52 protein-coding genes (2 of these 52 only partly in view) are annotated in these 55904 nt (G+C 70.6%); 19 read left to right on the forward strand and 33 right to left on the reverse strand.

All coding sequences use genetic code 11. The features are described 5' to 3' along the window. From ACIRC0_RS12450 to ACIRC0_RS12460, 3 genes are all read left to right on the forward strand, one after another. On the forward strand, positions 1-697 hold the 3' portion of the coding sequence (locus tag ACIRC0_RS12450) for a carbohydrate ABC transporter permease (protein WP_403614885.1). The gene continues 179 nt to the left of window position 1, outside the view; 697 of the gene's 876 nt are visible here — the last part of the coding sequence; the start codon falls outside the window, past its left edge; the stop codon is at positions 695-697. Then, complete coding sequence (locus tag ACIRC0_RS12455) at positions 694-1683, forward strand: zinc-dependent alcohol dehydrogenase family protein (RefSeq protein WP_403614887.1); 990 nt, start codon at positions 694-696, stop codon at positions 1681-1683. Before ACIRC0_RS12450 ends, ACIRC0_RS12455 begins: the two co-directional genes overlap by 4 nt. A 541-nt stretch (positions 1684-2224) precedes the next feature. Beyond that, positions 2225-3388 carry a TerD family protein gene (locus ACIRC0_RS12460; RefSeq protein ID WP_403614890.1) on the forward strand — a complete coding sequence of 388 codons (1164 nt, stop codon included), beginning with the start codon at positions 2225-2227 and terminating at the stop codon, positions 3386-3388. Positions 3389-3460: 72 nt separating this feature from the next. On the opposite strand, the gene ACIRC0_RS12465 is transcribed toward ACIRC0_RS12460, so the two are convergent. Beyond that, positions 3461-4027, reverse strand: coding sequence for a TetR/AcrR family transcriptional regulator (locus tag ACIRC0_RS12465; RefSeq protein WP_403614893.1), 567 nt, complete (start codon positions 4025-4027; stop codon positions 3461-3463). Between the two features lie 109 nt (positions 4028-4136). Between ACIRC0_RS12465 and ACIRC0_RS12470 the strand changes: the two genes are divergently transcribed. After that, complete coding sequence (locus tag ACIRC0_RS12470) at positions 4137-4604, forward strand: nuclear transport factor 2 family protein (RefSeq protein WP_403614896.1); 468 nt, start codon at positions 4137-4139, stop codon at positions 4602-4604. A 4-nt stretch (positions 4605-4608) separates the two neighbouring features. On the opposite strand, the gene ACIRC0_RS12475 is transcribed toward ACIRC0_RS12470, so the two are convergent. The 5 genes from ACIRC0_RS12475 to ACIRC0_RS12495 form a co-directional block, all read right to left on the reverse strand. Continuing rightward, positions 4609-5625 carry a 1-aminocyclopropane-1-carboxylate deaminase gene (locus ACIRC0_RS12475; protein ID WP_403614898.1) on the reverse strand — a complete coding sequence of 339 codons (1017 nt, stop codon included), beginning with the start codon at positions 5623-5625 and terminating at the stop codon, positions 4609-4611. Positions 5626-5639: 14 nt separating this feature from the next. After that, a complete protein-coding gene (locus tag ACIRC0_RS12480; RefSeq protein WP_403614901.1) occupies positions 5640-6311 on the reverse strand; it encodes a GntR family transcriptional regulator in 672 nt (223 codons plus the stop codon). Between the two features lie 90 nt (positions 6312-6401). Continuing rightward, positions 6402-7988 carry a TROVE domain-containing protein gene (locus ACIRC0_RS12485; RefSeq protein ID WP_403614903.1) on the reverse strand — a complete coding sequence of 529 codons (1587 nt, stop codon included), beginning with the start codon at positions 7986-7988 and terminating at the stop codon, positions 6402-6404. Positions 7989-8498: 510 nt separating this feature from the next. Beyond that, positions 8499-9944: an alkaline phosphatase PhoX gene (locus tag ACIRC0_RS12490; protein ID WP_403614906.1), complete on the reverse strand. Its 1446-nt coding sequence runs from the start codon at positions 9942-9944 to the stop codon at positions 8499-8501. A gap of 469 nt (positions 9945-10413) precedes the next feature. After that, positions 10414-11841: a hypothetical protein gene (locus ACIRC0_RS12495; protein WP_403614909.1), complete on the reverse strand. Its 1428-nt coding sequence runs from the start codon at positions 11839-11841 to the stop codon at positions 10414-10416. 310 nt (positions 11842-12151) lie between these two features. On the opposite strand from ACIRC0_RS12495, the gene ACIRC0_RS12500 reads away from it, so the two are divergent. Then, entirely contained in the window at positions 12152-13978 is a 1827-nt protein-coding gene (locus ACIRC0_RS12500; RefSeq protein ID WP_403614911.1) for an endonuclease/exonuclease/phosphatase family protein, read from the forward strand. Between the two features lie 13 nt (positions 13979-13991). Here ACIRC0_RS12500 and ACIRC0_RS12505 read toward each other — a convergent pair whose 3' ends face one another. The 5 genes from ACIRC0_RS12505 to ACIRC0_RS12525 form a co-directional block, all read right to left on the reverse strand. Next, entirely contained in the window at positions 13992-14729 is a 738-nt protein-coding gene (locus tag ACIRC0_RS12505; protein ID WP_403614913.1) for an SRPBCC domain-containing protein, read from the reverse strand. Between the two features lie 14 nt (positions 14730-14743). Further along, positions 14744-15373, reverse strand: coding sequence for an ArsR/SmtB family transcription factor (locus ACIRC0_RS12510; RefSeq protein ID WP_403614915.1), 630 nt, complete (start codon positions 15371-15373; stop codon positions 14744-14746). Between the two features lie 92 nt (positions 15374-15465). After that, positions 15466-16170: an antibiotic biosynthesis monooxygenase gene (locus ACIRC0_RS12515; protein ID WP_403614917.1), complete on the reverse strand. Its 705-nt coding sequence runs from the start codon at positions 16168-16170 to the stop codon at positions 15466-15468. A gap of 144 nt (positions 16171-16314) precedes the next feature. Continuing rightward, complete coding sequence (locus tag ACIRC0_RS12520) at positions 16315-16977, reverse strand: hypothetical protein (protein WP_403614920.1); 663 nt, start codon at positions 16975-16977, stop codon at positions 16315-16317. After that, positions 16974-17126, reverse strand: a complete 153-nt coding sequence (locus tag ACIRC0_RS12525) for a hypothetical protein (protein WP_263229291.1) — start codon at positions 17124-17126, stop codon at positions 16974-16976. Before ACIRC0_RS12525 ends, ACIRC0_RS12520 begins: the two co-directional genes overlap by 4 nt. 317 nt (positions 17127-17443) lie before the next feature. Between ACIRC0_RS12525 and dapA the strand changes: the two genes are divergently transcribed. After that, positions 17444-18346, forward strand: coding sequence for a 4-hydroxy-tetrahydrodipicolinate synthase (dapA, locus tag ACIRC0_RS12530; protein ID WP_403614923.1), 903 nt, complete (start codon positions 17444-17446; stop codon positions 18344-18346). Positions 18347-18511: 165 nt separating this feature from the next. Here the strand turns inward: dapA and ACIRC0_RS12535 are convergent, their stop codons facing one another. The 4 genes from ACIRC0_RS12535 to ACIRC0_RS12550 form a co-directional block, all read right to left on the reverse strand. Further along, complete coding sequence (locus tag ACIRC0_RS12535) at positions 18512-18886, reverse strand: VOC family protein (protein ID WP_403614926.1); 375 nt, start codon at positions 18884-18886, stop codon at positions 18512-18514. A gap of 231 nt (positions 18887-19117) precedes the next feature. Then, a complete protein-coding gene (gene dapD / locus ACIRC0_RS12540; RefSeq protein ID WP_403614928.1) occupies positions 19118-20107 on the reverse strand; it encodes a 2,3,4,5-tetrahydropyridine-2,6-dicarboxylate N-succinyltransferase in 990 nt (329 codons plus the stop codon). A 93-nt stretch (positions 20108-20200) separates the two neighbouring features. After that, positions 20201-20737 (reverse strand): TetR/AcrR family transcriptional regulator, encoded by a 537-nt coding sequence (locus ACIRC0_RS12545; protein WP_403614930.1) that lies wholly within the window; start codon positions 20735-20737, stop codon positions 20201-20203. Continuing rightward, positions 20737-21057, reverse strand: a complete 321-nt coding sequence (locus ACIRC0_RS12550) for a DMT family transporter (protein WP_403614933.1) — start codon at positions 21055-21057, stop codon at positions 20737-20739. Before ACIRC0_RS12550 ends, ACIRC0_RS12545 begins: the two co-directional genes overlap by 1 nt. Before the next feature lie 282 nt (positions 21058-21339). On the opposite strand from ACIRC0_RS12550, the gene ACIRC0_RS12555 reads away from it, so the two are divergent. After that, entirely contained in the window at positions 21340-22194 is an 855-nt protein-coding gene (locus ACIRC0_RS12555; protein WP_403614936.1) for an AbfB domain-containing protein, read from the forward strand. A gap of 101 nt (positions 22195-22295) precedes the next feature. Here ACIRC0_RS12555 and ACIRC0_RS12560 read toward each other — a convergent pair whose 3' ends face one another. From ACIRC0_RS12560 to ACIRC0_RS12595, 8 genes are all read right to left on the reverse strand, one after another. Then, positions 22296-22631: a metal-sulfur cluster assembly factor gene (locus ACIRC0_RS12560; protein WP_103844434.1), complete on the reverse strand. Its 336-nt coding sequence runs from the start codon at positions 22629-22631 to the stop codon at positions 22296-22298. Continuing rightward, positions 22628-23095, reverse strand: a complete 468-nt coding sequence (gene sufU / locus ACIRC0_RS12565; protein ID WP_403614939.1) for a Fe-S cluster assembly sulfur transfer protein SufU — start codon at positions 23093-23095, stop codon at positions 22628-22630. Before sufU ends, ACIRC0_RS12560 begins: the two co-directional genes overlap by 4 nt. Before the next feature lie 16 nt (positions 23096-23111). Continuing rightward, a complete protein-coding gene (locus ACIRC0_RS12570; protein ID WP_403614942.1) occupies positions 23112-24368 on the reverse strand; it encodes a cysteine desulfurase in 1257 nt (418 codons plus the stop codon). Then, positions 24365-25129 carry a Fe-S cluster assembly ATPase SufC gene (sufC, locus tag ACIRC0_RS12575; RefSeq protein WP_103844431.1) on the reverse strand — a complete coding sequence of 255 codons (765 nt, stop codon included), beginning with the start codon at positions 25127-25129 and terminating at the stop codon, positions 24365-24367. The genes ACIRC0_RS12570 and sufC overlap by 4 nt, the downstream gene beginning before the upstream one ends. Before the next feature lie 7 nt (positions 25130-25136). Beyond that, complete coding sequence (locus ACIRC0_RS12580) at positions 25137-25457, reverse strand: non-heme iron oxygenase ferredoxin subunit (RefSeq protein WP_103844430.1); 321 nt, start codon at positions 25455-25457, stop codon at positions 25137-25139. Then, the gene (gene sufD, locus ACIRC0_RS12585; RefSeq protein WP_403614946.1) at positions 25454-26638 is read right to left on the reverse strand and encodes a Fe-S cluster assembly protein SufD; all 1185 of its coding nucleotides are present in this window, start codon (positions 26636-26638) and stop codon (positions 25454-25456) included. Before sufD ends, ACIRC0_RS12580 begins: the two co-directional genes overlap by 4 nt. A gap of 62 nt (positions 26639-26700) precedes the next feature. Next, complete coding sequence (gene sufB, locus ACIRC0_RS12590; RefSeq protein WP_403614949.1) at positions 26701-28122, reverse strand: Fe-S cluster assembly protein SufB; 1422 nt, start codon at positions 28120-28122, stop codon at positions 26701-26703. Beyond that, positions 28119-28895, reverse strand: coding sequence for a helix-turn-helix transcriptional regulator (locus ACIRC0_RS12595; RefSeq protein WP_403614951.1), 777 nt, complete (start codon positions 28893-28895; stop codon positions 28119-28121). The genes sufB and ACIRC0_RS12595 overlap by 4 nt, the downstream gene beginning before the upstream one ends. A 161-nt stretch (positions 28896-29056) precedes the next feature. Between ACIRC0_RS12595 and ACIRC0_RS12600 the strand changes: the two genes are divergently transcribed. The 4 genes from ACIRC0_RS12600 (at position 29057) to ACIRC0_RS12615 (ending at position 32795) form a co-directional block, all read left to right on the forward strand. Continuing rightward, on the forward strand, positions 29057-29848 hold the full coding sequence (locus ACIRC0_RS12600; protein ID WP_403614954.1) for an aminoglycoside N(3)-acetyltransferase: 792 nt from the start codon (positions 29057-29059) through the stop codon (positions 29846-29848). A gap of 84 nt (positions 29849-29932) precedes the next feature. After that, positions 29933-30856 carry an ABC transporter ATP-binding protein gene (locus tag ACIRC0_RS12605; RefSeq protein WP_403614957.1) on the forward strand — a complete coding sequence of 308 codons (924 nt, stop codon included), beginning with the start codon at positions 29933-29935 and terminating at the stop codon, positions 30854-30856. 166 nt (positions 30857-31022) lie between these two features. Beyond that, positions 31023-31739 (forward strand): ABC transporter permease, encoded by a 717-nt coding sequence (locus tag ACIRC0_RS12610; protein WP_403616464.1) that lies wholly within the window; start codon positions 31023-31025, stop codon positions 31737-31739. Positions 31740-31787: 48 nt separating this feature from the next. Next, a complete protein-coding gene (locus ACIRC0_RS12615) occupies positions 31788-32795 on the forward strand; it encodes a heme A synthase (protein ID WP_403614960.1) in 1008 nt (335 codons plus the stop codon). Between the two features lie 23 nt (positions 32796-32818). On the opposite strand, the gene ACIRC0_RS12620 is transcribed toward ACIRC0_RS12615, so the two are convergent. The 3 genes from ACIRC0_RS12620 to ACIRC0_RS12630 all read right to left on the reverse strand — a co-directional run bounded on the left by ACIRC0_RS12620 (position 32819) and on the right by ACIRC0_RS12630 (position 35393). Further along, positions 32819-33925, reverse strand: coding sequence for an amidohydrolase family protein (locus tag ACIRC0_RS12620; protein WP_200423278.1), 1107 nt, complete (start codon positions 33923-33925; stop codon positions 32819-32821). Between the two features lie 66 nt (positions 33926-33991). Then, a complete protein-coding gene (locus ACIRC0_RS12625; protein ID WP_403614964.1) occupies positions 33992-34327 on the reverse strand; it encodes a hypothetical protein in 336 nt (111 codons plus the stop codon). A gap of 79 nt (positions 34328-34406) precedes the next feature. Continuing rightward, the gene (locus ACIRC0_RS12630; RefSeq protein ID WP_403616466.1) at positions 34407-35393 is read right to left on the reverse strand and encodes a heme o synthase; all 987 of its coding nucleotides are present in this window, start codon (positions 35391-35393) and stop codon (positions 34407-34409) included. Positions 35394-35776: 383 nt separating this feature from the next. Between ACIRC0_RS12630 and tkt the strand changes: the two genes are divergently transcribed. The 5 genes from tkt to pgl are packed head-to-tail and all read left to right on the forward strand — an operon-like array spanning position 35777 to position 42421. After that, positions 35777-37864, forward strand: a complete 2088-nt coding sequence (tkt, locus tag ACIRC0_RS12635) for a transketolase (RefSeq protein WP_403614967.1) — start codon at positions 35777-35779, stop codon at positions 37862-37864. Positions 37865-37898: 34 nt separating this feature from the next. Then, entirely contained in the window at positions 37899-39017 is a 1119-nt protein-coding gene (gene tal, locus ACIRC0_RS12640; RefSeq protein WP_403614971.1) for a transaldolase, read from the forward strand. 4 nt (positions 39018-39021) lie between these two features. Beyond that, complete coding sequence (gene zwf / locus ACIRC0_RS12645; RefSeq protein WP_403614973.1) at positions 39022-40554, forward strand: glucose-6-phosphate dehydrogenase; 1533 nt, start codon at positions 39022-39024, stop codon at positions 40552-40554. Then, positions 40551-41642, forward strand: coding sequence for a glucose-6-phosphate dehydrogenase assembly protein OpcA (opcA, locus tag ACIRC0_RS12650; RefSeq protein WP_403614975.1), 1092 nt, complete (start codon positions 40551-40553; stop codon positions 41640-41642). The genes zwf and opcA overlap by 4 nt, the downstream gene beginning before the upstream one ends. Beyond that, positions 41639-42421 carry a 6-phosphogluconolactonase gene (gene pgl / locus ACIRC0_RS12655; protein ID WP_403614978.1) on the forward strand — a complete coding sequence of 261 codons (783 nt, stop codon included), beginning with the start codon at positions 41639-41641 and terminating at the stop codon, positions 42419-42421. Before opcA ends, pgl begins: the two co-directional genes overlap by 4 nt. 568 nt (positions 42422-42989) lie before the next feature. Here pgl and ACIRC0_RS12660 read toward each other — a convergent pair. The 5 genes from ACIRC0_RS12660 to ACIRC0_RS12680 form a co-directional block, all read right to left on the reverse strand. After that, on the reverse strand, positions 42990-43829 hold the full coding sequence (locus tag ACIRC0_RS12660; RefSeq protein WP_403614981.1) for a carbohydrate ABC transporter permease: 840 nt from the start codon (positions 43827-43829) through the stop codon (positions 42990-42992). Beyond that, positions 43826-45184, reverse strand: coding sequence for an ABC transporter permease subunit (locus ACIRC0_RS12665; protein WP_403614983.1), 1359 nt, complete (start codon positions 45182-45184; stop codon positions 43826-43828). Before ACIRC0_RS12665 ends, ACIRC0_RS12660 begins: the two co-directional genes overlap by 4 nt. 5 nt (positions 45185-45189) lie before the next feature. Beyond that, the gene (locus ACIRC0_RS12670; protein WP_403614985.1) at positions 45190-46515 is read right to left on the reverse strand and encodes an ABC transporter substrate-binding protein; all 1326 of its coding nucleotides are present in this window, start codon (positions 46513-46515) and stop codon (positions 45190-45192) included. 37 nt (positions 46516-46552) lie between these two features. Beyond that, entirely contained in the window at positions 46553-48199 is a 1647-nt protein-coding gene (locus tag ACIRC0_RS12675) for a glycoside hydrolase family 13 protein (RefSeq protein ID WP_403614987.1), read from the reverse strand. A gap of 168 nt (positions 48200-48367) precedes the next feature. Then, a complete protein-coding gene (locus ACIRC0_RS12680; protein ID WP_403614989.1) occupies positions 48368-49639 on the reverse strand; it encodes an ABC transporter substrate-binding protein in 1272 nt (423 codons plus the stop codon). 131 nt (positions 49640-49770) lie between these two features. On the opposite strand from ACIRC0_RS12680, the gene ACIRC0_RS12685 reads away from it, so the two are divergent. The 3 genes from ACIRC0_RS12685 (at position 49771) to ACIRC0_RS12695 (ending at position 53385) form a co-directional block, all read left to right on the forward strand. Beyond that, entirely contained in the window at positions 49771-50286 is a 516-nt protein-coding gene (locus ACIRC0_RS12685; protein WP_263229315.1) for a PadR family transcriptional regulator, read from the forward strand. Continuing rightward, complete coding sequence (locus ACIRC0_RS12690; protein WP_403614992.1) at positions 50283-51041, forward strand: ABC transporter ATP-binding protein; 759 nt, start codon at positions 50283-50285, stop codon at positions 51039-51041. The genes ACIRC0_RS12685 and ACIRC0_RS12690 overlap by 4 nt, the downstream gene beginning before the upstream one ends. Positions 51042-51102: 61 nt before the next feature. Further along, positions 51103-53385, forward strand: coding sequence for an FtsX-like permease family protein (locus ACIRC0_RS12695; protein WP_403614994.1), 2283 nt, complete (start codon positions 51103-51105; stop codon positions 53383-53385). A 64-nt stretch (positions 53386-53449) separates the two neighbouring features. On the opposite strand, the gene pgi is transcribed toward ACIRC0_RS12695, so the two are convergent. After that, the gene (gene pgi / locus ACIRC0_RS12700) at positions 53450-55102 is read right to left on the reverse strand and encodes a glucose-6-phosphate isomerase (RefSeq protein ID WP_403614997.1); all 1653 of its coding nucleotides are present in this window, start codon (positions 55100-55102) and stop codon (positions 53450-53452) included. Positions 55103-55197: 95 nt separating this feature from the next. Further along, on the reverse strand, positions 55198-55904 hold the 3' portion of the coding sequence (locus ACIRC0_RS12705; RefSeq protein ID WP_403615000.1) for an MFS transporter. 541 nt of this gene lie beyond the right edge of the window; the window shows 707 of its 1248 coding nt (coding positions 542-1248); its start codon lies beyond the right edge, outside the window; it ends in the stop codon at positions 55198-55200.

Genomic DNA, 55904 nt, shown 5'->3' on the forward strand with positions numbered 1-55904 from the left:
GTCCTTCGGGGCGGCCCTGACCCTGGACAGCTACCGGGACTTCTTCGGCGCGGGCGGCGGCGCGAGCCCCTGGCCGGCGTTGATCAACTCGACCATGGCGTCGGTGGCCTCGACCCTGTGCGTGCTCCTGCTGGCGCTCCCCGCGGCGTACGCGCTGTCGATCCGCCGGGTGAAGAAGTGGACGGACGTCCTGTTCTTCTTCCTGTCCACCAAGATGCTGCCGGTGGTGGCGGGCCTGCTGCCGATCTACCTGTTCGCGAAGAACACCGGCATGCTCGACAACATCTGGCTGCTCGTCATCCTCTACACGTCCATGAACCTGCCGATCGCGGTGTGGATGATGCAGTCGTTCCTGGCCGAGGTCCCGGTGGCCGTGATCGAGGCGGCGCAGATCGACGGCGCCCGGCTGCCGACGGTCCTCGCGCGCGTGGTGGCCCCCATCGCGCTGCCCGGCATCGCCGCGACCGCTCTGATCTGCTTCATCTTCAGCTGGAACGAGCTGCTCTTCGCCCGGGTGCTCACCGGCGTGGTGGCCGAGACGGCCCCCGTCTTCCTGACCGGCTTCATCACCAGCCAGGGCCTGTTCCTGGCGAAGGTGTGCGCCGCGTCGCTCGTCATCTCCCTGCCGGTGCTCGCCGCGGGGTTCGCCGCCCAGGACAAACTGGTCCAGGGCCTGTCGTTGGGAGCCGTGAAATGAAGGCCGCCGTCATCGAGTCCGTGGGTCGCGCCGTCGTCTCCGAGGTCCCGGACCCGACGCCCGGACCGCGCGAGGTGGTCGTGGAGGTCGCGGCCTGCGGACTGTGCGGCACCGACCTGCACATCCTCCAGGGCGAGTTCGCGCCCAAGCTGCCGATCGTGCCCGGGCACGAGTTCGCGGGCGAGGTCGTCGGGGTGGGTACGCAGGTCACGGAGCTGGCGGTCGGCGACCGGGTCGCCGTGGACCCGTCCCTGTACTGCCACGAGTGCCGGTACTGCCGTACGGGCCACAACAACCTGTGCGAACGGTGGGCGGCGATCGGGGTGACGACGGCCGGCGGGGCCGCGCAGTACGCGGTCGCGCCGGTGGCGAACTGCGTGAAGCTCCCGGAGCATGTCCGCACCCAGGACGCGGCGTTGGTGGAGCCGCTGTCGTGCGCGGTGCGCGGCTACGACGTCCTGCGGTCCCGTCTCGGGTCCCACGTCCTGATCTACGGCTCGGGAACGATGGGCCTGATGATGCTGGAGCTGGCCAAGCGGACGGGCGCGGCGAGCGTGGACGTGGTGGACGTCAACCCGGCGCGGCTGGAGACGGCACGGCGGCTGGGTGTCTCGGGCTCGGCGGCGAACGCGGACGAACTGGACCGGCCGCAGGGCTGGGACGTGGTGGTGGACGCCACGGGGAACGCGGCGGCGATCCAGGACGGCCTGGGGCGGGTGGCGAAGGCCGGGACGTTTCTGCAGTTCGGGGTGGCGGACTATGCGACGCGGGTCACGATCGACCCGTACCGGATCTACAACCAGGAACTCACGATCACGGGTTCGATGGCGGTGCTGCACAGCTTCGAACGGGCGGCGGAGCTGTTCGCGAACGGGGTGCTGAACCCCGAGGTGTTCATCAGCGACCGCCTGCCTCTGGAGCGGTATCCGCAGGCGCTGGAGCAGTTCGCGGCGGGGGTGGGGCGGAAGATCGTGGTGGTGCCGTAGGGGGTGCCGCGTGGATGGTCCTCGCCCCCGCCGCCCCTACCCTTCCCGCCCGTGGGGGCTGCGCCCCCAGACCCACGCTGTCGGCCTTGCGGCCTCGTCCTCGAACTCCCCCAAGCTCCTCGAGCAGGGGGGACCCCCAGACGGACTGAGTGATGCCGACCCGGCGCTGACACAGCAGCCCCGGAAATTCAGCCCCTCCGGCGTTTGAGGAGCGGGGGCCCGGGGCCGGCCCCCGAACGGGGTCTGGGGCGGAGCCCCTAGCGGCGTGCAGGCGGAGCCCCGCAACGGGGTGTACGGCATGCAGTCCCCCACCGGGGTCCAGAAGGCGAAGCCCCCGGCGGAGTGCGGGGGCAGAGCGCCGCGAGGGGTGCAGGGGACGCAGTCCCCGCCCGGGCCCCAGGGGCGGAGCCCTGGTGGGGTTGAAGGGGCGGAGCCCCTGGAGGTGGGACGGGTAGGGGCGGCGGGGGCGAGGACCGTGCCGAGGCGCATCGGGTAAGGGAACGGTAAAGCCACCTCGCTCGTTACCCCTGGCATGACAGCTATGACCCCCGGCTCGAACCTCCCGCTCGGCGTCCCCCGCGTGACCGTCGAGGTCGCCGCCCCGGTGCGGCTCGACGTGTCCGCCCTGCTGCTCACCGCCGACGGCAAGGTGCGCTCCGACGACGACTTCATCTTCTACAACCAGCCGATGGGCCCGGGTGTCACCTACCGCTCCGGCGGTGGCACGAATCCCGACTCGATCATGGTCGACACCGCCTCCCTCCCCCCGGGCATCGAGAAGATCGTCGTCACCGCGAGCCCGGACGCCGCCGGCCAGACCTTCCAGGGCATCGAGCCGACGGCCACCCTCCGCAACGCGGACGACAACAGCGTGCTGGCCACCTTCACTCCGCCGCAGCTCGGCACCGAGACCGCGCTGGTGGTCGTGGAGATCTATCTGCGGGGCGGCGCGTGGAAGGCGCGTGCCGTGGGGCAGGGCTACGCCAACGGCCTCGCGGGCATCGCGACCGACTTCGGCGTCACGGTGGAGGAACCGGCCGCGCCCCCGCAGCCCGTCGCCCCGCCGCAGACCATTCCCCCGGCACCCGTCGCTCCGCCGGCACCGCCCACCCCGGTCCCCGGCGCCGGAAAGATCAACCTCGACAAGGGCCGCGTCAGCCTCCAGAAGAACCAGACCGTGTCCCTCGTCAAGGGCGGCCGCCCGCTGCTCTCCCAGGTCAGGATGGGCCTCGGCTGGGAGCCCGCCTTCCACGGCAAGGACATCGACCTGGACGCGTCCGTCATCGCCTACGGCCCGCAGCGCAACCACATCGACAGCTGCTACTTCGGCAAGCTGACCATCCTCAACGGCGCGATCAAGCACTCCGGGGACAACCTCACGGGCGAGGGCGGAGGCGACGACGAGGTCATCGCCGTCGACCTCGGGCGCCTGCCCCAGGAGGTCACGGGCCTGGTCTTCACCGTGAACTCGTTCTCCGGCCAGAAGTTCACGGAGGTCGCCAAGGCGTACTGCCGCCTCGTGGACGCCGCCACCGACCAGGAGCTGGTGCGTTTCGACCTCACGAGTGCGGAGCCGCAGACGGGCGTGATGATGGCGAAGCTCGTCCGCCAGTTCTCCGGCGAGTGGGACATGACCGCGATGGGCGACTTCGTCAAAGCCCGTACGGTACGGAACATGGTCAAGCCGGCGGCCGAGGCGCTGTAGCCGGTCGTACGGCAGCCACCGCACTCGCGGGCGCCCTACGGCGGGGCGCCCGCGGGTGCGGCAGCCGGGGGTCTACGCCCGCAATCCCTCCGTCAGCAGCGACAGGTAGCGGCGGATGTAGGCGCCCTGACCGTTCGCCAGTTCCGAGGCGATGGCGATGCCGTGGGCCAGCCGCAGCACCTCGATCGGCTCGACGTCGGCCCGCAGGGTCCCCTCCCGCTGCGCCGCCTCCACCAGTCGTGACGCCGCCTCCTTCATCGAGGTGCCGCAGGCCGTGACCGCGGCGGAGCTGCCGTCCGTGACGGCTGAGCCCAGCAGGGCCTTCATCCCGCGCACCTGGATCGTCCCGACGCACAGCTCGTGCAGCCACTCCACCAGCGCCTCGCCCGGCGGGAGCTCCTTCGCGATCTCGTCGGCCCGGGTCGCGATCGCCTCGATCCGGTCGACGTACGCGGCCTCCAGCAGCGCCTGACGGTTCGGGAAGTGCCGGTACAGCGTGCCCGACCCGACCCCCGCCCGCTTCGCGATGTCGTCGAGCGACGCGTTCTCGCCATGCTCGGCGAAAGCCTCGGCCGCCACCTTCAGCAACCGCTCGTAGTTGCGCCGTGCGTCCGCTCGCATGGGCCTGACCTGCGCCATCCAGATACTCCTTGCGAACCGGGGGCTCTCTCCGTATCTTATCCGGCATTTGAATCGGAGACAGTCCCCGGTTACCTGAGCCCCGGCCGAGTGAACGGAGTCCCACCGTATGCCCCCCGCTGCCCCGACCGCCCTCGGCCCCCGAGACGTTCTCGCCCGCTACCGACGTGCCATGGTCGACAAGTCGGCGGACGACCTGGCCGACCTGTATTCGGTCGATGCCGTCCATGAGTTTCCGTTCCTCTTCCCGGGCATGCCCGCGCGCTATCAGGGGCGCGAAGAGGTGCGCGCGGGGTACGGGGCCGCCTGGGGCGCAAGCCCGGCGCAGCCACAGCAGATCCGTGAGGTGGCCGTGCACGAGTCCACCGACCCCGAGGTGATCACCGTCGAGCAGATCGTCACCGGGACCCTGGCCACCACCGGTGAGCCGTTCGCCTTCTCGGGCCTTCTGGTGATGCGGGTCCGGAACGGCTTGATCGTGCACGTGCGCGACTACATGGACGGCCTCGCAGTGGCCCACGCAACGGGCCGACTGCCTGCCGTGGCCGCCATGCTCAGCGGCCATCAGGCTGGATGACGGGCTAGAAGAGGGCGCTGTACGCGTTCAGCGCGGGTTGTCCGCCCAGGTGGGCATAGAGGACGGTGGAGTCCCGGCCGATCTCCCCACGCGAGACGAGGTCGACGAGCCCGGCCATCGACTTTCCCTCGTAGACGGGATCGGTGACCATCCCCTCCGTGCGTGCGGCGAGCCGCATCGCCTCCAGCGTCCTTTCGTCCGGGATGCCGTAGGTGCCCGCGTGGTACCGCTCGTCCAACTCGACGTCCGCCTCCGTCAACTCCTTCTCCACACCGATGAGCTGTCCGGTGGCGCGGGCGATCCGGGCGATCTGTTCCCGTGTGCGAGTGGGCTCCGCTGACGCGTCGATGCCGATCACACGGCGCGGACGCCCGCCCGCCTCCTCCAGCGCGCGGAACCCGGCGATCATGCCGGCCTGGGTGGAGCCGGTCACGGAGCACACGATCACGGTGTCGAAGAAGACGTCCGACTCCCGCTCCTGCTCGGCGACCTCGTACGCCCAGTTCGCGAAGCCGAGGCCGCCGAGCGGGTGGTCGGAGGCACCGGCCGGGATTGCGTACGGCTTGCCGCCCGCCTCCTCGACCTCCCGCAGCGCCTGCTCCCAGCTCTCCTTGAAGCCGATCCCGAACCCGGCCCTGACCAGCCGTACGTCGGCCCCGGCGAGCCGGCTGACGAGGATGTTGCCGACCTTGTCGTACACGGAGTCGGGCCAGTCCACCCAACTCTCCTGGATCAGCACGCACTTGAGCCCGACGCGAGCGGCGACCGCGGCGACCTGCCGGGTGTGGTTGGACTGCACGCCACCGATCGAGACCAGCGTGTCGCAGCCCTGCGCAAGCGCGTCGGCGACGAGGTACTCCAGCTTGCGGGTCTTGTTCCCGCCGTACGCGATGCCGGAGTTGCAGTCCTCCCGCTTGGCCCACAGGGAGGCACCGCCGAGGTGGGCGGTGAGCCGCTGAAGCGGGTGGACCGGGGAGGGCCCGAAGAGCAGGGGACAACGCTCGTACGTGGACAGGGACATGGGACCTCCCGGGTTCAGCGGGCCTCTTCGTCGGTTCGGTCGGTCTCGTCGGCCAGGTCTGCGAGAGTGCGCCAGATCTCCGCGGTGACGCGGACCGCCCCGTCCACGTCACCGTCCGCACAGGCCTCGATGAGCCGCTCGTGCAGCCCGGCGGAGCGGCAGGTGCCGCCCTCGCCGAAGCGCCGACGCTCCAGGCGGCGGATGAGCGGCATGTAGCGGGCCACGGTGGCGGCGGCCGCTCGATTGCCGCAGACCCGGACCAGCACGTCGTGCAGCTCGTCGTCGGCGCGCAGGGCGGCGTCCACGTCTCCGGTGCGTACGGCACCCGCGAACCGCTCGTTGGCCGCACGCATCCCGGCCACGTCCGCTGCCCGCAACCGGGGCACGGCGACCCGCGTGGCCAGCTCGTGCATGGCGCCCACGACGGCCGCCGCGTCCCGTACCTCGTCGGCGACGACCGGGGTCACCCGCGTGTAGCTCTGCGGCTTGCTCTCCAGCAGCCCCTCGTCCACGAGCCGCGAGAAAGCCTCCCGCACGGGCGCCCGCGACAGCCCGAGCTGCTCGGCGAGCTCGGTGTCGCGCACCACCGCACCGGGTTCTATCTCCCCGGCCACGATGGCGTCCCGGATGGATTCGTAGGCGCGGTCCCGCAGCAGGGTGCGGGGCACGGGTCGAAGGGCCTCCATGAATTGAAATGTTAGATATCAACAGCGCGCCCGTACAAGGGTGTCGCCCGCAACCTCGTGAAGGTGCGGGCCACGCTCATCGAGCGGCGGTCAGACCGCCGCCCACGGCCAGTCGGCGTCCTGGGCGGCTTCCAGCAGCGGCACCATCCGGAAGGCCGCGTCCGACAGGCCGCCGAAGGTGTGCCTGTTGCCCGTCCCGGACGGGCCGTGACCCACCCGGTATCCGGCCAGGTTCCAGGTGTAGACCGGGATGTGCGCCGGGACCTGCCGGGTCGGGTCGCCGTCCCGGTTGTAGCCGTACTGCTCGTCGGTGACGATCAGCACCCGGTCCTGCCCCCGGTAATGCGCGCGGATGGCGCTGGTGGTGTCGGTACCCCCCAGGTCGCCGAAGCGGCCGAGGACCTTCAGTACCGACTCGCCCTTGCGGAACGTCAGCCGCTTGCTGGTCGTGCCGAACTCGACGAGGTCCGCCTCCGCCGCCCGCAGCGCGAGCGCCGTACCGAAGATCGCCGCCGCGTCGGCACGGTTCAGCTCGGAGCGGTCGGACAGCCGGGAGTAGAACATCGAACCCGATCGGTCCACGAGCACCAGCGTGCGGCCGGACAGCGCGGGCACGTTGGCCAGCGAGTGGCCGAGCGCCTGCTCCAGCGGGTACGACCAGCGCAGCGACGGCGCGTGCTGGTACGCGGCGAGGTACCGGAAGGGGAACTGCCGCGAGCGCGCGACCTCGGCCGGGTCGCTGATCCGGGCCGCGACCTGCGCCGCGACCTCGTCCGAGACCCCGGCCGCGTCGAAGTTCCGCAGATTGCGCACCAGCGCCATCGCACCCATGGACGGGATCACGGCTTCCCAGGCCGCCTTGTCCATCGGTCCCTGCAGCCAGCCGGCCAGCGCCTCCCACGTCATCCCGGCCGCCGCGAGCCGCTCGGCGCCATCGGGCCCGGTGACGACCGCTCGCCGCCGCTCGACGGGCAGCGACATCAGCTCGCGGTGCGCGGTGAGTACGCGGGCCGAGGCGGGCGGCACCGCGGTGTCCGGGTTGTGCCGGCGGTCCAGCGCGTACTGGAACAGGTCGCCCTGCCACGGCTTGCCGGGGTCCGGCGCGGCGTGCACCAGGTTGAGGATGTCGCCGAGGCGGTAGCCCTTCGAAGCGGTGTCGTACTTCAGCAGCGCCTTGCCGGTGTAGAGGCGTCGCACGGCGTCGGCGATGCCGCGCTTGACCGGCTTGGGAACGGCGCGGCCGTACATGGCGGTCCAGTAGGCGAGCAGCTCGCCGGGCTCGTCGGGGCGCTGGAGGACGGAGTTCACGACCTGGCGGTTCGACGGGCCGTCGGTGGCTCCCGCGTCGAGCCGCGCCTTCACGTACTCGGCGGCGCCCACGATCGAGGCCGTCCGCAGGTTGCCCTCGCCGCGCAGCCAGCCGAGCAGGCCGGCGGTCCACGAGGGGTCGGTGACGGCGAGTTCGCGCACCAGCTTCGCGAACCGGTCGTCGCGGTCGGCGCCGGACTCGTAGAAGGTCTGCTGCGAGACGAAGTTCGAGACCGAGAGCAGGAACAGCTCGGAGCGGGCGTCTCGCTCACGGCCTCGGCCGCCCTGGTACGTACGCAGCACACGTCCCGTGGACGTCACCCGGGAAGTGGGCTGCGCCTTGGCGGCTCTCGTGTTGAATCGCGCCATGGTGAATTCCCCCGAATTCGTTGATTTTTTTTCGGAGGGAGGCCCAGCAAAAAGGGAAGTGCCCGAGTTCAGGGGTCGGCGACGGGACTGTTCACCAGGAGCGTCTTCCATTTCCGCCACACCGACCCCGAGTCGATGACGGGATTCGAACCCGCAACATACCTGATCCCGAAGTATCCGCTGCCTGCGCACCGGGCACCCACCATTGCTGCGCCTCCCGAGATCAAGTCGGCGGCGGCATCGGATTCTTTGGAGAGAAGAAGTAGCCGCAGCCCGCGCACCGGGAGGTGCGTGAAGTTGTGGTGTCCAGAGATCGAGGTCGGCGGAACCGACAAGGTGCTCTAACCCCTGAGCTACACCGGCTCGTGGTACCGGTGGCGGGACTCGAACCCGCGGCCGCCCCATTATCAGTGGAAGTAGGTCCTGCCTTCGCACCTGGACGTGCATCACTCTAGGAGGCGTACCGCGGGCCGGGCGAACGAATTAATTGCCGCCGGGAGTTGCCGGTGTTCAGTCGCGCTTCTGCCGCTTCCAGGGCCCCGTGATGGCCAGCATGATGCCCGGCTCCTGGATGTTGGCGTACAGGGTCCTGCCGTCGGGCGAGAAGGTGACGCCGGTGAATTCGCTGAACTCCGGCTCGTCCTCGGTGCCGATGTTCAGTTCGTTGCGGGCGATGGGGTACGTACGGCCGCTGTCGGTCGCGCCGAAGAGGTGCTGGACGCCCTCGCCGTCCTCGGCGATGACCAGGCCGCCGTACGGGGAGACGGTGATGTTGTCGGGGCCGTCGAAGTCGCCGTCCTCGGCCGGGTCCGGGTTCACGCCGAGCAGGACCTTCAGGGTGAGGGTGCGGCGCTTGGGGTCGTAGAACCAGACCTGCCCGTCGTGCTGGACGGGGCTCTCCTCGCGGGCGTAGGAGGAGACGATGTACGTGCCGCCGTCACCCCACCACATGCCCTCCAGCTTGCGGGCGCGGGTGATCTCGCCGTCGGCGAACTGCTTGCGCACGGGGACCGTCTTCGCGTCGCGGTCCGGGACGTCGATCCAGTCGACGCCGTAGACGGTACCGATCTTCGTGGCGCGGGAGAGGTCGTCGACGAACCTGCCGCCGGAGTCGAAGCACTTGAAGGCCTGCAGGCGGCCCGCGTCGTCCGCGAGGGCGCGCAGCTTGCCGCGGCCGTGCTCGAAGCCCTCCGGCGGGGTCCAGCGGTAGAGCAGGCCGTTCGGGCCGGAGGCGTCCTCCGTCAGGTACAGGTGGCCGCGCTTGGGGTCGACGACGACGGCCTCGTGGGCGTAACGGCCGAGCGCCTTGACGGGCTTGGGGTCGCGGTTGGCGCGCCGGTCGGCGGGGTCCACCTCGAAGACGTAGCCGTGGTCCTTGGTCATGCCGTTCTGGCCGGCCTTGTCCTCGGTCTCCTCACAGGTCAGCCAGGTCCCCCAGGGGGTATTGCCGCCGGCGCAGTTGGTGGAGGTGCCGGCGATGCCGACCCACTCGGCGACGTGGTCGTGGCGGACCTCGACGACGGTGCAGCCGCCGGACGCGGCGGGGTCGTAGACGAGGCCCTCGGTGAGCGGTACCGGGTACTTCCACTTGGAGCGGGGGCCCTTGAGCTCGTGGTTGTTGACGAGGAGGGTGGCGCCGCGCGGGCCGGGGAAGGTGGAGGTGCCGTCGTGGTTGGACGGGGTGAACTCGCCTGATTCCAGCTTGGTCCTGCCGCTGTAGGTGATGACGCGGTACGAGAACCCGGCGGGCAGGGCGAGGATGCCGTTCGGGTCGGGGACGAGCGGTCCGTAGCCCACGCCGTGGTGCCGCTGCTCCTCGTGTCCGTCCGTGGCGTCGGTGTCGGTGGACGCGAGGGCGTTCGGAGCGGTGGCGAGGGCGCCGACACTGCCGGCCAGGGCGATGCCGGCACCGGTGAGCGCGGACTGCCTGGCGAAGTCCCTGCGGGTGAGCGACATGCTGTCTCCTGTGGAAGGGGAGGGAGTCGGTCGGGGGGCGGCCAGGGCCTGTTGCGAAAGTCCCGCCTGCCCCACGACGCCCGGCACGCGCTCCCCCACTGCCTCAACGGCGTGGAGCCCCCAGCCGCGTTGTCGGGTCGCCCGCGTACGCCCGGTACGCGGGCGACCCTCCGCCTTGCGATCGCATGCACCGACGACCACCTCGGCCGCTGCCGCGGCGGGCGCGGGGCCCGCCCTTCGGGCGGACGACGGGACTTTCGCGACAGGCCCTCGCGGACCTCCGCTGGGCGCACACGCTCGCGCTCGCTCCTGAACTCCCGTTGAACGGCGGCCGACGGCTGGGCACGCTTTTCCATGAATCCGCAAAGCACAGCTCTGGCGCGGCGGCGCGCACACCGATGCCGGGCAATGCCACGGCAACGTCCCGTCCCGTCCCGTCACCCGCCGAGTGGGGCCACGACGCCGGCGGTCAACCCCCCTGCTGCGACCGCGCCTTGAACGCCGCCTTCCTCGCCTCCTTCGCCACCTTCTTGTCCGGGTGCAGGCGCCCCATCGCCTCCAGGACGTCCGGAGTCGCCGGATGGTCCACCCGCCACGCCGTCGCGAAGAAGCCGCTGTGCTGGGCCGCCAGGCCCTCGACGAGGCCCTGCAGTTCCTCCGAGTTGCCCTCAGCCGCCAGCTGTGCGGCCACCGTGTCGATGGTCAGCCAGAACACCATCGACTCCGGCGGTGCCGGCACGTCCGCCGCTCCGCGCTCGGTGAGCCATACCCGTGCCAGGCCGCCCAGTTCCGCGTCGTCCAGCACCTCACGCAGCGCGGGCTCCGCCTGAAGTCCGACCAGGGACAGCGCCTGCTGGCAGCGGAGCCGGCGCAGGGGCGCTCCGGCGTCCGAGCCGCGCGCGGCGGCCAGCAGCTCCCGCGCCGCCGTCAGCGGTTCCCGGCGTGCCAGCCACTGCTCCGTCTCCGCCTGCGCGGCCGCCGGCGGGAACCCCGACGTGCCGTCGAGCAGGGCGTCCGCGCCCTTGTCGGCCAGCTCCCCCACCGCGGGCGCCGTCATCCCGGCCTCCTGCAGCCGGGTCCGCATCCCGTACAGCCCGAGCGGCGTCAGCCGTACCATCCCGTACCGGCTGACGTCCGCCACGTCGACGCCCGCCGTGGCCTCGTCCTCGGCGTCGGTCATCAGCGCCTCGTCGACCGGCTGGAAGTCCACGAGCCCGATGGGCTCGAGGATCCGGAACTGGTCGTCCAGCCGCATCATGGCGTCCGAGACCTGCTCCAGGACGTCGTTGGTGGGTTCGCCCATGTCGTCGGGCACGATCATCGACGCGGCGAGGGCGGGCAGCGGCACCGCGCTGTCGCCGGGCCCCTCCTCACTGACCGTCAGCGCGTAGAGGTTGCCGAGCACTCCGTCGAGGAACTCGGCCTCCGCCTCCGGGTCCCAGTCGAGGGAGGACAGGTCGATCCTGCCGTCCTCCCCCATGGCGTCGGCGAGCCCGTCCAGCTCGGGCACGCTCGCGTCGGCGAGCACGGCCTCCAGCGCGCCCAGCCACACGCCGAGCACGTCGCCCGGGCTGCCGGAGGTGAGCAGTGCGAGGTCGGCGCCGGTGGTGACCGTCCCCGCCTCCTGGTCGACGACCTGGACGAGGCCGGCGTCGACGGCGATCCGCCAGGCCTCGCTCGCGTCGGCGGCGGCGTTCTCACCGGTCAGCCCGAGCACCTCGACCGCTGCGGGCAGCTGCTCCTCGACCAGCTCGCCCCCGGGGCCGACGCGTGTGTCCGGTCCGGCCCAGCGGGCGAGCCGGGCGGCTCGGGACAGCAGGGGTGTGGCGAGCGCGTCCCGTGCGAGCTCCGCCTCGGAACGCAGCCGGACCGGCGGCAGGAGGGAGCTGTGTGACATCGGCTGGGTCTCCTTGGGGACGTACGTGGTGGCCGAGGGGCGCCCCGAAACACACTGCTCAGCCTAGACGGATTTCCACCCATGCCGCCCGGTTCATCTCCCCGCCGACTGCCGTACATGGCCGAAACCTTGACAACTGGCCTGAGAACACAGGAGATTGACGCGCGTAGAAGTCGGGGGACAGCTGTTCACTGAGGTTCGGTGCCGTCCGTCGCCTGCTACGCGCGTCGCCACCGCCCCACCGGTCGCGGCCCCCGGTTCCACGCTCCACTTCGTCCCGGCGCCCACGTATCTCCCCGGAGGGATTCCGTTGCCGAGCAAGTCTTCCGCGCGGCTGGCCGCGCTCACCGTCGCCGCCGTCTGCTCCGCCGTGTCCGGTGTGGTCCTCACCTCTCCCGCGCACGCGGACACCGTGCGCATCCACGACATCCAGGGCACCACCCGGATATCGCCGCTCGCGGGCCAGAAGGTCACGGACGTGGCCGGAATCGTCACGGGTGTGCGGACCTACGGCTCGTCGAAAGGGTTCTGGATGCAGGACCCGAACCCGGACGACGACCCGGCCACCAGTGAGGGCGTCTTCGTCTTCACCAGCTCCACCCCGAAGGTCGCGGTCGGCGACGCGGTGACGGTGACGGGCACGGTCTCGGAGTACGTCCCGGGCGGCACCTCGTCCGGCAACCAGTCGCTCACGGAGATCACCAAGCCGACGGTGACGGTCCGTTCCAGCGGCAACGCCGTCCCGGCGCCCGTCGTGATCGACGAGGACTCCGTCCCGGCCGAGTACACCCCGGCGGGCGACCCGGCCGCGAACGGTTCGATCAACGGCCTGACCCTGCGGCCGTCGACGTACGCCCTGGACTACTACGAGTCCCTGGAGGGCATGAACGTCCAGGTCGCCGACGCCCGCGTGGTCACCGCGACCGACCCGTACAGCGAGCTGTGGGTCACGGTGAAGCCGCACGAGCACGCGAGCCGCCGCGGCGGCACGGTCTACGGCTCCTACGACTCCCAGAACACCGGCCGGCTGCAGATCCAGTCCCTCGGCTCGACCGCCGACTTCCCGAAGGGGAACGTCGGTGACACGCTCGCCGGCACCACGACCGGCCCGCTGGACTACAACCAGTTCGGGGGTTACACCCTGGTCGCCGGTCAGCTGGGCACGCTGAAGAGCGGCGGGCTGCAGCGGGAGACCACCCGCAAGCAGGAGCGCGGCGAGCTGGCCGTGGCGACCTACAACGTGGAGAACCTGGACCCGTCGGACGCCACGTTCGCGGCCCACGCCTCCGCGATCGTGAACAACCTGCAGTCGCCGGACATCGTGTCCCTGGAGGAGATCCAGGACGACAACGGCGCCAAGGACGACGGCACGGTCGACGCCAGCCAGACGGTGAACAAGCTGATCGACGCGATCGTCGCGGCGGGCGGCCCGAAGTACGACTGGCGCTCGATCGACCCGGTCAACGACCAGGACGGCGGCGAGCCCGGCGGCAACATCCGCCAGGTCTTCCTGTTCAACCCGGAGCGGGTCTCCTTCACCGACCGGCCGGGCGGCGACTCCACGACGGCCGTGGGTGTCACCAAGGTGCACGGCAAGGCGCAGCTGACGGTGTCGCCCGGTCGTGTCGACCCGGCCTCGGACGCCTGGAAGTCCAGCCGCAAGCCGCTGGTCGGCGAGTTCGTCTTCCGCGGCAGGACGGTCTTCGTGATCGCCAACCACCTCACCTCCAAGGGCGGCGACCAGTCGCTGCACGCGCAGTACCAGCCGCCGACCCGCAGCTCGGAGGTTCAGCGCCACCTGCAGGCCACCGAGGTGAACACCTTCGTGAAGGACGTCCTCGACACGCAGAAGAACGCCGACGTCATCGCGCTCGGCGACATGAACGACTTCGAGTTCTCCGACACCACGAAGATCCTCGAGGGTGACGGCGAGCTGTGGTCGGCGATCAAGTCGCTGCCGAAGAGCGAGCGGTACACGTACGACTACCAGGGCAACGAGCAGGTCCTGGACCAGATCCTGGTCAGCCCGTCGATCCGCCGCGGCTGCGACCTGGACTACGACAGCGTGCACATCAACTCGGAGTTCCACGACCAGATCAGCGACCACGACCCGCAGGTGCTGCGGTTCCGGCCGTAGCCGTCCCCCGGGTTCAGGGCCGGCTGAACACCCCGTCCAGCCAGCCCTGCCAGGCGGCCTCGTTCGCCTTGGCGTCGGCGTCCGGTGCGAAGTCGTGGACGCTGACGCCGACGGGCGCGCCCCAGTGGTTGCGGCCGAAGAAGCGGATGAGGGCGTCGTCGGTGCGCAGTCCGATGAAGTACGGGTTGCGGAAGTCGAGGACGGCGTCGAGGAGTCGGCCCTCCGGGCCGCGGGCCTGGACGCGCGCCCCCTCGGGGGTGTCGTCGGCGAGTCCCAGGGCTCGCCCGACGGCGGTGAAGGCGTCGGGCGCGGTGGAGGCGTCCGGCCCGTTCAGGGTCGCGAAGGCGACCGGGCGGGGCGCGAAGTGGGTCAGGTATTCGCGCAGGGTGTGCAGGTAGAAGTCGGTGTGCTTGCTCGCGCCGTCGTACTGGTTGTCCCAGTCGTCGGTGAAGATGCCGCTGTGCACGTACCGCACCCAGGCGCGGCGGCCCTCGTCACGCGGCTCGATGGTGTGGTCGAGCTGGTTGACCGACTGGACGGGGAAGCCGAAGTCCTCGCTGCGGTTGGTGTAGCGGTGCGGTGGGTCCCAGGCGGTGACCGTGGATCCGAAGGGCCCGCTGCCTCCCACGCGGGGCTCGGGCGGGTCCATCGGCCACAGATAACCGCCCGTGCCGGTGGTGATCGCCTCCCACACCTCCTCGGGCGTGGCGTCGACCTCGAACTCGCGGACGATCTCGAATTCCTTGGACATGACGGGGCTCCTGCTCACTGGGATTCTTGCGGAGAGTCGAGTTCCGGGGCGGTCCCGGTCCGGTCCTTGACCGTGGGGTGGACGGCCACGACGATCCGGTGGTCGCGTCCGCCATCGGCGTCCGGGGCGTCGTACTTGCGGATCAGGGCGCCGATGCCCGCCGTCAGCTCCTGCACGAACGCGGCGCGGTCGGCGGCCGAGGCGAAGCGGACCTCGCCGTCGAGGGCGTACGTCGCGAGCCGTTTGCGTGCCTTGGCCGCGCCGGTGATGAGCGAGCCGACGTCGCGGACCAGCCGGGCGCCGAGGGCGAGCAGCCAGCGCGCCGAGAGCTGGTCGCGGAAGCGGTCCGGGTCGGGCTGCACGGAGGCGAGAGCCAGCGGACTGATCACGTAGGACGCCGCAGTGGCCCGCATCAGCCGCTCGGTGACGTTGCCCTTGCGGCGCTCGCCGGCCAGCTCGACCAGGCCGTGCCGCTCCAGGGCCTTGAGGTGGTAGTTCACCTTCTGCCGGGGCAGCCCGACCTTTCCGGCCAGCATGGTGGCCGACGCGGGCCCCGCCGCGAGCTCGGCGAGCAGCCGGGCGCGGACGGGGTCCAGCGAGACGGCCGCGGCCTCTGGGTCCTCGATCACGGTGACGTCCAACATGGCTCCACCCTCTCACCGAAAACTTTTTTTGTCCATACGGATAGAGTTTTCGGTGGGGCGAGGGGCTGTGGGCAGGCGGGCTGTCCCGGGTGTCAGTCCGGCAGGAGTCCGAGCGCGTAGTCGTAGCGGCTGACGGTGCTGCTCTTGAGCCCCGGCCACGTCTGTACGCGCCCCCACTGCGCCGTGCCGGAACCGATGCCGTCGCCGGGCGCGGCGAGCGCCTCCAGGTGGGCCTGGGCGCTCTCCCACTCGGCGTAGTTCAGGACCCGCGTGCCGTCCGTGCTGAGGTGGAAATGGGCGCCGATGCCGCCGGGACGCGGGTTCGACTCGCTCTCCAGCGCCTCGACGACGGCGTCGACCCACGCGCGCTGCCGCTCGGGGTCGGGCCCGTCGAATTCCACGTCGACGATCACGACGCACCCGGGCGTCCGCCCCGCCCGGTCGGCCGGACCGTGACTGCGGTAGTGCCGGTACCGGCCCAGCCACAGCCGTTCGATGCCCGGCACGGCGGTGTCGACCTCGTCGACGCGCTCCTGCCGCTGTGTCTTGAGGTACGCCTCGTAGGCCTGCTCGTCCGCCCAGCGCGAGTGGTGCAGCAGGGTGGAGCCGTCGTGTCCGGTGTACAGGTGGTAGCCGAGCAGCCCGTCGGCGGGCCACGGCCGGCGCTCCCAGGTCTCGGCGATGGCCTCGACCGTCTGCCGCTGCCGCGACGGTGTCCCCACCCGCCAGGTACTGAAGAAGGGCGCCTGCGCCCTGGAATCCGCGAAGTCGGGGTGCGCGGTGGTACGACGGGTCATGAAAGGCCTCCGTGGTGGGTGCTGCCGCATGCACCGACCACGTTCCGACCTCGACCAAAGTTGAGGTCAAGCCCGGCTCTCAGGCCCGGGTCAAGGCGTGGGCTCGAGAGGCCCGGGTCAAGGCGTGGGCCCGAGAGGCCCGGGTCACCGCTTGGGTCCGCCGTTCTCCAAGCGGGCCAGCCGGCTCTGGAACCAGTCGAGACGGGCCTGGAGCAGGGCCGCCTCGGCGACAAGTTCGGACACGCCGAGATCGGCGGGCGGGGCCTCCGCGCCCGATGCGGCCCGTACCCGCACCCCCTCCCCCGCGAGCCGGGCGAACGCCGTGAGCGACAGGGACGTACGGCCGCGTACGCACCCGGCGCACGACGCCTGCAGGACGCGCCAGCCCGGTCGCCCCCAGCCGGCGTCGGCCAGCGCCGCGGCCGGCGCTCCGCACGCGCAGGTGCCGACCGTCATCGTCCGCACCCGCTGGCGCGCGTACCGGAAGCCGCGTTCGAAGCGGATGTACGCGCCGAGGACCGCGACCTCGAGCAGCACGGCCGCCCGGTGCTCCCCGGTGCACAGCAGCGCCTCCGCTTCCGCACGGTCGTGGACGCAGTGGAAGCCGCAGTCGCAGCGGCGGTGCGGCGGGCGGTGCCGCAGGCCGTAGACGCACCGGGCCTCGTCGAGGACCGCGTAGGGCAGCGCGCCGCCCAGCGACACACCGGTGAACCCGGCCCGGGTGCCGTCCTGGGACAGCACCGGGTGGGCGATCTTGTATCCGGTCGGCGGCTCCGTCGGTCGTTCCTCGGGGAGCCGCAGTCTCATCGCGCGACCGGGACCTCTTCGGGGGCGGGCGCCTCCTCGACGGGCTCCGCGATGTCGGCGACGTCGGCGACCCGGAGGTCGGCCTGTTCCTCGTGCACCTGCGGGCGCTCCTCGGCGACCCCGGTGGCGAGTGCCTTGCCCAGCTTCATGACGCCTCCCGGCTGTTGGTTACCGTCCCGGCCATGGTGACCCACGCGGCCCGATTTGGCACCAGTGCCTGGTCGCCGACGTCCCCGCACCTCGCACTCCGCGCGCCCCTCACCGCGTCACCCCGCGCCCCGCGCGCGCCTCCCTCGCTCGGCTCACCACGCCCCGCGCGCCTCCGCCACGGCTCCCGACCTGGGGCCACGAGGGCTCGACCGCTGGATGCGCCTCATTACGCAAGAACCCTAATCAAGCATCCCTAATCAATACCCTGTAGAAGAATTAAGTGGAGCTTCACGGTCTCGCTGCCGAGACTACTCCCATGACGACCACACCCCTCACCGCCCGTCCCTTCGGCCGCGCCCTGGGCGCCATGATCACACCCTTCACCGAGGCCGGCTCGCTCGACCTCGACGGCGCGCAGCGGCTCGCCGACCTGCTCGTGAGCGAGGGCTGCGACGGGCTGGTGCTGTCGGGCACCACGGGAGAGTCCCCGACCACCACCGATGCCGAGAAGGCCACGCTGGTGCGGGCGGTACGGGAGGCGGTCGGCGAGCGGGCGTCCATCGTCGCGGGCGTCGGCACCTCGGACACCCGGCACACCGTGGAGCTGGCACTGGCGGCCGAGAAGGCGGGCGCGGACGGGCTGTTGGTGGTCACGCCGTACTACAGCCGGCCCCCGCAGGACGCGGTCGAGGCCCACTTCCGTGAGGTCGCCGACGCCTCGGGACTGCCGCTCATGCTCTACGACATCCCGGGCCGCACCGGCACCCGCATCGAACCGGAGACGGTGATCCGGCTCGCGGAGCATCCGCGGATCGTGGCGGTCAAGGACTGTGCGTACGACTTCCTCGGCACCCAGAAGGTGCTGGCGCGAACCGAGTTGGCGTACTACGCGGGCTGCGACGAGCACAACCTCGCCCTGTACGCGGTCGGCGCCGCCGGTTACGTCAGCACGGTCGCGAACGCCGTCCCGCGCCGGCTCCGGTCGGTTCTGGACGCGTTCGACGCGGGGGACACGGCTCGGGCGGCCCGGCTACAGCAACAGGCCACCCCGCTCATCGAGCTGATGATGTCCGCCGGCCTGCCCGGAACGGTCACCGCCAAGGGCCTGCTGGGGGCACTCGGCCTGCCCGCGGGCCCGGTGCGCGCGCCGCTGCGGCCCGCCGGCCGCGAGACGGTCGACGAGCTGCTGGCCGTGTACGAGCGGCTGGTGACGGCGTGATCACCACAGCGCGTTCCACCGCAGGTCCTCGACGGCGTGCCGGTCGCCGCCGCTGGTGGCGGCGCCCCGCCTGCTACAGATCACCAGTCTGCCTGGGGCCTCATGCGCGGCGGGAGGGTGCATGACGGTGGCGATCTTGCGCTTGCCGGCGGGTCTCACTGCCGGTCAGCCACTGATGATGCAGAAGGGGTGTCCAGCCGGATCGGTGAGAACCCGCGCCCTGGCAGCCTCGTGAGGCTGGTGATCCGGCTTGCCCGCGCCCAGTTCCAGCAGGCGGGCTTCGGCTTCGTCCAAGTCGTCCCCGACCTTGAAGCAGATGTGAAGCTGCTGGGGGACGGTTTGTTCAGGCCAGCGCGGAGCCCGGTAGTCGTCGACCCGTTGAAAACCGATGAAGAGTCCGTCTTCACCGTTGAGACCGGCGAAGTCGGCGTCCGACTTCGGGTGGGGTTCGAGACCGGTGGCCTGCTGATAGAACGCGGCCAAAGCCAGCGGATCAGGGCAGTCGAGGGTTATCGCAACCAACTTCATCTGCGGGGGCACGGCATCTCCCAACCGATCGGTGGACTTCCGCGATGAACAGCCCAGAGGCGACCGCAGGCCGGAACCTCACCCCGCTCACCGTCATCCGGGACAGGACACGAGCGCCCTCCCGGGCCGTCCTCGGGCCGTGGAAGGGCGCTCAACGATGACCAACGTCGACGACTGCCGACAGCTCGGCAGCAGGTCAGGGCGTTGATCGATGAGGCGGCCGCAGGTCACGGCCGCCGTTGATCAGTTGTGGCTGTGCAGGATCTCGTTCAGACCGCCCCAGACCGCGTTGTTCGGGCGGGCCTCGACCTTGCCGGTGACGGAGTTGCGGCGGAAGAGGATGTTGGAGGCGCCGTTGAGCTCGCGGGCCTTGACGATCTGGCCGTCGGGCAGGGTGACCCGGGTGCCGGCGGTGACGTACAGGCCGGCCTCGACGACGCACTCGTCACCGAGGGCGATGCCGACGCCCGCCTCCGCGCCGATCAGGCAGCGCTCGCCGATGGAGATGATCACGTTGCCGCCGCCGGACAGCGTGCCCATGGTGGAGGCGCCGCCGCCGATGTCGGAACCGTCGCCGACCACGACGCCCGCGGAGATGCGGCCCTCGACCATGGAGGTGCCGAGGGTGCCCGCGTTGAAGTTCACGAAGCCCTCGTGCATGACGGTGGTGCCCTCGGCGAGGTGCGCGCCGAGGCGGACCCGGTCGGCGTCGGCGATGCGGACGCCCTTGGGGGCGACGTAGTCCGTCATGCGCGGGAACTTGTCGACGGAGGTCACCTGGAGGTGCAGGCCCTCGGCGCGGGCGTTCAGGCGCACCTTCTCGACGTCGTCGACGGCGACCGGGCCGAGCGAGGTCCAGGCGACGTTGGCGAGGAGGCCGAAGATGCCCTCCAGGTTCTGGCCGTGCGGCTTGACCAGGCGGTGGGAGAGCAGGTGGAGGCGCAGATAGACGTCGTGCGTGTCGATCGGCTTCTCGTCGAGCGAGGCGATGACCGTGCGCACCGCGACCACCTCGACGCCCCGGCGGGCGTCCGGGCCGATCGCCTTGGCGGCGCCTTCGCCGAGCAGCTCCACGGCCTTCTCGGCGGACAGCCGCTCGGTGCCGGACGGGCCGGGCTCGGCGGCCAGTTCGGGCGCGGGGAACCAGGTGTCGAGAACGGTGCCGTCGGAGGCGACGGTGGCGAGGCCGGCGGCCACGGCACCGGTGGTACGGGGAGCAGTCGTGTCGGTCATAGGGGAAACCTAACGTGGCCGGACGCGCAGGGGCGAACCGGTGCCGGGGCGTCTCAGGTACCGGTCGGTCTCGTCGCCGGAGCCGGGCGCGGATCAGGGGATGACCCGGGCCAGGGCCTCCCGCGCGTACTCCTCGTCGTACGGCGCCCCCGTCAGCAGTACCTGCAGACAGATCCCGTCGAGCAGGGCGAGCAGTGCCCGCGCCGTGGCCGGATCCGTACGCCCCGCCAGCGACTTGGCGGTCTGCTCCATCCACTCGGCCGCGACGGGCCGTAGCGCCGGGCGGCGCAGGGCCGCGAGGTACAGCTCGTACTCCAGCTCGACGCCCGCGCGGTCGCCGCCCAGCCACTGACCCAGCAGCCGGGCGAGGTCCGCCGCGAGGTCGCCCTCGGTGTTCTCCAGCAGGCCGCTGTCGGTGAGCGTCCTGGCGAACCCCTCGTTCGCCTGCCGCAATGCGGCGACCAGCAGTTCGTCGAGGGTCCTGAAGTGGTACGTCGTGGAGCCGAGCGGTACGTCGGCCTCGGCGGCGACCGAGCGGTGGCTCAGTCCGGCGATGCCCTTCTCCCCCACCACCCGGATCGCCGCGTCGATGATCCGCCGGCGCCGCTCGGGGTCGTAGCGGCGGGGCATCAGTGCGCACCTCCCAGGTTCAGGACCACCACCCCGCCGACGATCAGCGCGATGCCGGCGATCTTCGCGAGGCCCATCCCCTCCCCGAAGAGCACCAGCCCGATCATGGCGACGGTCGCGGTGCCGGCCCCGGACCAGATCGCGTAGGCGGTGCCGATCGACACGGACTTCAGGGTCTGCGCGAGCAGCAGGAAGGAGACGACATAGCCGAGGAAGGTCACCAGTGAGGGCCCGAGCCTGCTGAACCCCTCGCTGTACTTCATGGCGGTCGTCGCGGCGACTTCGGCGGCGATGGCCCCGGCGAGGAACGCGTATCCCATGTGGACGAGTGTACGCATCGATGTGTACGCCCGTACACATCTTGCGCGCACGGGATGGGGGCGCGTGGGCCCCGCCGGGAAACCGCTCTCTCAAACGGGTGCTGCGAACTCGTCATGTCCACTACTGTTTCACCGGTCGATCACCCGGCTTTCACGGCCGCCGCCGTTCCGCGTGCCCGTGGCCCGGGTCGACCCCTGTCTTCCCCGCTTTCTCCCGTTGTGCCACGACCCGCCTTCTGACGATTCCGCGTCCGCCGTACGGCGACGCCGAGGGAACTGCGCATGCCAGACACCAACCCCCCACCCGCTCCGGACCGGCCCGCCCCTTCCCCGGTGTGGGAGACCGGCAATGTCCCGGGCGAGGCCCGGACACCGGGATCCCGCAGACTCTGGGCGGCCGGGCTGCTCGCCGTGGCCGTCTTCTCCACCAGCGCGATAGCGATCTCCGTGCTGGGCAAGGCAAGTGACTCGCCGTCACCGAAGCGCGCGCAGGACACGGCCGTCGCGCTCGGCGACCCGGACGTGCCCGACTTCTCGCTGCCCTCCTCCCCCGTGGCGGCGCCCAGCGGTAAGAGCGGCCTGACGTCCGGCAAGGCGTCCCCGGCCACCCGGGCCGACTCGCCCTCTGCCGAGGCCGCCGAGCACACGGCCGGGGCAGAGCCCGCCGCTCACGCCTCGAAGCCGTCCGCCACCAAGCCCCCGAAGTCCGCGCCGTCCGCCACCTGGAGCTCGGTCCGCTCGGTCAACTACCCCGACCGGTACTGGCACATCAGCGGCGACTACGTAAAGCTCGACCCGATCGGCTCCGCCCCGGCCCGCCGCGAGGCCACCTTCAGGGTCGTCAAAGGCCTGGCGGACGCGTCCTGTTACTCCTTCGCCACGGCCGACGGCACCTACCTGCGCCACCGGAACTTCCTGCTGCGCGACGAGCCCGACGACGGCTCCTCGCTGTTCCGGCAGGACGCCACCTTCTGCCCCCGCCCGTCGTCGTACTCCGGAGCGGTCATGCTGGAGTCGGTCAACTACCCCGGCCGCTTCCTGCGCCACCAGAAGTTCCAGCTCAAGCTGGACCCGTACCAGTCCGGCGACCTGTACCGGGCGGACTCGGCGTTCCGTCTGGTGGACGGGCTCGCCTGAACCCGTCCGGGCATGCGAAACGGCGAGGCCCCATCGGACCTCGCCGTTTCTCCCGGCTCGTGGCTCTTGGCTCTTGGCTCTTGCCGCGTGACTCGTGGATCTCAGACGTTGAACCCGAGCGCCCGCAGCTGCTCGCGACCGTCGTCCGTGATCTTGTCGGGGCCCCACGGCGGCATCCAGACCCAGTTGATGCGCAGCTCGTTGACGAGGCCGTCCGTGGCGGACTTGGCCTGGTCCTCGATGACATCCGTCAGCGGGCAGGCCGCCGAGGTCAGGGTCATGTCGACGGTGGCGATGTTCGCCGCCTCGTCGATGTGGATGCCGTAGATCAGGCCGAGGTTGACGACGTCGATGCCCAGCTCGGGGTCGACGACGTCCATCAGGGCCTCGCGGAGCTCCTCCTCCGAGACCGGCTTCATCTCCACGGTGTCGCTCATGCCGTCTTCCTTTCGGCCTCGGCTGCGCCCAGCGCCTGGGCCGTCGCGTCCTTCCACGCCATCCAGCTCAGGAGGGCGCACTTCACCCGCGCCGGGTACTTGGACACCCCGGCGAACGCGACCGCGTCCTCCAGGACGTCCTCCATCGCGTCGTCGGGCTCGATCCTGCCCTTGGACTGCATCAGCTCCAGGAAGGTCTCCTGGATCTTCTGCGCCTCGGCCAGCTCCTTGCCGACGAGGAGTTCGTTCAGTACGGAGGCCGAGGCCTGGCTGATGGAGCAGCCCTGGCCCTCGTACGAGACGTCCTTGATCGTCGTGCCGTCGTACCTCACGCGAAGGGTGATCTCGTCGCCGCACGTCGGGTTCACGTGGTGCACCTCGGCGTCGCCATCCCGCAAGCCCCGCCCGTGCGGGTTCTTGTAGTGGTCCAGGATGACTTCCTGGTACATGGAGTCCAGCTTCACCTTGTCAGCACGCCCTTCAGCCGAAGAAGTTCCGTACGTGCTCCAGGCCCTCGACCAGAGCGTCGATCTCGGCCGGCGTGGAGTACAGATAGAACGACGCTCGCGTGGTCGCAGGAATTCCGTACCTGAGGCACACCGGGCGGGCGCAGTGGTGGCCGACCCGGACCGCGATGCCCTGCTCGTCGAGGACCTGGCCCACGTCGTGCGGGTGGATGTCGCCGAGCGTGAAGGAGATCGCCGCGCCCCGGTCCTCGGCCGTGGTGGGGCCGATGATCTTCAGGTCGGGAACCTCGCCCAGCCGCTTCACCGCGTACTCGGTGAGGGCGTGCTCGTGGGCGAGGATCTTGTCCATGCCGATCGAGTTCAGGTAGTCGATGGCCGCGCCCAGACCGACCGCCTGCGCGATCGGCGGGGTACCCGCCTCGAACTTGTGCGGGGCGGGAGCGTACGTCGACGAGTGCATCGACACCGTCTCGATCATCTCGCCGCCGCCCAGGAACGGAGGCAGGTCCTCCAGCAGCTCCTGGCGTCCCCACAGCACGCCGATACCGGTCGGGCCGCACATCTTGTGGCCGGTGAAGGCCACGAAGTCGGCCTGCAGGGCCTGCACGTCCAGCGGCATGTGCGGCGCGGCCTGGGAGGCGTCGACGCAGACCAGGGCGCCGACCTCCTGGGCGCGGCGCACTATCGCCTCGACCGGGTTCACGGTGCCCAGGATGTTCGACACCAGCACGAAGGAGACGATCTTCGTCTTCTCCGTGATGATCTCGTCGATGTCGGACAGGTCGAGGCGGCCGTCCTCGGTGAGGCCGAACCACTTCAGCTTCGCGCCCGTGCGCTGCGCCAGCAGCTGCCACGGCACGATGTTGGAGTGGTGCTCCATCTCCGTGATGACGATCTCGGTCTCGGAGTCCACCCGGTAGGGCTCGTCGGCCCAGCCGAGCATGTTCGCCACGAGGTTCAGCGACTCGGAGGCGTTCTTGGTGAAGATCACCTCGTCGCGGCTCGGCGCGTTGATGAACTCGGCGACCTTGTCACGCGCACCCTCGTACAGCGCCGTGGCCTCCTCGGCGAGCACATGCACACCGCGGTGGACGTTGGCGTTGTAGCGCTCGTAGTACTCGCTGAGGACGTCCAGCACCTGGCGCGGCTTCTGCGACGTCGCCGCGTTGTCCAGGTACACGAGCTTCTTGCCGTCGTGGACCAGTCGGTCCAGGACGGGGAAGTCCTTACGGATCGCCTCGGTGTCGAGGAGGCCCGGCAGCTGTGTCACGCGGATGCGCCACCCTTCACGTATGCCTCGTAGCCCTCGTTCTCCAGCTTGTCCGCGAGCTCGGGGCCGCCGGACTCGACGATGCGGCCGCCGGCGAACACGTGGACGTGGTCGGGCTTGATGTAGCGCAGGATGCGCGTGTAGTGCGTGATCAGCAGGGTGCCGACCTCGCCGGTCTCGCGGACGCGGTTGACGCCCTCGGAGACGATGCGAAGCGCGTCGACGTCCAGACCCGAGTCGGTCTCGTCGAGGATCGCGATCTTCGGCTTGAGCAGCTCGAGCTGGAGGATCTCGTGGCGCTTCTTCTCACCGCCGGAGAAGCCCTCGTTCACGTTGCGCTCGGCGAAGGACGGGTCGATGTTGAGGCGCTCCATGGCCTCCTTGACCTCCTTCACCCAGGTGCGCAGCTTCGGGGCCTCGCCGCGGATCGCGGTGGCCGAGGTGCGCAGGAAGTTGGAGACCGAGACGCCGGGGACCTCGACCGGGTACTGCATCGCCAGGAACACGCCCGCGCGGGCGCGCTCGTCGACGGACATCTCCAGGACGTCCTCGCCGTCGAGCAGCACGGTGCCGCCGGTGACGGTGTACTTGGGGTGACCCGCGAGCGAGTAGGCGAGGGTCGACTTGCCCGAGCCGTTGGGGCCCATGATGGCGTGCGTCTCGCCCTGCTTCACGGTGAGGTCGACGCCCTTGAGGATCTCCTTCGTGGCGTTGTCGGCCTCGACGGTGACGTGCAGGTCTCGGATTTCAAGCGTTGCCATGGGTGCCTCAGGACTCCTGGGTGAGGGAGACGAGCACGTCGTCCCCTTCGATCTTTACGGGGTATACGGGGACGGGGCGCGTCGCGGGAAGGGCGTCCGGCTTGCCGGAGCGGAGGTCGAAGCGCGAGCCGTGCAGCCAGCACTCGATGTGGCAGTCGTCGACCTCGCCCTCGGACAGGGAGACGTTCGCGTGCGAGCAGATGTCGTTGATCGCGAACACCTCGCCCTCGGTGCGCACGACGGAGATGGGCGTGCCGTCGAGTTCCACCCGCTTCGGGGTGTCCTCCTCCAGCTCGCTCAGACCGCAGACACGTACGAAGGCGCTCATGCGACGGACGCCTCCAGCTCCTCTTCGATCTTGGCGATCAGCCGCTCCTCGATGTCCGCGACGCCGATCTGCTGGACCAGCTCGGCGAAGAAGCCGCGGACCACCAGGCGGCGCGCCTCGTGCTCCGGGATACCGCGGGCCATCAGGTAGAACAGCTGCTCGTCGTCGAAGCGGCCGGTGGCGCTGGCGTGGCCGGCGCCGACGATCTCGCCGGTCTCGATCTCCAGGTTGGGGACCGAGTCGACGCGGGCGCCGTCCGTCAGGACGAGGTTGCGGTTCATCTCGTAGGTGTCCGTGCCCTCGGCCTTGGCCTCGATGAGCACGTCACCGATCCACACGGCGTGCGCGTCGTCGCCCTGGAGCGCGCCCTTGTAGACGACGTTCGACTTGCAGTGCGGGGTGTTGTGGTCGACGAAGAGCCGGTGCTCCTGGTGCTGGCCCCGGTCGGTGAAGTACAGGCCGAACAGCTCGGCCTCGCCGCCGGTGCCGGCGTAGGTCACCCGCGGGTGCAGACGGACCACGTCGCCGCCGAAGGTCACGATCACGGACTTGAAGCTCGCGTCCCGGCCGACCAGCGCGTTGTGCTGGGCCACGTGCACGGCCTTGTCGTCCCAGTCCTGGACCGAGACGACGGTCAGCTTGGCGCCGTCACCCACGATGTAGTCGACGTTGGCGGCGAGCACCGCGTCACCGGTGTGGTCGATGACGACGACGGCCTCGGCGAAGGCGCCCAGCTCGATGACCTGGTGGCCGAAGGCGGTCCCGCCCTCGCCGTGCACCGCGATACGGATCGGCTCGGTGAGCACGGTGTCCTTGGCGACGGTCACGACCGAGGCCTTCTCGAAGGCGGAGTACGCCTGGGCGGCGACGCGGTCCACCGGGGTGCCCGCCGTGCCGAGCCGCGCGTCGTCGCGGCCTACGGTCTCGACGGTGACGCCCTCGGGGGCCTGGACGTCGACCTTCACGCCGTCGCCGTTCGCGACGGCGGTGCCGTCGTGCAGCCCGCGCAGCCGCTCCAGCGGGGTGAACCGCCACTCCTCCTCGCGGCCGTGCGGCACCGGGAAGTCCGCCACGTCGAAGGACGGCGGCGCGCTCATGCGCGTGGCGACGGTCGACTCGGCGGCGACCGCGATCGAGCCGGCGGTGGTGGAACCCACCGGAATGTTCTGGGCCTCAGCCATGGCTGTCGTTGTGCTCTCTTCCTGCGTCAGAAATCTGCGTGCTGCTTGTCCGGCGGCGGTCGTCAGCCGACCGCACCCTCCATCTGCAGCTCGATCAGCCGGTTGAGCTCCAGGGCGTACTCCATGGGCAGCTCCTTGGCGATCGGCTCGACGAAGCCGCGCACGATCATCGCCATCGCCTCGTCCTCGGACAGGCCGCGGCTCATCAGGTAGAAGAGCTGGTCCTCGGAGACCTTGGAGACGGTGGCCTCGTGACCCATGGAGACGTCGTCCTCACGGACGTCCACGTACGGGTACGTGTCCGACCGGGAGATGGTGTCGACGAGCAGCGCGTCGCAGAGCACGTTCGACTTCGATCCGGCGGCGCCCTCGCCGATCTCGATCAGACCACGGTAGGACGTACGACCGCCACCGCGCGCGACGGACTTCGACACGATGTTGGACGACGTGTTCGGCGCCATGTGGACCATCTTGGCGCCCGCGTCCTGGTGCTGGCCCTCGCCCGCGAAGGCGATGGAGAGGGTCTCGCCCTTGGCGTGCTCGCCCATCAGGTAGACGGCGGGGTACTTCATCGTCACCTTGGAGCCGATGTTGCCGTCGACCCACTCCATGGTCGCGCCCTCGTAGGCGACGGCGCGCTTGGTGACCAGGTTGTAGACGTTGTTCGACCAGTTCTGGATGGTCGTGTAGCGGCAGCGGGCGTTCTTCTTGACGATGATCTCGACGACCGCGCTGTGCAGGGAGTCGCTCTTGTAGATCGGGGCCGTGCAACCCTCGACGTAGTGCACGTAGGCACCCTCGTCGACGATGATCAGGGTCCGCTCGAACTGGCCCATGTTCTCCGTGTTGATGCGGAAGTAGGCCTGGAGCGGGATCTCCACGTGCACGCCCTTCGGCACGTAGATGAAGGAGCCGCCGGACCACACGGCGGTGTTCAGCGCGGCGAACTTGTTGTCACCGGCCGGGATGACCGTGCCGAAGTACTCCTTGAAGAGCTCCGGGTGCTCCTTCAGCGCGGTGTCGGTGTCGAGGAAGATGACGCCCTGCTCCTCCAGGTCCTCGCGGATCTGGTGGTAGACGACCTCCGACTCGTACTGGGCCGCGACACCGGCCACGAGGCGCTGCTTCTCCGCCTCCGGGATGCCGAGCTTGTCGTACGTGTTCTTGATGTCCTCGGGGAGGTCCTCCCAGGACTCCGCCTGCTTCTCCGTGGAGCGCACGAAGTACTTGATGTTGTCGAAGTCGATGCCGGACAGGTCCGAGCCCCAGTTCGGCATGGGCTTCTTCTCGAAGAGCTTCAGGCCCTTCAGGCGCAGCTTGGTCATCCACTCCGGCTCGGACTTCTTCGCCGAGATGTCGCGGACGACCTCCTCGTTGAGGCCGCGCCTGGCGGAGGCACCGGCCACGTCGGAGTCGGCCCAGCCGTATTCGTACTTGCCCAGGCCCTCGAGCTCAGGGTGGGCAGTCTCCGTGGGGAGAGTCATGCGGGGTTCCTCCCGGCCGTGCTTGCAGATGCGTTGTGGGTGGTCTCGGAAATCTTCGAAGCCTTGCGGGGCGTCTGGCGCGCCGCCTTGGGGATGAACGTCGTGCAGACGCCGTCGCCGTGCGCGATCGTGGCCAGTCGCTGGACGTGCGTGCCGAGCAGCTGAGAGAAGACCTCCGTCTCGGCCTCGCACAGCTGCGGGAACTGTTCCGCGACATGGGCGACCGGGCAGTGGTGCTGGCACAGCTGCTCGCCGACCGGTGCGCTGCGCGCCGTAGCAGCGTACCCGTCCGCACTCAGGGCCTTGGCCAGCGCTTCGGTGCGCCGTTCGGGAGCGGCGGCGTCGATCGCCTCGCGGTACGCACCGGCCTGGGCGGCGATCCGGGCGCGGGCGAACGCGGCGACGGCCGCCTCGCCGCCCTCGTGCTCCGCGATCCAGCGCAGAGCGTCCGCGGCGAGCTTGTCGTACGACTGGTCGAAGGCGTCGCGGCCGCAGTCCGTGAGCGCGAAGACCTTGGCGGGCCGCCCGCGCGTGCGCGTGCCGTACACCCGCTGCTCGCGCGCCTCCACGACGTCGTCGGCGACGAGTGCGTCCAGATGACGGCGTACGGCCGCCTGGGTGAGTCCCAGCCGTCCGGCCAGCTCGGCGACGGTCGACGGGCCGTGGTCCAGGATGGACCGCGCGACCCGGTTGCGCGTCGAGCGCTCCCCGGTCGCGAACTCCTCCTGAGGGGCCCCCACCGGGGTCTCCCGAGCCTCGCCGACGTTTTTCACAACGCCATTGTTGCGTAATTCCGCAGAAGCTGACAAGCGCCGTCCGGACGGGCGGCCGGTGCGGTACATCACTTAGGCATGCCTAAGCCGACCTGGGGAAACGCTGCGCGATCGATCAAACCGGTGGCGGTCACCGGCGGCGTGGACAAGACTCCCAGGTCATGCCCACACCCCTTCCGACCGGCCCTCTTGTCACGAGGGACGGTCTTCGCGCACAGCTGCGCGCGCTCGGCGTCACGCCCGGCGAGATCCTCCTCGTGCACACCTCGCTCAGCGCCCTCGGCTGGGTCAACGGAGGCGCCGTCTCGGTCGTCCAGGCACTGCTCGACGCCCTCGGCCCGGACGGAACGCTGGTGGTGCCGACGCAGTCCGGAGATCTGTCGGACCCGGCGCTGTGGGGAAATCCGCCGGTGCCCGAGGAATGGTGGGAGACCATCCGGGCCACCATGCCCGCCTACGACCCGCGGACCACGCCCACGCGCGGGGTCGGCGTGATCCCTGAGACCGTACGCACCTGGCCGGGCGCCCTGCGCAGCGCGCACCCCCAGACCTCCTTCGCCGCGGTCGGCCCGCACGCCGCGGAGATCGTCCAGGGCCACGCGCCCGACTGCCGCCTGGGCGAGCGCAGCCCGCTGGCCCGGCTGGAGGCCCTGGGCGCCCGGGTGCTGCTGCTGGGGGCCGGATACGACTCCTGCACCTGTTTCCATCTGGCGGAGTACCGCATACCCTCGCCGGTCGTCCAGGTGGGGCGGCCCGGACCGAACGGCTGGGAAGTGGTGACCGAGGTGTCGATCACTTCCGAGCGCTTCGACGAGCTGGGGCACGACTTCGAGCGGGACCGGCCCGTCACACGGGGAAGGGTGGGCGCGGCCGACGCGCGGCTGTTCCCCCTCGCGGACGCGGTGGCCTACGCGGAGCGGTGGCTGGCACTGCACAGGCCGCGGGAGGAGTAGTTTCCGGACGTGGTCGTACCCGGTGCAATCGGTTTCCGGCCCCCCTCGTCCGGCGCCCGACGCTCCTACCTAGACTCTGGACCCATGGGAAGCGAGCCGGTCGTCCAGGTACAGGCCCTGGTGAAGCGGTATGGCACGAAGACCGCGGTGAACGGGCTCGACCTGGTGGCCCGGGCGGGCATCACCGCTGTTCTCGGCCCCAACGGGGCGGGAAAGACGACCACGGTCGAGACCTGCGAGGGCTACCGGAAGCCGGACTCCGGCACGGTCCGCGTCCTGGGTCTCGACCCGATCCGGGAGGCCGCCGCGCTGCGCCCCCGGATCGGTGTGATGCTCCAGTCCGGCGGCGTGTACTCGGGTGCCCGGGCGGAGGAGATGCTCCGCCACGTGGCGAAGCTGCACGCGTATCCCCTCGACGTGGACGCGCTCGTCGAGCGGCTGGGGCTCGGCAGCTGCGGGCGGACGCCGTACCGGCGCCTGTCGGGCGGACAGCAGCAGCGGCTCGCGCTCGCCATGGCCGTCGTCGGGCGCCCCGAGCTGGTGTTCCTGGACGAGCCGACCGCCGGCCTCGACCCGCAGGCCCGCCGGGCCACCTGGGACCTCGTCCGCGATCTGCGCACCGACGGCGTCTCCGTGATCCTGACCACGCACTACATGGACGAGGCCGAGCAGCTCGCCGACGACGTCGCCATCATCGACGCGGGCCGGGTCATCGCCCAGGGCCACCCGGAGGAGCTGTGCCGCGGCGGCGCCGAGAACACGCTCCGCTTCACCGGCCGGCCCGGCCTCGACGTGGGCTCCCTGCTGAAGGCGCTCCCGGCCGACTGTTCGGCGGCGGAGCTGACGCCGGGCGCGTACCGCGTCATCGGCAAGGTCGATCCGCAGCTGCTGGCCACGGTCACCTCGTGGTGCGCGCAGCACGGGGTGATGCCGGACAGGATCTCGGTCGAACGGCACACCCTGGAGGACGTTTTCCTCGAGCTCACCGGCAAGGAGTTGCGCGCATGAATCCGGCCCGCACAACGATCGGCCGGGGGGCCGGCCCGCGGCGCAGCCGCGATCGGATGCAACGTCCCCCGGAGAGGCACAGCTTGGAGCCCACCGGCAAGGAGCCGCGCTCGTGACCACCGTCGGCACCTACACGCCCAAGCCCGGCGCGGCCCCCCTGCCCCGCATGATCGCCGCGCAGGCCGCGCTCGAGACGCGGATGCTGCTGCGCAACGGCGAGCAGCTGCTCCTGACGGTCGTCATCCCCACGCTGCTGCTGGTCCTCTTCAGCTCGGTCGACATCGTCGACACCGGCGCGGGCAAGGCCATCGACTTCCTCGCCCCCGGCATCCTGGCGCTCGCCGTGATGTCGACCGCGTTCACGGGACAGGCCATCGCGACCGGCTTCGAGCGCCGCTACGGCGTGCTGAAGCGGCTCGCGTCCTCCCCGCTCCCCCGCTGGGGGTTGATGACCGCCAAGACGGCCTCCGTCCTGGTCACCGAGGTCCTCCAGGTGGCCCTGCTGACGGTGATCGCGTTCGCGCTGGGCTGGTCGCCGCACGGCAACCCCCTCGCCGTGCTGCTCCTGCTGGTCCTCGGCACGGCAGCCTTCTCCGGGCTCGGCCTGCTGATGGCGGGCACGCTGAAGGCGGAGGCCACCCTGGCCGCCGCCAACCTGGTGTTCCTGCTGCTGCTCGTGGGCGGCGGTGTCATCGTGCCGCTGGACAAGTTCCCCTCCGGCGCCCAGGACGTGCTCGGCCTGCTTCCGATCTCCGCCCTCTCCGACGGCCTCAGGTCCGTGCTGCAGCACGGGGCCGGAACGCCCTGGGGCGACCTGGGCATCCTGGCGGTGTGGGCCGTGGTGGGGCTGGCCGCGGCCGGGAGGTTCTTCCGCTGGGAGTGACACACCTCGCGGACCCCTCGTGAAACCGTGCACAAGCCGCCCCCTACCATGAAAGGCGTGCCAAACGTGACTCGCGCCGACGCCACAGCGGCCGTGCGCAACCCGCTCGCCTTCATCGCCGCCCGCTGGACCCCGCACCCTCGGACGGTTCAGCGGGCGGCACTTGCCGCGCTCATCATGTCGGTGGTCATCGTCGTCACCGGCGGTGCCGTGCGCCTGACCGGCTCCGGGCTGGGCTGCCCGACCTGGCCCGAGTGCACGGACGGCTCGCTGACCACGACCCGCGCCATGGGCTGGCACGGCGCCATCGAGTTCGGCAACCGCATGCTGACGTACGTGCTGTGCGCGGCCGTCGGCTGGGCGATCGTCGCGGCCCGGTCGGAGAAGCCGCGGCGGCGCAGCCTCACCCGGCTCGGCTGGGCGCAGTTCTGGATCGTGATGAGCAACGCGGTCCTCGGCGGCATCGTGGTCCTGGTCGGCCTCAACCCGTACACCGTCGCCGCCCACTTCCTGCTGTCCACCGCGCTGATCACGGTGGCCACGGTGATGTGGCAGCGCACACGGGAGGGCGACGAGGCACCGCGCCCGCTGGTCGGCAAGGCCGTCCAGCAGTTGGTGTGGTTCCTGGTGGTCGCCTCGGTGCTGCTGATCGCGGTCGGCACGGTCGTCACCGGTGCGGGACCGCACGCGGGCGACTCCCGCGAGGTCGATCGGATGCACGTCGACTGGGAGACCGTCGCCAAGGGGCACGCCGTGCTCGCCTGGATCGTGGTGACGCTGACGTTCGCCCTGTGGTTCGTCCTGAAGGCGGTCGACGCGCCGAGCGGTCCGCTGCACCGCACACGTGAGCTGTTCCTGATCCTCCTCGGCCAGGGCGTCATCGGTTATGTCCAGTACTTCACGCACCTGCCGGAGCTTCTGGTCGGCCTGCACATGCTGGGCTCCTGCCTGGTGTGGATCGGGGTGCTCCGGGTGCTGCTGTCGCTGCGGGAACGCGTTGACGTGACCGCCCACCTCCCGGGTCCCTCGACGGAGTCGGCCCTCACCAAGGCCTGACGGTCGCGCCGAGGGCGTAGGGCTCACTCCAGCCCGTAGACCCGCCGCGCGTTCCCCGCCGCGATCATCCCCGCCACGCGCTGCGCGTCCGCGAGCGACCAGGCGCCCTCGGCGACCCAGCCGCCCAGCAGCCGGGACAGCGCCTCGCGGAAGAGGCGGGCGCCGATCACATGGAGTTCGGGCAGGCCGTGGGCGCCGCTGGAGAAGAGGACCTTGCCGAAGGGTGCCAGCTCCAGGACCTCGGCCAGGACGGCGGCGGCCCGGGCGCCGGTGCGCACCAGGGCCGCGCCCAGGTCCGCGTAGACGTGCGGGAAGACCCCGGCCAGATGCGCCGCGTGCCGGTGGTACGGATAGCCGTGCAGCAGGATCAGGTCCGTGCCGAGACCGGCCGTGGCGCGGACGAAGTCGGTGAGCAGGACGGGGTCGGTGCGGTCGATGCGCAGGCCCGGTTCGCCGAGGCCGGCGTGGAGCTGGAGCGGCCGGCCCGAGGCCACCGCGCTCCACAGCAGATGGCGCAGCAGCACCGGGTCCGACAGGGTGCCTCCGACTCTGCGGCCCGCCAGCCAGCGTCCGGCCGCGCCCCGCACCTCCCCCGGGCCCGGCGGCTCAGGGGCGAGCGCCAGACCGTGCCGTACGCCCGCCACCGAGGTGAACGCCACCGCGTGTGCCGCCGCCCCGTGGATCGACTCGGCGAGATTGGCGAGGAACCCCTCGACGGTGCCGGAGGTGTCGGCCACCTGTTCGGCGAGCAGCTCCAGGCGGACGATCTCGTGCGCCTCGGCTTCCCCGGCGGACGCCATCTCGGCGGGCCCGGTCAGATCGCCGGGCAGCCCGGTGTCGACGAGGTAGGTGGTGATGCCGCTGCCGCGCAGCAGCCTGCGCCCCGCCTCCAGGACGCCGAGTTCGCGCCGCCGGGCGAGATAGCGCGCCGGCGGGCAGTGCGGCTCCAGGCCGAGCAGCGGCGGACACCAGCGGCGTACGGCGAAGCCCGTCTGGGTGTCGAAAAGGGTCGTACCGGCGGCGGGCGGCCCCTCGGTACGGGCGAGGTGGGCCTCGAAGGTGCCGAGGCCCAGCTCGGTACGGACCACGCCGTGGCAGTACTGGTCCACCAGGGAAGGCGTTTCGATCATCCGGACTCCCGTGACTGGACCGTGCCTGCTGAAGGTCCTAACGGGTGAACCCGGCGTGAGGTGTTGCTACTGGGCGTTGCGCGTGCCGCCCACCTGGATCCCCGCCATGCGCGTCCACTCGTACGGGCCGGTCTTCACCTTGCCCGCGAACTCACCGTCGAACGCCTCGTGGACGGTGATGCCGGACTTCTCCACCGCCTTCTCGGCCACGGCGTAGGTGGGCGCCACGAGGTCGCCCCAGGTGCCGTCCTCGCCGACGAGCACGATGCGGGCCCCGCGCTGCCCGATGTACGCGACCTGGCCCTCGGCGCCGCCGTGGGCCTTGGAGAAGGAGTCGATCCGCCGGGCGATCCGGGCCGCCCTGCGCTCGTCCTTGGGGTCAACCTGCTGCGTGTCTGCCATGGTCAGGATGCTACCGATGAGTAGATCCACTGGCGAGAGCGGTGCCCTGTGACGTACGTCGGCTGCCCGGAGGTGTTCGTCAGCGGAGGAACGGATCCACCGCCACCGCGACGAACAGCAGCGAGACGTACGTGATCGACCAGTGGAAGAGCCGCATCTCCTTCAGCTTGGCCCCGGTGGCCTCCGCCTTCGCCCGGTTCTGCAGCGCGTGCGCCTCCCACAGCCACCAGCCGCCCGCTGCCAGCGCGACCGCCGTGTAGAACCAGCCGGTGTAGCCGAGCGGGGTCAGCAGCAGGGAGACCACGACCATCACCCAGCTGTAGATCACGATCTGCCGGGCGACCACCTTGTTGGAGGCGATGACCGGCAGCATCGGCACGCCCACGCGCGCGTAGTCCTCCCTGACCTTCATGGACAGCGGCCAGTAGTGCGGCGGCGTCCAGAAGAACATGACGAGGAAGAGGATGACCGGCGCCCACGACATGGAGTCGGTGACGGAGGACCAGCCGATGAGCACCGGCATGCAGCCGGCGATACCGCCCCACACGATGTTCTGCGACGTACGGCGCTTGAGGATCATCGTGTAGACGACGACGTAGAAGAGGAGGGCTCCGAGCGACAGCCACGCCGACAGCCAGTTGACGGTGAAGCCGAACAGGAGCGTGGAGACGACCGCCAGCGTGATGCCGAAGGCGAGGCACTCGCGCGGGCTGACCATGCCGGTGACCAGCGGGCGCTGGGAGGTGCGGTCCATGAGCGCGTCGATGTCGCGGTCGATGTACATGTTCAGCGCGTTGGCGCCGCCCGCGGACAGGTAGCCGCCGATGCAGGTGAGCAGGACCAGCTTCAGGTCCGGCACGCCCTGCTGGGCGAGGAACATCACCGGGACCGTGGTGATCAGCAGCAGCTCGATGATCCGCGGCTTGGTCAGTGCCACGAACGCCTTGACACGGGCCCCGAACGGCCGGTGGCTCGGGCTCTGGCTCGCACCGAGTACCCCCTCCCCCAGTGCCTTAAGGGCCTGGGAGGTGCCCCCAGGACGGGATTCGACGGCCGTCACGCACACCCCTGACAGAGACATCCCAGCGAGCCGTGGCTGTGAACGCCCAGTAAAGGCTCGCGCGTACTCACGCAACTTTAGACGTTGCCCGAAGCGCGCCCTTCGCGGGGGGTGGGTCGTGTTCGCCGGTGGCTGTGCGGCCGGTGAAACGAACGGTGGAAAGAACGGTGGTGTACGAGCCGGACTGAGCTCGGTTGAGCGATCGGATGAGCGGGTCCGTATTCAGTTGCCGACTACGGATATGGCGGGTCGGGAGGCGGACCTCCGAGACTCCCGGCAGTCTGGAATGACCCGAAAAGACGCACGTACTTACAGGGGTAGGCTCAGCAGCGGCCGGTGGGCGCCCAGTGCACCGGCATTCGACATGTGGAGAGGAGCCCTGACCCAGGGTGAGCACCAAGCCGACCACCACAGACCTCGAGTGGACCGAGTTGGACCAGCGTGCGGTCGACACCGCGCGTGTCCTGGCCGCCGATGCCGTACAGAAGGTCGGAAACGGCCATCCGGGTACGGCGATGAGCCTGGCTCCGGCCGCCTACACCCTCTTCCAGAAGGTGATGCGCCACGACCCGGCCGACGCCGACTGGGTGGGCCGTGACCGCTTCGTGCTGTCCGCCGGCCACTCGTCCCTGACCCTCTACACCCAGCTCTACCTGGCCGGTTTCGGCCTTGAGCTGGATGACCTGAAGGCCTTCCGCACCTGGGGCTCCAAGACCCCCGGCCACCCCGAGTACGGGCACACGGTGGGCGTGGAGACGACGACCGGCCCGCTGGGCCAGGGTGTCGCCAACGCCGTGGGCATGGCGATGGCCGCCCGCTACGAGCGCGGCCTGTTCGACCCGGACGCCCCGCAGGGCGAGTCCCCCTTCGACCACTTCGTCTACTGCATCGCCGGCGACGGCTGCCTCCAGGAGGGCATCTCCGCCGAGGCGTCCTCGATGGCCGGGCACCAGAAGCTCGGCAACCTCATCCTGCTGTGGGACGACAACCACATCTCCATCGAGGGCGACACCGCGACCGCTGTCTCCGAGGACACGGCTCGGCGGTACGAGGCCTACGGCTGGCATGTGCAGCGCGTCGCCCCGAAGCCGGACGGCGACCTCGACCCGCACGCGATCTACAACGCGATCCAGGCAGCGAAGAAGGTCACGGACCGGCCGTCCTTCATCGCGATGCGTTCGATCATCGCCTGGCCCGCCCCGAACGCGCAGAACACCGAGGCCGCGCACGGCTCCGCGCTTGGCGAGGACGAGGTCGCGGCCACCAAGCGGGTCCTCGGCTTCGACCCGGAGAAGTCCTTCGAGGTCGCGGACGAGGTCCTGGCGCACACCCGCGAGGCGCTTCGGCGAGGCCGTGAGGCCAAGGCCGAGTGGGAGAAGTCCTTCCAGCAGTGGCGGGACAACAACCCCGAGCGCGCCGCCGAGTTCGACCGGATCAGCAAGGGCGAGCTGCCCACCGGCTGGGAGGAGAAGCTCCCGGTCTTCGAGGCGGGCAAGGGCGTCGCCACGCGTGCCGCCTCCGGCAAGGTGCTCCAGGCCCTCGGCGCGGTGATCCCCGAGCTGTGGGGCGGCTCCGCCGACCTCGCCGGGTCGAACAACACCACGATCGACAAGAACAGCTCGTTCCTCCCGGCCGACAACCCGCTGCCGGAGGCGAGCCCCTACGGCCGCACGATCCACTTCGGCATCCGCGAGCACTCCATGGCCGCGGAGATGAACGGCATCGCGCTGCACGGCAATACCCGCATCTACGGCGGCACGTTCCTCGTGTTCTCCGACTACATGCGCAACGCCGTGCGCCTGTCCGCGCTGATGCACCTGCCGGTGACGTACGTGTGGACGCACGATTCCATCGGCCTCGGCGAGGACGGCCCCACCCACCAGCCGATCGAGCACCTGGCGTCGCTGCGCGCGATCCCGGGCCTGAACATCGTGCGCCCGGCCGACGCCAACGAGACCGCGATCGCCTGGCGCGAGATCCTCAAGCGCTGGACGAAGGAGTTCGGCAAGGGCGCCCCGCACGGTCTGGCGCTGACCCGTCAGGGCGTGCCGACGTACGAGCCCAACGAGGACACCGCGCGCGGCGGCTACGTGCTGTTCGAGGCGGAAGGCGGCGAGCCGCAGGTCATCCTGATCGCCACCGGGTCCGAGGTGCACGTCGCCGTCGAGGCGCGCGAGCAGCTCCAGGCCGACGGCGTTCCTACGCGGGTCGTGTCGATGCCGTCCGTGGAGTGGTTCGAGGAGCAGGACCAGGGGTACCGGGACAGCGTCCTGCCGCCCTCGGTGAGGGCGCGGGTCGCGGTCGAGGCCGGGATCGGCCTCACCTGGCACAAGTACGTCGGGGATGCGGGACGCATCGTTTCCCTGGAGCACTTCGGTGCTTCGGCCGACGGCAAGGTGCTCTTCCGCGAGTTCGGTTTCACTGCCGAGAACGTCGCATCCGCCGCCCGGGAATCGATCGCCGCAGCCCAGCGCTGACGCTGATACACGACACGTAGGAGATGCATTTTCCATGACAGACGCACTCAAGCGCCTCTCCGAGGAAGGCGTCGCGATCTGGCTGGACGACCTGTCGCGCAAGCGGATCACGTCCGGCAACCTCGCCGAACTGATCGACCAGCAGCACGTCGTGGGCGTCACCACCAACCCGACGATCTTCCAGAAGGCGATCTCGTCGGGCGACGGCTACGAGCAGCAGCTCGCCGACCTCGCCGCCCGCAAGGTCACCGTCGAAGAGGCGATCCGCATGATCACCACGGCGGACGTCCGGGACGCCGCGGACATCCTGCGTCCGGTGTTCGACGCCACCGAGGGCCAGGACGGCCGGGTGTCGATCGAGGTCGACCCGCGGCTCGCGCACAACACCCGGGCCACCGTCGCCGAGGCCAAGCAGCTGGCCTGGCTGGTAGACCGGCCGAACACCCTCATCAAGATCCCAGCGACCCGTGCGGGCCTGCCGGCGATCACCGAGACCATCGGCAACGGCATCAGCGTCAACGTCACGCTGATCTTCTCGCTGGAGCGCTACCGCGAGGTCATGGACGCCTACCTCGGCGGCCTGGAGAAGGCCCGCGAGAAGGGCCTGGACCTCTCCAAGATCCACTCGGTGGCGTCCTTCTTCGTCTCCCGCGTCGACACCGAGATCGACAAGCGGATCGACGAGCTGGGCACCGACGAGGCCAAGGCGCTGCGCGGCAAGGCCGCGGTCGCCAACGCGCGCCTGGCCTACGAGGCGTACGAGGAGGTCTTCTCCTCGGACCGGTGGAGCGCGCTGGAGAAGGCCGGCGCGAACAAGCAGCGTCCGCTGTGGGCCTCCACCGGCGTGAAGGACAAGGCGTACAAGGACACCCTGTACGTGGACGAGCTGGTGGCGCCGAACACGGTGAACACCATGCCGGAGGCCACACTGGTGGCCACCGAGGACCACGGCGAGATCACCGGCAACACCGTCGCCGGCACCTACGAGCAGGCGCGCGCCGATCTCGACGCGCTCGCGAAGCTCGGGATCTCGTACGACGAGGTGGTCCAGCTCCTGGAGGACGAGGGCGTCGATAAGTTCGAGGCCTCCTGGAACGACCTGCTCAAGTCGACCGAGGCGGAACTGCAGCGCCTCGCGCCCTCGGAGGGCTGACATCTTGACATCCGTACACGGAGCGAATCCGCTTCGTGACGCCGCGGACCGACGGCTCCCGCGTATCGCGGGGCCGTCGGGCCTGGTCATCTTTGGCGTTACGGGCGATTTGTCACGTAAAAAGCTGATGCCGGCCGTTTACGACCTGGCAAACCGCGGCCTGCTGCCGCCGGGCTTCTCGCTCGTCGGCTTCGCCCGCCGCGACTGGGAGCACGAGGACTTCGCCAAGGTGGTCCACGACGCCGTCAAGGAGCACGCCCGTACGCCGTTCCGCGAGGAGGTCTGGCAGCAGCTCATCCAGGGGATGCGCTTCGTCCAGGGCACCTTCGACGACGACGACGCCTTCGAGCGGCTCCGCGGGACGATCGAGGAGCTCGACAAGGCGCAGGGCACGGGCGGCAACTTCGCCTTCTACCTCTCCGTGCCGCCCAAGTCCTTCCCGGTGGTCATCCAGCAACTGAAGAAGCACGGCCTCGCCGACCAGCAGGCCGGCTCCTGGCGCCGCGCGGTCATCGAGAAGCCGTTCGGCCACGACCTGAAGTCGGCCGAGGAGCTCAACAAGGTCGTGCACGAGGTCTTCGCCCCGGACCAGGTCTTCCGCATCGACCACTACCTGGGCAAGGAGACCGTCCAGAACATCCTGGCGCTGCGCTTCGCCAACACGATGTTCGAGCCGATCTGGAACCGGTCCTTCGTGGACCACGTGCAGATCACGATGGCCGAGGACATCGGCATCGGCGGCCGCGCGGGCTACTACGACGGCATCGGTGCCGCCCGTGACGTCATCCAGAACCACCTGCTGCAGTTGCTGGCGCTGACGGCCATGGAGGAGCCCGCGTCCTTCGACGCCGACGCGCTCGCCGCGGAGAAGACCAAGGTGCTCGGCGCGGTCCGGCTGCCGAAGGACCTGGGCGCCTCCACCGTGTTCGCGCAGTACGCGGCCGGCTGGCAGGGCGGCGAGAAGGTCATCGGGTACCTCGAGGAAGAGGGCATCGACAAGAAGTCGAAGACCGACACCTACGCCGCGGTGAAGCTGGCGATCGACAACCGCCGCTGGGCGGGCGTGCCGTTCTACCTGCGCACCGGCAAGCGGCTGGGCCGCCGGGTGACGGAGATCGCGGTCGTCTTCCAGCGCGCCCCGCACTCCCCCTTCGACACCACGGCCACCGAGGAGCTGGGCCAGAACGCGGTCGTCATCCGCGTCCAGCCGGACGAGGGCGTCACCGTGCGCTTCGGCTCCAAGGTGCCCGGTACCTCGATGGAGATCCGGGACGTGTCCATGGACTTCGCCTACGGCGAGTCCTTCACGGAGTCCAGCCCGGAGGCGTACGAGCGCCTGATCCTGGACGTGCTGCTGGGTGACGCCAACCTCTTCCCGCGGACGGAGGAGGTCGAGCTGTCCTGGAAGATCCTCGACCCGATCGAGGAGTACTGGGACGAGCACGGCAGGCCCGCGCAGTACCCGGCCGGCACCTGGGGGCCCGTCGAGGCGGACGAGATGCTTCAGCGAGACGGACGGAGCTGGCGCCGGCCATGAAGATAGACCTCACGGACACCACGGCCAGCAAGATCAACAAGGCGCTGGTGGAGGGCCGCCGAGCGATCGGCACGCCCGCCGTCGGCATGGTGCTCACGCTGGTCATCGTCACCGACGAGGAGAACGCCTACGACGCGCTGAAGGCCGCGAGCGAGGCCTCGCGCGAGCACCCCTCGCGCACCCTCGTGGTCATCAAGCGCGTCTCGCGTTCGCCGCGCGACCGCACCTCCTCGCGTCTGGACGCGGAGGTGCGGGTGGGCGCGGACGCGGGCACCGGCGAGACGGTCGTGCTGCGGCTGTACGGCGAGGTGGTGGACCACGCCCAGTCCGTGGTGCTGCCGCTGCTGCTGCCGGACGCGCCGGTCGTCGCCTGGTGGCCGGTGAACGCGCCGCTCGACCCGGCGAACGACCCGCTCGGCGCGCTCGCGCAGCGCCGGGTGACGGACTCCTACACGGCTCAGGCGCCGGTACGGGAGCTGAGCGCCCGGGCCGATGCCTACACGCCCGGCGACACGGACCTGTCCTGGACCCGCATCACGCCCTGGCGCTCGATGCTGGCCGCGGCCCTCGACCAGGTCACCTGCGAGGTGCGGAAGGTCGAGGTGGAGGGCGAGGAGTTCAACCCGAGCTGTGAACTCCTGGCGATGTGGCTGGCGGACCGCTTGGACGTCCCGGTGAAGCGCTCGATCTCCTCGGGCCCCGGCCTGACCGCGGTCCGCATGGAGACGAGCTGCGGCCCGATCACCCTGGGCCGCGCGGACGGCTCGCTCGCGACCCTGTCCATCCAGGGCCAGCCGGACCGTGCCGTGGCGCTCAAGCGCCGGGAGACGGCCGAGCTGATCGCGGAGGAGCTGCGGAGGCTCGACCCGGACGACACGTACGCGTCGGCGCTGCGGTACGGGGTGGACCGGCTGAACACGGAGGCCGCCGAGGCTCCGGCTCACGAGCCGGAGGCCGGCGACCCCGTGGCCGGCGAGCCTGCGGCTCAGGAACCGGAGGCGGTCGAGGCACCCGTGGAGACGGCCGCGAAGGCCCCCGCGAAGAAGGCCACCAAGAAGGCCCCGGCGAAGAAGGCGGCCGCCAAGTGACTGCTCCCCAGCTCGTCGTGCACCGCGACAAGGAGTTGATGGCCCAGGCCGCGGCGGCCCGGCTGATCACGAAGATCGTGGACGCGCAGGCCTCGCGCGGCTCCGCGTCGGTCGTGCTCACCGGTGGCCGCAACGGCAACGGCCTGCTCGCCGCGCTCGCCGCCGCGCCGGCCCGGGACGCCATCGACTGGGGGCGCCTGGACCTGTGGTGGGGCGACGAGCGGTACCTGCCGGAGGGCGACCCGGAGCGCAACGTGACCCAGGCCCGTCAGGCCCTGCTGGACTCCGTGCCGCTGGACCCGAAGCGCGTGCACGCCATGCCCGCGTCGGACAGCCCGTACGGGGCGGACGTGGAGTCTGCGGCCGAGGCGTACGCGGCGGAACTGGCCCGGGCCGCGGGTCCCGAGAACCACGGCTCGGTGCCCACCTTCGACGTGCTGATGCTGGGCGTCGGCCCGGACACGCATGTGGCGTCGCTGTTCCCGGAACTGCCGGCGGTACGGGAGACGGAACGAACGGTCGTCGCCGTCCACGGCGCGCCGAAGCCGCCGCCGACGCGTATCTCCCTCACGCTGCCGGCGATCCGCGCGGCGCGCGAGGTGTGGCTGCTGGCGGCGGGCGAGGACAAGGCGCAGGCGGCGGCGATCGCCCTGTCGGGCGCGGGCGAGATCCAGGCGCCCGCGGCGGGCGCGCACGGCCGCTCGCGCACGCTGTGGCTGCTGGACGCGGCGGCGGCATCGAAGCTGCCCCGCGCTTTGTACCCACCGGCGTCGCCGTGAGGAGGTGCGGCGGGGCTGAACATGGGCTTCTCGCCCCCGCCGCCCCTGCCTTTTCCGTCCCTGCGGGCTCCGCCCCCGGGCCCCCGCTCCTCGAACGCCGGAGGGGCTGATCATTCAGCCCGTCTGGGGGTCCCCTGCTCGAAGCAGCTCGGGGAGTTTGAGGACCAGGCCACGGGCCGACAGCGGGGGTCCGGGGCGGAGCCTGGGTCCCCCTGCTCGAAGAGCTCGAGGAGTTTGAGGACCAGGCCGCAGGCCGACAGCGGGGGTCCGGGGGCGCAGCCTGGTCCCCCTGCTCGAAGAGTTTGAGGACCAGGCCACGGGCCGACAGCGGGGGTCCGGGGGCGGAGCCTGGTCCCCCTGCTCGAAGAGTTTGAGGACCAGGCCGCAGGCCGACAGCGGGGGTCCGGGGGCGGAGCCTGGGTCCCCTTGCTCGAGGCGTTTGAGGACCAGGCCGCAGGCCGACAGCGGGGGTCCGGGGGCGGAGCCCCCGACGGGGTCGAAGGGGCGGAGCCCCTGGAGGGATGGGACGGGTAGGGGCGGCGGGGGCGAAAACCCCCTCCCGCAACCCCTACTTCACCGAGCCCGCCATCACCCCCTGCACGAAGTGCCGCTGGAACGCGAAGAAGACAACCACCGGCACGATCAGCGACAGGAACGCCCCCGGCGCCAGTACATCGATGTTGCTGCCGAACTGCCGTATCTGCGACTGGAGTTCGACGGTCAGCGGTTGTGAGGAGCTGTCCGCGAACAGCAGCGCCACCAGCATGTCGTTCCACACCCACAGGAACTGGAAGATGGCGAGGCTCGCGATCGCGGGCCGCCCCACCGGCAGGACCAGCCGGGTGAAGATCCGCCACTCACTCCCCCCGTCCATCCGCGCCGCCTCCAGCATCTCCTTCGGCATCTCCGCGAAGTAGTTCCGCAGCAGGAACACCGCGAACGGCAACCCGTAGGCCACGTGGAAGAGGACGACGCCCGGGATCGTCCCGAACAGGCCCAGCGCGCCGAAGAGCTTCGCCACCGGCAGCAGACCGATCTGCACCGGCACCACCAGAAGCGCCACCACCAGCAGGAAAAGCGGCTCCCGCCCGGGAAAGTCCAGCCACGCGAACGCGTACCCGGCGAGCGCCGCCAGCGCGACCACCAGCGCCGTCGCCGGCACCGAGATCAGCACGGTGTTCCAGAAGGCCTGCGTGATCCCGGCGTTCTTCAGCAGCGCCGAGTAGTTGTCGAAGGACAGCTGCCCGGGGCTGACCAGCGCTGTCCACCAGCCGCCCTTCGCCGTGTCCTCCGACGACCGCAGCGACGACACGAACAGCCCCGCCAGCGGGGTCAGCCAGATCAGGCCGACCACCACCAGGAAGGCCTGCACCAGCCCGTTGCCCAGCCCCCGCCTCACCGCGTTCATCGCTGACTCCTTCGGAAACGCCGGACGTTGAAGACCATCGCCGGGATCACCAGCAGCAGGAGCAGCACACCCAGCGCGCTGCCGAGGCCCTGGTTGTTGCCGCCGCCGAACGACACCAGCCACATCTGGGTGGCGAGCACGGTCGCGTCCTCCTGCACCGGCCCGGGCGCGATGATGTAGACGAGGTCGAACACCTTCATCACGTTGATGACGAGGGTCACGAAGACCACGGTCAGCACCGGGGCCAGCAGCGGCACCGTGATCCGCCGGAAGATCTGCCACTCGTTCGCCCCGTCCATCCGCGCCGCCTCCAGCGCGTCCCGCGGGAGCGTCGACAGCCCGGCGCCGATCAGCACCATCGCGAAGCCGGTCCAGATCCACAGGTACGCCCCGATGATCGCGGGCGTGACCAGCGTCGGCCCGAGCCATGAGACTCCCTGGTACGGCGCCGCGAAGTTCGAGGACGGCAGCTTGACCGTGTAGGAGCCGGACTTCAGCCCCGGGAAGCGGAAGGAGCCGTCGGCCGCAGTCGTCGTACTGGCGACCGTCCGCCCGTCGCGCACGGCCTCGACCTTCATCCCGGGCAGCCCGCTCTCCCGCGGGTCGACCTTCCCCTGCTTCCCGCCGCCACCGGGTGTGAAGTCCAGGTAGACGACCCCGCGCAGTTCGTCCGCCGGGGCCTTCTTCCCGGCCGCCGCGTACGCGGGCGAGGCGTCCTTCGGCAGGTCCTTGGGCAGCACGCCGACCATCGGAAGCGTCACCGAGTCACCCGGTGAGGCGCCCGCACTCGTCGCGTACGACCCGTCACGACCCTGCGTCAGGCCCTGCCCCACGCGCGCCCGCGCCGTGGGATACGACGACGTGCCCTTGAACGCGTCGTGGATCGAGACAGCGGCCGCGTTCAGCACTCCCTTGTTCGGGTCCTCGTCGTAGGCGAGCCGGAAGATGATGCCGGCGGCGAGGAAGGAGACCGCCATCGGCATGAACAGCAGCAGCTTGAACGCCGTCGCCCAGCGGACCTTCTCCACCAGCACGGCCAGGATCAGGCCGAGCCCCGTCAGCAGCGCCGGAGCCACGACCACCCAGATCGTCGTGTTCCGGATGGCCTTCAGCGTCGCCGGGTCGCGGAACATCTCGGCGTAGTTGTCCCCGCCCACGAACCGGGTGCCGGAGGCGTCGAAGAAGCTGCGGCCGATCGAGAACAGCACGGGGTAGACGACGAGCGCACCGAGCAGCAGCAGCGCGGGGAACACGAACAGCAGGGCGATGATCCGCCCCCGCCGCCGGGTGCGGCGCCTCACGGCGGCACCGGCGGCGGTCGGCGGGCTCGCCTCATTCACGAGCGTGGCGGTCATGCCGATCAGCCCTGGTACGCCTTGGCCGCCGCGTCCTCAAGCTGGGCCGCGGTCGCCTTCGGGTTCGACGGGTCGCGCAGGAAGTCCTGCAGCAGCTTCCACTCGCCCGCGCCCTTGGTGCCGCCGAAGGCCGCCGGAGCCTGGTCGGACATGTCGAAGCGGACCGAATCGCCCGCCGCGATCAGGGACTTGGCCGTCGCCCGCGTCACGTCGTCGCCGTAGGAGGAGAGGTCGAGCTTCTTGTTCGGGGACAGGAAGCCGCCCGCCTTCGCCCACACGGCCGCGGCCTCGGGGGTCGCCAGGTACTCCAGCAGCTTCATGCCGGCCTTGGCGTTCTTGCCGTCCTTGAGGACGGCCGCCGCGTCACCACCGCTGACGACCGGCGCCGTACCGCCGTCGACCGACGGGAACGGGAAGAAGTCCGCGTCCTTGCCGATGGTCTTGCCGAACTGGTCGTGCGCGACCCCGGCCACGAAGTCGCCCTCGTAGACCATGCCCGCCTGGGGCTTGGGCCCGAACACCTTCTCCACAGAGCCCGGGAAGTCGGTGTTCAGGGCCTCCTTCTGCCCGCCCGCGATCAGCTGCTTGTCCTTGAACAGCTTGCCCAGCGTGGTGAGCGCCTTGACCACGCTCGGGTCGGTCCACTTCAGCTTGTGCGCGGCGAGCGCGTCGTACTTCTCGGGACCTGCCTGAGAGAGGTAGATGTTCTCGAACCAGTCGGTGAGGGTCCAGCCGTCCTCGCCCGCGACCGCGAAGGCGGCGAGGCCCGAGTCGGAGATGGTGTGCCCGGCCTTCAGCATCTCGTCGTACGTCTTCGGCGGCTTGACCCCGGCCTGGTTGAGCGCGTCGGGGCTGTACCAGACGGTCGACTTGTGGGCGGCCTTGAAGTACAGGCCGTACAGGGTGCCGTCGACGCTGCCGTACTTCTTCCACACCGGCGCGTAGTTGCTGTCGACCGACTTCTCGGTGGTCGCGGACAGCTTCTGGAGCCAGCCCTTCTTGGCGAACTGCTGGAGCACGCCGACCTGCGGGACCATCACGACGTCCGGCGCGTTGCCGCCCTCGATCTTGCTGCCGACGACGGTGGAGACGTTGTCGCCGGTGGAGATGAACTGGGTCTTGGCGCCGGTCTTCTCGCTGAACGCGTCCAGGACCTTCTGGAAGTTCTTCTGCTCGCTGCCGGTCCAGACGCCGGCCACGGTGACCGTCTGGCCGCTGAGGGCCTTGTCACCGCCGCCCGCGGTGACGGGGCCGCCGCCGCAGGCGGTCGCGCCGAGTGCGAGGGCGAGGGCGGTGCAGCCGGTGAGCAGGGTGGTACGTCGTCGCATCATCGTTGATGTCCCTTCGGGGATGGGGGAATGGACGGGGTCAGAGGTCGGTGCCGTCGCTGATCCACCAGGCGGCCGTCGAGCCGGGGAGCACCCCGGGCGGGCAGGGGCCGCTGGCCAGCAGGGGGGTGCCGGAGACCGGCGCGGGCGTGGGGGCGGTACCGAAGTTGACGGCACAGACCAGGTCGTCGCCGCGTACGAAGGCGAGGACGCCGGGCGGGGTGTCCAGCCAGCGCATCGTGCCCTCGCCCAACTGCGGGAGCGAGGAGCGCAGTTGGAGGCCGTCGCGGTACAGGTGCCAGAAGGAGCGGGTGTCGGCGAGGGCGCGGTCGGTGGCGTGCTCGGCGAACCACTCCGGCTGTGGCAGCCAGGGCCTGGCCCCCTCGGCGCCGGAGGTGAAGCCGAACGGGGAGGCCTGCCCGGACCAGGGCAGCGGCACCCGGCAGCCGTCGCGGATCCGGGCGCGGCTTCCGGTGCGGCGGAAGATCGGGTCGGTGAGCACGTCGTCGGGCAGGTCGACGACCTCGGGCAGGCCGAGCTCCTCGCCCTGGTAGATGTACGCGGCCCCGGGCAACGCCAGCATCAGCAGCGCGGCGGCGCGGGCACGGGCGGCACCGAGGCCACTGCCCTGGGGGGTGGGTTCTCCGTAGCGGGTGACGGTGCGGACCTGGTCGTGGTTGTTGAGGACCCAGGTGACCGTGGAGCCCGTGCCGGCGATGTCCTGCATGGCCTCGGAGATCACCTTGCGGAAGGCGTCGGGGTCCCAGGGGGCGCTGAGCAGGTCGAAGAAGAAGGCCTGGTGCAGCTCGTCCGGCCGGACGTACTTGGCGTGCTCGCGGGCGGTCGGAACCGAGACCTCTCCGACCAGGAGGCGCTCACGGCCGTCGCGTGCCGTGTACTCCTCGCACACCGATCGCCAGTGGCGCCACACGTCGTGCACCTCAGGCTGGTTCCAGGCGAGCGGGTTGACCGAGTCGCGGGTGCGGGCGTCGGCCTCCGGGTCCGGGGAGTCGGGCAGCTCCGGGTGCTTGAACAGGCCCGCGGCGACATCGATGCGGAAGCCGTCGACGCCCCGGTCCAGCCAGAAGCGCAGCACGCGGTCGAACTCGGCGGGGACCTCGGGGTTGCGCCAGTTCCAGTCGGGCTGCTCGGGCGTGAACATGTGCAGGTACCACTGGCCGGGGTGGCCGTCCGTCTCCGTGACGCGGGTCCAGGCCGGGCCGCCGAACATGGCGTGCCAGTTGTTGGGCGGCTCGGAGCCGTCGGGCCCGCGGCCGTCGGAGAAGTGGAAGCGGGCGCGGGCCGGGCTGCCGGGCGGCGAGGCGAGGGCCTCGCGGAACCACGGGTGCTCGCTGGAGCAGTGGTTGGGGACGATGTCCAGGAGCACTTTGATGCCGAGCCGCCGGGCGGCCGCCGTGAGCAGGTCGAACTCGGCGAGGTCGCCGAAGAGCGGGTCGACGTCGCAGTAGTCGGAGACGTCGTAGCCGTGGTCGTGCTGCGGTGAGGGGTAGAAGGGGCTCAGCCAGATCCCGTCGACGCCGAGCTTCTTCAAGTACGGCAGGCCTGCCCTGACGCCGGCCAGATCGCCGATGCCGTCGCCGGTGCTGTCCAGGAAGCTGCGGACGTACACCTGGTAGATCACTGCGTCGCGCCACCAGCGACGGGTGTCGATGTGCTTGGGACTCACCCCGTTGACCTGTCTGTGCGTGCTAACGGTTATGCATGCATGTTAGGTAGCTGTTCCACGAGGGTGTCAACGAACAGTACGAAAGCTACTGGGAAGTTGGGGTGTCAAATCCGGACTTATCGGTGCACCGAACGGTCAGATGAGACGTCCGCGTTACCTAACAAGTAACTAGCGATGCGAGATAGCGGCCAGCTCGCGCGCCAGGCGTCGCACCGCCGACTCGGGCGTCTCCTGCCCCGTCAGCGCGTCGTGCACCACCGCCTGCACCGCCAGGCTGACCTGGTCGTAGCGCGGGCTCTTGGGGCGCGGTGCGGCCGCGAGCACGGCGGCACGCAGGGTCGGCAGATACGGGAACTGCCGTACGAGTTCGGGGTCGTCGTAGAGCGCGGCGCGCACGGGCGGCAGCGCGCCGCGGGTGAGCACCTGGCGTTGGACGCCCTCGCTGGTGAGGTACGCGATCAGACGCGCGGCCGACTCGGCGTGGCGTGCATGACTGTTGACGGCCAGGTTGGAGCCGCCGAGCACACTCGTCCCCGGCCCGTCAGGCCCCGGCAGCGGCACGGCGCCGACCCTCCCGGCCACCTTCGAGCCGGGGGCGGAGGCGGCGACGTACGCGTACGGCCAGTTGCGCAGGAAGAGAAGCCGGCCGTCCTGGAAGGCCTGCTTGGACTCCTCCTCCTTGTACGTCAGCGCCTGCTTGGGAATCCACCCGTCGCGGACGCCACGGGCGAGGAACCCGATCCCCTGGCGGGCCGCGTCGGAATTGACGGTGACACGGGCACCCTCGTCGCCGAGGATGGTGCCGCCCGCCGAGTACACGGCCTCGGCCGCGTTGACGGTGAGGCCCTCATAGGGCAGGAACTGGCCCGCATAGCCGCCGAGCCCGTACTCGGGCGCGATGGTCTTCGCGTCGTGCTCCAGCTCGGCCCAGGTGCGCGGCGGCGGCACGCCCTCCTTGGCGAGGATGTCCTTGCGGTACAGCAGAAGCCCGGCATTCGTGACATACGGGACGGCGTACAGCTGTCCGTCGTAGGTGGCCGTGTCGACGACCGGCGGCAGGAAGGTCTTCAGCGGGAACCGGTCGCGCGGCAGCGGGCGGATCCAGCCGGCCGCCGCGAACTCGGAGGTCCAGGCGACGTCGATGTTCAGGACGTCGAACCGGCTGCGGTCACCGCCGCGCAGGTCGGTGGTCATCTGCGCGTGCGTCTCGTCGGCGGAGTCCGGCAGCTCGACGAGGGTGACCTTCTCGCCGGGATGGGTGCGGTTCCAGCCCTGAAGGAGCGGGCCGAGGTAGCCGGTGAGATCTCCCGCGGTGGCCAGGGTGAGCGGGCCACGCCCCCCGGCACTCCCCTCGTCGGCGCGGGCGCCGGAGGCTACGTAACCGGTCATGACCACGGCGAGGACGAGGAGGCACCTACCGGCGGCGCGTATCCACCGCATAGGTTCCTCCCTGTACACATGCACATGGCTCCGGGCACCCTCGCCCAGGAGTCAGAGGCCATGTATACCTGTTAGGTATGGGCGATACTAGGGCCTGGAGCACATTGTGAGCAGACAGGAGGACAGCACGAGTGCGCCTGCCCCTCCTGGCACTCCTCGCGCGCGGCCCCGCCCACGGCTACGAGCTCAAGCAGGACCTTGAGCAAGTGCTGGGCTCCGCGTACCCTCAGCCGAACGTCGGCCAGATCTACGTCACCCTCGGCCGCCTCGAGAAGTCGGGACTGATCGAGGGCGAGGACGTCGAGCAGTCCAGCCGGCCCAACAAAAAGGTCTACCACCTCACAGACGCCGGGCGGGAGGCGCTGCATGCCTGGTTCGAGGAGACCGAGGACGAGCCGCGGGTACGGGACGAGTTCTTCATGAAGCTGGCGCTCGCCCCGCGGACCGGTCTCGCCGACCAGATCGCCCTGATCAACAAGCAGCGGCGCCAGTACCTCAACACCATGCGAGACCTGTCGAGACTGGCCGCCGCCGAAGACCGCGACAACCGTATCGCCCACCTGCTGATCGAGGGCGCGATGCTGCACCTGCAGGCCGACCTCGACTGGCTGGAGCGGTGCCAGGAGGAACTGGAGGAGCTGGAATGAGCGAGCGCCCCACTCCTCTGCTGCGCGCCGAGGGCCTGGTCAAGACCCACCACGGTGAGGGAGCCCCGGCGCACGCCGTGCGCGGGGTCGATCTCAGCCTGTCGCACGGCGAGTTCGTGGCGGTCACCGGCCCGTCCGGCGCAGGGAAGTCGACCCTGCTGCACCTGCTCGGCGGGTTGCAGCGACCCGACGGCGGCAGCATCTGGCTGGACGGCGAGCGCACCGACTCCTACAGCGAGGCCCGCTGGGCCGTGGAGCGCAGGAAGCGCATCGGGATCGTCTTCCAGTTCTTCAACCTGGTCTCCGACCTGTCGGTCGCGGACAACGTGGAGCTGCCCGCCCTGCTCGCCGGTGTGCCGCCGAAGCAGGCGCGGGCCGAGCGGGAGGCGCTGCTGGCCGAGCTGGGACTGACCGGCAAGGAGCGCAGCATGCCGGGCGAGCTGTCCGGCGGCGAGCAGCAGCGGGTCGCGCTCGCCCGCGCCCTGGTCAACCATCCGCCGCTGCTGCTCGCCGACGAGCCCGCGGGCAGCCTTGACAGCAAGGGCACCCGCGAGGTGATGCGGCTGCTGTCCCGCTTCCACCAGCGCGGGCAGAGCATCGTCCTTGTCACCCATGACGCCCGGCTGGCGAGCGCCGCCGACCGCGTCATCAGCTTCTTCGACGGTCGGATCGTCGACGACGCGCAGCTGGACGCCACACCGCCGCGCCGGGCCGGGACCTCCGGTGTGTCCGGCGTGCTGGAGTTGAAGGACTGAGTGCGGTGTACGACCACCTGACGTGCTCGGGTTCCCTCCCAGGGACCAGGGGCTGAAGCCTGTGCGAGCCACCCTGCGCTGGGCGCACTCCGATCTGCGCACACACCGCGGCGAGGCACTGTTCATGGTGCTCGCCACCGCCGGCATCGTCACCTCCCTGCTGCTGGCCACGGCCCTGTTCGGGTACGCCACCAACCCCTGGCAGCGCGTCTTCACGCAGGCGCGCGGCGCGCACGTGTGGATCCACACCGCCCGCTCCACCGACGCGGCCGTCCTCGCCCACCTGGACGGCGTCGAATCCGTCGCCGGGCCCTACCCGACCGAGTCCGCCACCCTCACCTCCCGCGGTACCCGCGCCTCCGTCGAACTGCGTGCCACCCCCGGGCGGCCCTCCGTCGGCCGGCCGCTGCTCACCTCGGGCCACTGGCTGGATCCCGCTGACCCGGGCGGCGTCGTGCTGGAGAGCCGGCTCGCCCGGGCGCTGCTGGCCGAGCCCGGGGACACCCTGACGATGGCCGGTACGGCCCGGACACTGACCGTGGTCGGCATCGCGGACAGCGCCGAACCCCGCTACCGCCCCGGTGAACAGCCCGGACTCGTCTGGACCCTGCCGTCCGCCGTGCGCGATGCCGGCGGAGAGGTGACCGGGCTGCGCCTGTCCGACCCCGACGACACGGACTACGCCGTCCAGCGCGCCGTCACCGTGCTGGGAGCCGGCGCGGTCACCGAGGTCTCGACCTGGCAGCAGGCGCGGGCCGAGGCGCAGGGCGACAACCGGCTGCTGGGGCAGGTCCTCGGCCTGTTCGGTCTGGGTGCGCTGGTGGCCGCCGGGCTCGCCGTGCACGGGGCGATCGGCACCCGGGTGCGGGGGCATCTGCGGGACATCTCGGTGCTGAAGGCGATCGGCTTCACACCCGGCCAGGTCGTCCGCGTCTTCCTGCTCCAGCACGTGGCCTATGCCCTGCTCGGCGCGGTGGCCGCGGCCGCGCTCACCCAGGGGCTGGGCCGCCGGATCCCTGGGCGCTTCGGGGACGCGGTCGGCGTGTGGCAGGGGCTGCCGGGACACACCGTGGCGCTGTTCGCGGTCCCGGCCGGAGCGGTGCTGTTCATCGCCGCGACCACCGGGCTCGCGGCCTGGCGGGCGGGACGGGTGCCTCCGGTGCCGGTGCCACGGCCCGCGGCACCGGCCGGTGGACGTCTGACGGCCCTGGCGCGCGGCGCCCTCGGTCTGCGGCTGCCGCCCGCGCTGGTCCTGGGCTGGCACCGGGCGTTCGCACGCCGTCCCCGGTCGCTGGCCACGGTCGCCCGGCTTGCCCTGCCGCTGCTGCTGATCGTGGTGGCGATGAGCGCGTGGACCACCATCGACCGCTTCCACTCGAGGCCCGACGAGGTCGGGCTCGCCACCGCCCTCACCGTGCGCCCCGACAGCGGTCTCGGCGAGGCGGCCACGCGCGCCCTGCTGGAACACGACCGGCACGTCGCCGACGCCTACCCGGGCGTCGAGGTGGCCGCCCTGGTGCCGGGCCAGACGGCCACCATCGCCCTGCGGGGCCTGGGCACCCGCCAGAACCCCTACCCCTACGCCCTCGCCGAGGGCCGTCCCGCCCGGGGCCCCGACGAGGCCGTGGCCGGGCAGGGGCTGCTCGACCTGCTGGATGTGCGGGTCGGCGACTGGGTCCGGATGACGGTGGGCGACCAGCCGCAGATCCTGCACATCGTGGGCCGCAGCATCGAACCGGAGAACGCCGGCCGGGTCATCTCCACCTCGCTCGACACCCTCCGCGAGAACGACCCGGGCCTGCGTCCCACCCTCTACGAGCTCCGGCTGCGCCCGGGCGCCGATCCGCACCAGGTCGCCGGCGACCTGGCCAGGGCCGCCCACGGACACCTGGACGTGCACCCGGTGGCGAACCCCGCGGACGGTCTCTCACCGCTGCGCGGTGTCGTCGCCGGACTGATCGCCGTGCTGGCGCTCATCGGGATCGTCGAACTGCTGACCGCGATCGGCGGCACAGTCCGCGAGGGCGAACGGGACCTCCTGGCGCTCAAGGCGATCGGCCTGTCCCCACGGCAGATCACCGCGATCACGGTCACGGCCACCGCCTGCACCGCCCTGGCCGCGGTGGTCGTCGGTACGGCGCTGGGTCTGCCCCTCGCCCACTGGCTGATCGACGCCCAGGGCCGCTCCAGCGGTATCGGCGCCGGGCTGGCCCGGGGCCCCTCCCCCGTCCTCCTGCTGCTGTTCGGGGCCGCGGCCGTGGCGGGAGCCGCCGCGCTCGCCGCCCTGCCCGCGGCCCGCGCGGCCCGCCGCCGGCTCGCGGACACGTTGAGCGCGGTGGCCTGAGCACGATGGCCTGAGCCGGGAGCCGGGGGCGGACGGTCGTGCCGCCCGTCCCCCCGCCGTGGCTCTAACGACCGCGCCATTCCCGGTACTTGGCGACCAGGGCCTTGCTGGACTCGTCCAGGCCAGGTACTTCCGCGCCCTCGGTCAACGCGGGCTCGACGCGCTTGGCAAGGACCTTGCCCAGCTCCACACCCCACTGGTCGAAGGAGTCGATGTTCCAGATCGCGCCCTGGACGAACACCTTGTGCTCGTAGAGGGCGATGAGCTGGCCGAGGACCGACGGGGTCAGCTCCCTGGCGAGGATGGTGGTGGTCGGGTGGTTGCCCTTGAACGTCTTGTGGGGCACCAGCTCCTCCGGCACTCCCTCCGCGCGCACCTCGTCCGGGCTCTTGCCGAAGGCCAGCGCCTGGGTCTGGGCGAAGAAGTTCGCCATCAGCAGGTCGTGCTGGGCCTTCAGCTCGTCGGCGAGCTCGGCGACCGGCTCGGCGAAGCCGATGAAGTCGGCCGGGATCAGCTTGGTGCCCTGGTGGATGAGCTGGTAGTAGGCGTGCTGCCCGTTGGTGCCCGGGGTGCCCCAGACGATCGGACCGGTCTGCCATTCGACCTCGCGCCCGTCCCGGCCGACGTACTTGCCGTTGGACTCCATGTCCAGCTGCTGGAGATACGCGGTGAACTTGGACAGGTAGTGCGAATAGGGCAGCACGGCATGCGACTGGGCGTCGTGGAAGTTGCCGTACCAGATGCCCAGCAGGCCCAGCAGCAGCGGCACGTTGGACTCGGCGGGCGCGGTCCTGAAGTGCTCGTCGACGGTGCGGAAGCCGTCGAGCATCTCCCGGAAGCGGTCCGGGCCGATGGCGATCATCAGGGACAGGCCGATCGCCGAGTCGTAGGAGTAGCGGCCGCCGACCCAGTCCCAGAACTCGAACATGTTGGCGGTGTCGATGCCGAAGTCCTCGACCTTCTCGGCGTTCGTCGACAGTGCCACGAAGTGCTTGGCGACCGCCTCCTGGCCGGCCTTCAGCTCGCCCAGCAGCCACTTGCGGGCCGAGGTCGCGTTCGTGATCGTCTCGATCGTGGTGAACGTCTTGGAGGCGATGATGAACACCGTCTCCGCCGCGTCCAGGTCGCGGGTGGCCTCGTGCAGGTCGGCGCCGTCCACGTTGGACACGAAGCGGACCGTCATGCCGCGGTCGGTGTAGGCGCGCAGCGCCTCGTACGCCATCGCGGGGCCCAGGTCGGAACCGCCGATGCCGATGTTGACGACGTTCTTGATGCGCTTGCCGGTGTGACCGGTCCACTCGCCGGAGCGGACCCGGTTCGCGAAGTCGCTCATCCTGTCGAGCACCGCGTGCACCTTGGGCACCACGTTCTCACCGTCGACCTCGATCACCGCGTCCCGGGGCGCGCGCAGGGCGGTGTGCAGGACCGCGCGGTTCTCGGTGGTGTTGATCTTCTCGCCGCGGAACATGGCGTCCCTGAGACCGAAGACGTCCCTCGCGGCGGCCAGCTCGCGCAGCAGCCGCAGCGTCTCCTCGGTGACCAGGTGCTTGGAGTAGTCGACGTGCAGATCGCCGACCTGGAGGGCGTACCCGCTGCCGCGGCCCGGGTCCGCCGCGAACAGCTCACGCAACCGCACCTCGCCGAGCTCCTCGCGGTGCTTGGCCAGAGCGGTCCACTCGGGCGTCTGGTTGAGCCTGGTACGGCTGTCTGCGTTCATCTGGGAGTTCAGCCTTCTTCCTTGCCTGTGCTGCTGCGTAGCTCGCTCCTCTGCCGGTCCCAACCTAATTGATGGCGATGCGGCCTGACCTCTTGTCACGCCGTCCCCGGGGCAACAACAGGTACGTCCGCCTTGCGCGCGTGTGTCAACGAGGTGACGGCTAGTGCGAAGAGCGCGGCGGCGAGCAGCGCGGGCCCGTTCAGCCCGTACGTCCGTGCCACGGCTCCGCCGAGCAGGGCGCCGAGTGGGGCGCCCGACGTGGAGGCGGTGCGGAAGGCGGCGGCTATACGGCCCACCATGGCCTCGGGGCTGCGGTGCTGCATCAGGGTGACCTGGTTGACGTTCCACACCATGCCCATGGCGCCGAACAGCAGCATGCCCGCGAGCAGCGCTCCCGTGTGGCGGACGGTCCCGATGAGCAGAAGGCACGCCGTCTGGACGCCGCCGGCGGCGAGCAGGGCGCGCAGGCGTCCGGTGCGGTGCGCGATCCGCTGGGCGGCGAATCCACCGATGAGGCTGCCGGCCGAGTACGCCGTCATCGCGGCCGCGTATCCGGCGTCGCCCGCGTCCAGCCAGCGCGTCACGTGCAGCACCAGCGTGGCGATCAGGGCGCCCATGCCGATGTTGCACAGCAGCGTGGCCAGACAGGCCGCGCGCAGCACCCGGTCCTGCCACAGGGCGCGCAGCCCTTCGCCGATCTCGGCCCGCAGGGTGCTGCCGGACGGGCGCGGCTCCCGATCGGCCGGCTCCGTCCGCAGGGAGGCGACGAGGGCGGCGGCCAGCAGGAAGGTGCCCGCGTCAG

The organism is Streptomyces sp. NPDC093984 (assembly GCF_044764595.1).
Taxonomy (GTDB): Bacteria; Actinomycetota; Actinomycetes; order Streptomycetales; family Streptomycetaceae; genus Streptomyces; species Streptomyces cynarae.

Excerpts from the sequence above, each read along its gene's own strand:
- ACIRC0_RS12475 (WP_403614898.1), bottom strand. The coding sequence starts at position 5,625 with ATGTCCCTGTCCACGTACGAGCGTTGTCCCCTGCTCTTCGGGCCCTCC.
- opcA (WP_403614975.1), top strand. The coding sequence starts at position 40,551 with ATGAAGATAGACCTCACGGACACCACGGCCAGCAAGATCAACAAGGCG.
- ACIRC0_RS12580 (WP_103844430.1), bottom strand. The coding sequence starts at position 25,457 with ATGAGCGCCTTCGTACGTGTCTGCGGTCTGAGCGAGCTGGAGGAGGAC.
- sufC (WP_103844431.1), bottom strand. The coding sequence starts at position 25,129 with ATGGCAACGCTTGAAATCCGAGACCTGCACGTCACCGTCGAGGCCGAC.
- ACIRC0_RS12470 (WP_403614896.1), top strand. The coding sequence starts at position 4,137 with ATGCCCCCCGCTGCCCCGACCGCCCTCGGCCCCCGAGACGTTCTCGCC.
- sufD (WP_403614946.1), bottom strand. The coding sequence starts at position 26,638 with ATGGCTGAGGCCCAGAACATTCCGGTGGGTTCCACCACCGCCGGCTCG.
- ACIRC0_RS12690 (WP_403614992.1), top strand. The coding sequence starts at position 50,283 with ATGAGCGAGCGCCCCACTCCTCTGCTGCGCGCCGAGGGCCTGGTCAAG.
- ACIRC0_RS12485 (WP_403614903.1), bottom strand. The coding sequence starts at position 7,988 with ATGGCGCGATTCAACACGAGAGCCGCCAAGGCGCAGCCCACTTCCCGG.
- tal (WP_403614971.1), top strand. The coding sequence starts at position 37,899 with ATGACAGACGCACTCAAGCGCCTCTCCGAGGAAGGCGTCGCGATCTGG.
- ACIRC0_RS12605 (WP_403614957.1), top strand. The coding sequence starts at position 29,933 with ATGGGAAGCGAGCCGGTCGTCCAGGTACAGGCCCTGGTGAAGCGGTAT.
- ACIRC0_RS12620 (WP_200423278.1), bottom strand. The coding sequence starts at position 33,925 with ATGATCGAAACGCCTTCCCTGGTGGACCAGTACTGCCACGGCGTGGTC.
- ACIRC0_RS12545 (WP_403614930.1), bottom strand. The coding sequence starts at position 20,737 with ATGCCCCGCCGCTACGACCCCGAGCGGCGCCGGCGGATCATCGACGCG.
- ACIRC0_RS12510 (WP_403614915.1), bottom strand. The coding sequence starts at position 15,373 with ATGTTGGACGTCACCGTGATCGAGGACCCAGAGGCCGCGGCCGTCTCG.
- ACIRC0_RS12670 (WP_403614985.1), bottom strand. The coding sequence starts at position 46,515 with ATGATGCGACGACGTACCACCCTGCTCACCGGCTGCACCGCCCTCGCC.
- ACIRC0_RS12515 (WP_403614917.1), bottom strand. The coding sequence starts at position 16,170 with ATGACCCGTCGTACCACCGCGCACCCCGACTTCGCGGATTCCAGGGCG.
- ACIRC0_RS12555 (WP_403614936.1), top strand. The coding sequence starts at position 21,340 with ATGCCAGACACCAACCCCCCACCCGCTCCGGACCGGCCCGCCCCTTCC.
- ACIRC0_RS12495 (WP_403614909.1), bottom strand. The coding sequence starts at position 11,841 with ATGTCACACAGCTCCCTCCTGCCGCCGGTCCGGCTGCGTTCCGAGGCG.
- ACIRC0_RS12490 (WP_403614906.1), bottom strand. The coding sequence starts at position 9,944 with ATGTCGCTCACCCGCAGGGACTTCGCCAGGCAGTCCGCGCTCACCGGT.
- ACIRC0_RS12505 (WP_403614913.1), bottom strand. The coding sequence starts at position 14,729 with ATGTCCAAGGAATTCGAGATCGTCCGCGAGTTCGAGGTCGACGCCACG.
- ACIRC0_RS12560 (WP_103844434.1), bottom strand. The coding sequence starts at position 22,631 with ATGAGCGACACCGTGGAGATGAAGCCGGTCTCGGAGGAGGAGCTCCGC.
- dapD (WP_403614928.1), bottom strand. The coding sequence starts at position 20,107 with ATGACCGACACGACTGCTCCCCGTACCACCGGTGCCGTGGCCGCCGGC.
- ACIRC0_RS12680 (WP_403614989.1), bottom strand. The coding sequence starts at position 49,639 with ATGCGGTGGATACGCGCCGCCGGTAGGTGCCTCCTCGTCCTCGCCGTG.
- ACIRC0_RS12625 (WP_403614964.1), bottom strand. The coding sequence starts at position 34,327 with ATGGCAGACACGCAGCAGGTTGACCCCAAGGACGAGCGCAGGGCGGCC.
- ACIRC0_RS12660 (WP_403614981.1), bottom strand. The coding sequence starts at position 43,829 with ATGAACGCGGTGAGGCGGGGGCTGGGCAACGGGCTGGTGCAGGCCTTC.
- ACIRC0_RS12465 (WP_403614893.1), bottom strand. The coding sequence starts at position 4,027 with ATGGCGCAGGTCAGGCCCATGCGAGCGGACGCACGGCGCAACTACGAG.
- ACIRC0_RS12665 (WP_403614983.1), bottom strand. The coding sequence starts at position 45,184 with ATGACCGCCACGCTCGTGAATGAGGCGAGCCCGCCGACCGCCGCCGGT.
- sufB (WP_403614949.1), bottom strand. The coding sequence starts at position 28,122 with ATGACTCTCCCCACGGAGACTGCCCACCCTGAGCTCGAGGGCCTGGGC.
- ACIRC0_RS12455 (WP_403614887.1), top strand. The coding sequence starts at position 694 with ATGAAGGCCGCCGTCATCGAGTCCGTGGGTCGCGCCGTCGTCTCCGAG.
- ACIRC0_RS12550 (WP_403614933.1), bottom strand. The coding sequence starts at position 21,057 with ATGGGATACGCGTTCCTCGCCGGGGCCATCGCCGCCGAAGTCGCCGCG.
- ACIRC0_RS12600 (WP_403614954.1), top strand. The coding sequence starts at position 29,057 with ATGCCCACACCCCTTCCGACCGGCCCTCTTGTCACGAGGGACGGTCTT.
- ACIRC0_RS12615 (WP_403614960.1), top strand. The coding sequence starts at position 31,788 with ATGAAAGGCGTGCCAAACGTGACTCGCGCCGACGCCACAGCGGCCGTG.
- ACIRC0_RS12520 (WP_403614920.1), bottom strand. The coding sequence starts at position 16,977 with ATGAGACTGCGGCTCCCCGAGGAACGACCGACGGAGCCGCCGACCGGA.
- ACIRC0_RS12460 (WP_403614890.1), top strand. The coding sequence starts at position 2,225 with ATGACCCCCGGCTCGAACCTCCCGCTCGGCGTCCCCCGCGTGACCGTC.
- ACIRC0_RS12480 (WP_403614901.1), bottom strand. The coding sequence starts at position 6,311 with ATGGAGGCCCTTCGACCCGTGCCCCGCACCCTGCTGCGGGACCGCGCC.
- ACIRC0_RS12525 (WP_263229291.1), bottom strand. The coding sequence starts at position 17,126 with ATGAAGCTGGGCAAGGCACTCGCCACCGGGGTCGCCGAGGAGCGCCCG.
- dapA (WP_403614923.1), top strand. The coding sequence starts at position 17,444 with ATGACGACCACACCCCTCACCGCCCGTCCCTTCGGCCGCGCCCTGGGC.
- pgi (WP_403614997.1), bottom strand. The coding sequence starts at position 55,102 with ATGAACGCAGACAGCCGTACCAGGCTCAACCAGACGCCCGAGTGGACC.
- ACIRC0_RS12610 (WP_403616464.1), top strand. The coding sequence starts at position 31,023 with ATGATCGCCGCGCAGGCCGCGCTCGAGACGCGGATGCTGCTGCGCAAC.